We start from the raw sequence: 57671 nt of genomic DNA on the forward strand, positions 1-57671 counted from the left end.
AACATTTTATATTATGAGGCTAGTTTGACTTCAAGACGTTAATTTTTGACGATACAAAATCCCATTTTCTCCAAAATAATTCAAGCTCCTGACGGCCAGCTTCATTTAATGAATAAAACTTACGAGGCGGCCCCATATCTGATGGTTTCTTTTCAATATTCACAAGCTTTTTCTTCTCTAATCGTACGAGGATGGTATAGACCGTTCCTTCCACGACTTCGGTAAACCCAAGATCATTCAGGTGGCGAGTAATCTCATAACCATACGTTTCACGGCGGCTAATGATTTCCAGCACACACCCTTCCAGTGAACCTTTCAACATTTCAGTTAAATTTTCCATGTTCTGATCCTCCTTTACCCCCTATTCTGTCTGACTTATATTCAGTATTACAGAGTACTAAGGCGAATTTTTTACTGAACCGTTTTTGTGAATCTGAACTATTCAGTATCACTTATTACATCTATATTGTATGACTAAGTAGTTATGGATGTCAACTTTATTTTCAAAAAAATTAAAAATCCGCTTTACCCTAACCGGATACAGCCTACTTTTTTTATTGTAAGGACCATCACACTAGCAAAACAGAACTGATTCAAAGTGTAATTTAAATCAGCTCTGTTTTATTGTTTTTATACCGATATATCTTGTTTTTTCACGATACAAATTGTTTCTCACTACCATTCCCATTGCATATAAAGCATAAAGGCAAGTGCGGTCAGAGAAAATTTCCAGAGATTATCCGTACATGATACGAGCCCCTAAAATACAATTCTGTTAGAAATCTGTTCTCTATATTCTCTTTTATTTTATTTCTGATAGTTGATTAGCAACACTATCTAAAAATTTTTCTACCTTTTCTTTTGATGTATCCGGCGCATGATAACCGATCGTAAATGTAAGCCTTCCATTATAAGAGCTTGCTCCCATTGAAAAGAATGGTGCATACATAATAGGTGATGCCATATACCCGTCCTCAGCTTGAATTTGACCAAACTGAATAGGTTCCTCAGCAATCACTCCCAAATTTGTCAGTAATGGCAACGCCATCCCCATCTGTACAGCCTGTTCATATTGCTGATTATACATTTCCTTCACTGTAGATAGCTTCATTTCTGCCAGTAACTCCATTCCTGCTGCTGAAGAAAGACCTGGATTTTGAGACTTTATTTTATCCATTGATTGTTTAACTCGAACAAGAGTCTGCTTAAATGTTTCATCGTCTTCCATTTTAATCACTGGCATTTCCATACCGGATAAGTTGCAAATAGCACCAGTTGTATTATTAGGCAGATATCGACGTAAATCAATTGTCAAACCAATCATTTTTTCTGCAGTACGAGGTTCTGCATACACAGTGAAATGTGATAAAACTCGGAAGTAAGCAGTCATGATTACATCATTCAAGGTAACCTGTTGTGCTTTTGTCCATTGGGTTAAACGTAGAGTTTGCTTATGGCTCAATCGCCGTACGGACATTTGGGGAAATTTATTTTTGTTAGATTGAGATGGAAAAGACCATAACGATGCCTGTTGTTCTTGGTTAGGTCGATACGCACTTTTTATGTCCGATATTCCAGCGTATTTGAATACATGTGATTGATCTCGACAACTCTCATTTCCCTCATCAAATTCCTTTATAATTTGCTTCTTAGACCGTCCCAATGAAAGGTGAGTATATATTGTTCCAAGCAATTATATATATTCCTTGACTCCTGCACCATCTGAACATAGATGAGACAATTTCACAACTAACATATCTATTGTAGTGCCCCGTAATAATTTCGTTTGAACCATAGGCCCCTGAATACGATCACCAGGTTCCTTAATAAAATCTATTGCCATTATTTCAAGTTCTTGATTATTTCCTTCTGCAAAAAAGCAAATAGATGAGTTAGTGTCAGATGAATGTTCCTCCCAGTAAGGAATATCATTTTCTACAAACCGGCTGTTCAAAACTGGTTGCAATTGCAACGTTATCCTTACTGATTCTTCAAGTATTTCCTTGGATATACCTACAGGAAAATAAAGAACTGCATTAATTTGTTGATCTGCAGAATAAAGACCTAATACATAATTCATTCGATCTTGTGGTGTTACTGAATACTTTCTTTTCTCCATAATTCCGTCCCCCTTTAGGACTTTTTGTATAACCCTATTTTCCATATGCTTGTAATTTTTCTAGTCATTTTTCTTCAAGAGCTAATAACGCTTATTTTTCGAATTTTTAACGAAATCATCTTCTCCGTATTGGTTTCATTCTTTTTACAGGTGATATATTCATTATTTTATTGTTATCAACACTGCCTAACCTTACAATAAAACCAAACGAAAATAAATTAAGTTTACATATACATAAACATTTTATTATAACGTCTATAAATTATCAATACAGCAAATAAATCATTTTTATGTCTGTCAATAAAAAACAATATATTCAAGATCCACTTCATAATAAAAGATTGATGTGCATGTAAATGTACCCATATCACTTTCAAAATAAGAATGAGAATTTTTTCAACAAAAATAAGATGCAGTTATTGATTTTACAGTAAAAAAAGCCCCTCCATTTTGAAAATGCGCAATCAAAATGAGTAGGGCTATTTCCAATTTAAATTTTATAAAAGAATGATTATCATAAATAATATTTTACTTTTTAGTCTACCTTATTATTTTCAATCCATTTTCCTAATAAATGAATGGATTTTATTCCTATAATTTGAGGTGGTATCGTTGTTTTTTTAAAATAGAAAGCTGATTTTCAAATCAAATGAAAAAGAGGTAAAATTATAGATATTCATGTAGAAATTTCGTTTTGGGGATACTTAAAATCTTAAGGTGATGGGCATGTGGTGTTATACTTTAAAAGCTCTATAAATTTTATAGATATAGCGATTTTCTTTATTAATAATCATTTGTATGTGCGTTTACTCACACACATACAAATGATTTATAAAGCCACAATTAAGTGAAAACATCTTTTCCGTTACGATAACATCATAGCCATGTCTTCTGCTGCATTTGTAATTAGTTTTAAACCAAATGTTTCTTGTAATACATCAAGCACGCCAGGTGAAATAAATTCAGGAGCCTTTGGACCGATGCGAATATCTTGAATTCCAAGACTAAATAGCCCGAGTAAAATGGCAACCGCTTTTTGTTCAAACCATGATAGCACAATACTTACTGGCAATTCATTCACTTCACATTGGAAAGCATCAGCTAATGTAGCTGCTATTTTCACTGTAGAAATGGAATTATTACATTGTCCTAAGTCGATGTAGCGCGGAATCTCGGTACCAGGTACAACACCGTAATCCACATCATTAAAGCGGAATTTCCCGCAAGAAGTTGTTAAAATAACTGTTTCTGGCGGAAGTGACGTTGCTAATTCACGATAATATTCTCCACCTTTTCCCGGTGCATCACAACCGGCAATAACAAAGAAACGCTTTATCTTCCCCTCTTTTACTGCATTAATAATTTCCGGAGCTAATGATAATACTGTATTATGATGAAACCCTGTTACTAACTGTTCATCCGACTCCATATGTACTTCTGAAAGTTCTAGTGCTTTTTGAATCAATGGTGTAAAATCATCATTTTCAATTTTTTGTACACCCTCTAAACCTGCAATGTCATATGAAAAGAATCGATCAGAGTATGATCCTTTAATTGGCATAACACAGTTCGTTGTAGCTAATATGGCACCAGTAAATTTTTCAAAAAGGCGTCTTTGATCATACCATGCCTTACCGATGTTTCCTTTTAAATGTTTATATTTTTTCAGTTGCGGGTATCCGTGTGCTGGTAGCATTTCAGAATGCGTATAAATATTAATGTCTTTTCCTTCTGTTTGCTTTAATAGTTCTTCTAATGCAAATAAATTATGGCCCGTAACTACAATTGCTTTACCTTCTACACGATTTTGTGTAATTTGTACAGGTTCTGGCACACCAAAATGATTCGTATGTGCCTCATCTAATAATTCCATCACCCGTAAAGCTGATTTCCCCACTTTCATAGCCATATCAATATGCTCTTGTTCGTTAAAATTAGAATTTGTTAATGTCATATATAAAGCTTCTTGTGTTGTAGCATCTACAAATCCATCCGTATACCCTAGCTGAGCAGCATGTGTGCGATAAGCTGCAATTCCTTTTAGCCCAAACACAATCGTATCTTGTAGACTCGCAATCGTTTCATTCTTCCCACAAACACCCATTACTTTACATCCGCCTGTTGGCGTTTGTTCACATTGATAACAAAACATATCATCCCACCCTCTCCCAATCATTCATTACACCTTAAGCATAATACCCATTGAAAAAAAGTGATGTGATATCAATCACAATAATATATAAAGATTTGTGACAGTTCATATTGTTGACATAATATTTTTATTGACACTAAAAAATAAGCATTAGTGTGCACACATCTTTCGATACTTTTAAATAGCTAATTAATTTGGAGAAATATATAAAACGAAAAAAATTTTGAGTCCCATGTACAAATAGTTGCAATTCATTACATATGAAAATAGACATACAAATACGCTCTTCTTTCTATCATTCAATAGAAAGAAGAGCGTATTTGTCATTTTAAGGAACTATCATTTTTTTTATTAAAGCCTTCATTGTAAACCTCTTTATTTACAATACATTTACACTATCTTAACATTACTTACATTATTTATATGATATATTTATATAGAAGCTACTTAAGAAATTTCATATACATTTTATCTTTATGATCTCTAATCTAATCAATAAAAAGATCATGTTATATTTTTATAACAGGGGTGAATTACGATGACTGAAACTTTAAAAACACTTATAATGCTTGATGCTACTTACGTTGTTATTGCAATTATGACAGTACTAGTATTTGTATACTTGGAATTAAAATCTCAGTAATATATGCTGACGTAATCGACAGATTCAGCATTTAAATATAGTTAGAAGAAAGAAAGAAAGGAGAAAATTATTTCTCCTTTCTTTTGTATTTCTACAATTTCTTATTTTAATAAATCCAATGTATGTAAAAGTAATCCCTTGTCTCCTACTTCTCCATGACCAGGTACTACCGAATTTATATTTCCATATCGCTTCAGCACATTCTCAATCGATGTAGACCATTCATTTACATACGCATCCGCAACATTTCCTAAATCTTTAGCTTCCGCAGATTTTACTAAACAGCCTCCAGCTAAAATTTGATATTGTGGCAACCAAACAACAATATTATCTTCTGTATGTCCTTTCCCTGGATAGAACGTTTCTACTTTTGTATTGCCAAACTTCAAACTCGTAATTATTTGTAAATCTCCAAGCGGCTCTTCATATCCACTGTTCTTTGCTAGTTCTGCGGTTAATGCTGTACTATGCGCTTTAATTCCTCTTTCTTTCAACGTTTTTATTCCGCCAATTCGATCAGCGTGCGCATGTGTAATAATGACATCCGTTATGCGCTTCTGAAATTTCTTTTCTACCATTTCCATTAGTTCCTTCGTTAATTTGTTATCCCAAGAAGAATCAACAAGCACTAGTCCTTTAGTAGTATTAAGAACTAGACCGTTCGAAGGAACTGCTTCTCCATTAAAATAACCTAACTCCGTATGAACCCATACATTCTTGTTTAACTGAGATATTGAAATGGTTCCCGTCTCATTTTTTATTACTGTTTTCTCTACCTTTTGTGATGCTTGTACAGAAGAAATTGTGCTAACAAATTGAATTGTTCCTAGTAAACCTACACATAATCCTACTTTTAACAACGTATTCTTTTTCATGTTATCAACCCTTTCTTTCAAGCTAAATAGTTATTACCTATATTAGACAATTTATCTCAAATGTTTGTTCCATCTTCATTTGCATACTTTTATGTAATTAACAAAAAAGCATACAAAATTTTGTACGCTTTAAAACTTAATCTTTCATTCCATAATTCTCAAACTCTTCCTCATTCCCATAAAATACATTCAAATCAATATACTTTTCTTTTCCATTATAACCGCTTAATCTCCCGCGGTTCGTGTATTGCCAAAACGTCCATTTTCTCTCATCAGATAAACTCGGTTTTGTAAGAACACTACGAATCCATATATTACATTTTGGATACGCATCCTTTATATATAAATCATACGCCTCTTGCGTTGCATACAATATTACTTTCTTATCGTAATGTTTTTCTAGCATTTCAATCATGACCGCCAACTCTTTCGTAACATCTTCACGCTTAGGCGGATTATCTTTTTTGTTAGCGTAAAACTCAACATCAATCACGGGTGGCAGTGCTTGTTTATATTTTGGAACAGTTCGTATAAATTGCTCTGCTTGTGTTTCACCCTTACTATCGAAACTAAAAAAATGATACGCTCCGATGCGCATATCTGTCTTATTCGCATTCCTCCAATTTTTCGAAAAGTACTCATCCACAAACGAACTTCCTTCAGTCGCCTTTATAAACGCAAACTTCATATTTTGCTTTTCCAACTCTCTCCAATCTATATCCCCTTGATACGATGCGACATCTACACCTTTTATTTCATACTTATCAGCACTTATTTGATTCGGAATGAATATGCCTTGAAAAACTAAGTAAACGACAACACTTATTACACTAATTAAAGTAAAGATTCCCCCTATAAAAAGCTTCTTTTTCATTCATATCACCCATCTTTACAAATTAAAATTCTACTTACCATTCACGCTTTTTATTAATTTTCATTTTTTCTTTAAACGCCTTCTCTAAATCAATATTTAATTTATTTGCTAAATCACATACATTCCAAATTACATCAAACATTTCTAAACCGATTTCTCTTTTCGCATCTTGTATTGTATCACGCTTTAATATGACTTCCGCCAATTCACCTAATTCCGCCATCGTATATATCGTACGCTCTTCAATTGTTGTATCTTGAAATCCTTTTTCTTTACTGAAATTTGATACATACTTCTGAAACTACCAATACTCTATTTTTCTATTACACTTAAAACCAAATTTATATTTTGTTAAATTATAACATTCGGACTATAATTTATTTATAGCCCATTAACGGAGGTGTTTGCAATGACTCTCTTCGCTTCACCAACATTATTTATAGTAGCAATCATTTCATTTGCACTAGCTTATTTCATCGGAGTAAAGCAGTACACTTGGCTCTTATCAGGATTCAACGAACGCCGCGTGCCTGATAAAGTGAAACTATCAAAAATAGTAGGTCTTTATAATTTAATTGCTGGTGTCATTGCGACAATCGGTAGTGTCTTCACTACGCCTAATGTCACAATCGTTATTCCTATCACTCTAATTGGACACTTTATAATCGCGGCTTATGTAAATACACGCATGGTGCAGTAAAAAAGATCACCCAAATGGATGATCTTTTTTATAATTTATCAACATATTGCTTCGCTTCTAGTAAGGAAAAACTAAAAGCTTCTCTTACTCTCTTAACTGCTGTAATTTTTTTGCCTTCTTCTACAAGCTGGCGTAGTTCTTTATTAATTTCAGGTTCTCTTTCTATAATTCCCATTTCTTTCGTAATTAATTGTAATCTATCTTCAATTCTCTTTAAACGCGCATCATTTTTCTTTTCAATTGTAGTTAATTTTTCAGCGATATAAATGAAACCAACAGCTACTATCAGTATAACCATCCAGAATTCCATGAATGTTCCCCCCTTACTAACTTTCATTTACTTTATTTCACTAACTTATGTAAATTTTACCACAATACACATTTAATGTATAATATCACTATATCAAACTGTTAATAAAACCTATTATTTTAGGGGGACACTTTATGAAAAGATTTTTAAATACGTTACTTCAATTTGTAGTTCTTTCAATCGTGCTACATTTGTTATTTGATATAGTTGGTTGGCTTGTTTTCAATGCACCAATTAAAAACAAACAAATCATCATTTCTTTAATAACAATCTCATGGGTTATGTACATGTACCGAGACAAATTTTTTCAAAAGTTCACTTCAAACTAACAAAAAAAGAAAACACTTCATTGGTGAGGTTGTAAAAACGTTATCCTTATAATGAAAATAAAGAAGCTGTTCCTTCCAGCTTCTTTATCTATATAACATTTTTCGCAACAATTTTTATATGTTCTGGTGCGATAATCTCCGTTATACTTTCTTGGAAATCTTCCCGCAACATTTCTTCCAAATGTTCTAACTGCACTTCAACATGAGTGCATTCTAAATTATGTATATTTAACAGTGCATAATGATCTTTTTTCTTAATTACTAAATATTGATTTTCCTCTGTCACAAGTACAGAACCTAATCGGACTCCTAGTAAGCGTTGATCATCAAACTTCATAATTACTTCTCCTTCCCTCATATAAACAAAATTACAATGAAAATAATTACATTTATGGAAAAACACACTTATTTAGACTATATCATAATTTACTAAAATAGAAATATCTTTTTCTGTTTTAATAAAAATCCCTATTTTTTCATATATTTCGATACAAAAAACTTTCTCAACATTAAATTTGAATTTTCAGTTTTTAATCCTATGAAAATCTATTATAATAAAGTTAATAAATGTTTGACCTCTCCTAATTCATGTACATATGGATGATCAGTAGTTATTGCTACTGATCTATTTTTTTGATTTCAGAAAGTACATACTCTGCATCCTTTCCTACACCACAAATAAGTGCGGAACCCCTTTGAGATTGCCATGGTAAACCGATATAATACAATCCTTTTACTGGACTGATTCCCTTTATATGATTAGGAAATCCTTTCTCATTCACTGCCTGTTCAATTTCAATCCAATTATAATTTTGAACAAAACCAGTTGACCATATAATGCTTTCTGCACTATAAGTATCACCATTCTGAAACATAATGTTATTTCCTGATGCACTTACTACTTTTTCTTGCAGTTTGATTGCTCCATTACGAATAAGTTTCTTACCTTCAAAACCGAAAATAGGGTCCTTTCTCTTCTGAAACCATCTTCCCCTCTTTGTATTTATTTCAGCGTACAATAAACCCACTTTTTCTAGCAGATTAAAAATACTTTTTCCAAAAAGTTGTAACGGTAAAAACGTTAAAGGATGACTAATAGACACCGTAACTTCATGAGTCTTTGCCAGTTCTACTGCAATTTGCATTCCTGAATTCCCACCACCTACTACTAGTACTTTTCCCTTAGGAATTTGTGATGGTGATTTATATTGTGATGAATGTATTTGAAAAATATGTGATGATAGATTTGCTGAAACTGAGGGAATAAACGGTTGCTGAAAAGCACCTGATGCGATAATAACTTTTTTCGTTTGTAAAATTTCTGTAGGAGTGCGTAATTCAAATATTTCTTTTTCTTTCTTTATTTTTAGAACTTCCGTTTGTAATTGTACCGGTAATTGAAAATGTCTTGCATATTCTTCTAAATAAGTTGCAATTTCATCTTTATATGGAAATTCATTTTTTTCACCTATTAACGCCATACCCGGCAAGCTACTGTAAGACCTTGGGGTAAAAAGCTGCAAAGAATCATATCGATTTCTCCATGAATCACCAACTCGCTTTCCTGCCTCAAGTAATAAAAAATTATACCCTTCCTGCTTCAAGTAATATCCCATTGTTAATCCAGCTTGACCTGCCCCAATAATAATTAGATCTTTCATTCTAATCCCTCCTCTTCTTAAACACATGAATATTTGTTCATATATTCATACGTTTCCATAATCATAACATTTTCTTTTTATATGATTCAATATCTACTCAAAATAAAAAAGAGCAGTTCACTGCTCTATGAACTACTCTTCATTCCATTTCTACAATTTTTCCTCGTATAGTGTAATTCTATTTGAAAACGGATCAATTACAGTTAATTCAATTGTACCCCAAGGTGTTTTTTCTATATTCGGCTTCGAATAAGCATATTCTTTACTTAATACTACAGAATGATAATCCTTTACATCATCTATTTTGATCCGAATCGCACCACCTGGTGAGGCATCACCATGATGTTCTGATAAATGTATCACAGCATCCTGTAACGAAATTTGCAAATATAATGGCATATTTTCCTCATACCGATGTTCCCAATCCAGTTTAAATCCTAAAAAACCTAAGTAAAATAGTTTTGCTTTTTCAATATCAAAAATTCTAAATATAGGTGTTATCATTTATACTCTCCTCCTATTTATAAACATCTGCTGCCAATTCTCCCAAAACATCCACGTTTACTACTTCATAGCATCCATCGTTCTTCTTTATTATCTCTTTATCACAAAAAACATTTAATGTTCGCAACAAATGCCGATAGCTCGTTCCTAACAATTCCGCTATTTCCGTTAAATTCCCACTAAATACAATTCTATTTCCGTGCTGTACTGCTCGTTCCCCTGCTGCTAACATGTAACTCGCAAGTCTATTTTCAAGCGGATACAATAAATTAATTGTACTATTTTTTGAAAGTCGATTTAACTTATGTGCTAACGATCCACAAATACATCTTAAAAATTTCGCATCATGAAATAGCTGATTTCTCACTTTTCCTAATGGTAAACCAACACAATATGAATCTGCCATTACTTGTACATTTGAAGTAATCCTTTGGGAATGAATTAACTCCACATCTCCAAGTAACTGCAAACTATCATAAAAACACAGTAATACGGATTTTCCGTTACTTAATGTGTTAAACGCTTTCGCTTTTCCTTCAACAAAGAAATATAAATAATCTATCTCTTCATTTTCTCTACAAATAAACTCATTCTTTTTAAAAAATATAAGTTCCATATATGGCTTCATATCATGACTAAAAAATGAATCAATATTATTTTGCTTTATATACTCTGCTAATTTAATAGAATTACATACTTTCTTCATAGTTCCCCACCTTTACAACTCATCCCCATTGTAATCAAAATTTTCTTCTTCCACTATGACATATGTCATAGTAATACACAATTTCAGCATGATACAGTCATTACAAATATGAAATATAAAGGGGATATTGCATTGTATAACTTTCTTTCTGTCTTTATTGGTGTGCTCATCGCCGTTATGCTTCCATTGAATGGAATTTTATCTGAGTTAATTGGCAAGTACACAGCAAGCGTGGTCATTCACCTTGTCGGTTTAATTGCAGTTATCTTCATTTTAATCATAAACAAAAATAAAATTCGTTTCGATAAAAGTATTCCACTTTTTTTATATAGCGCTGGAGCGATTGGAGTATTCACTGTTCTTTTTAACAATATAACTTTTTCCGTCCTTGGTGCTTCTATTACGATCGCATTAAGTTTACTCGGCCAATCCATTGCTTCCATCATTATCGATCATTTTGGCTTATTAGGAATGAAAGTTGCAAAGTTTGAAAAGAAAAAACTAGTTGGATTAGCATTCATCTCTTCTGGGATTATTATCATGACAATATATTAATGGGGGCAAAAATATGTTATATATTACGATCGCTATTTTAGCTGGTGTTTCTATCGTTGTTGCTAGAATTATTAACGCGAATTTAGCAAAGGAAATTGGAAACTGGGAAGGCACGTTTTTCAATTATATTACTGGATTATTTTTCTCTATGTTATTTTTAATTTTCAGTTCAGATTCATTGTATATCCCTATTCATAAGTTGCAATCTATTCCTATCGCCGTATACTTAGGCGGATTAGTAGGAGTTATCGTTATTTCATTATCCAACTATATTACTCCTAAAATATCAGCCTTTTATTTAACATTACTCATCTTTATCGGACAATTATTTGCGGGGACTATTATTGATTTCTTCCTGACAAATGAACTCTCAATTGGTAAAGTTATCGGTGGCATTTTCGTATTAATTGGGCTCACTTACAATTTACTCATAGATCGCCCGATAAAAACTGTGAAGCATAACCAAGTTCAACTATAATACTTTACGCTTACCTATCATATATTAATAGAAAAGCTCTTCACACGAAGTAATAGAGAGGAGAAAATCCTATTAAAAAAATTATTTTATTGCTAGGTAGCGTATTAATTATTTCTGGAATTGCATGGTTTATAAACTCGGGAAAATCTATTCAAGATCTCTATACTGCAAATAAACCGAAAAAGAAAGCTACTATTATTTCAAGCTCGCGAGATCCAAATGAGCCCCCTGTTTTTTTAGGAAAACAGGAAATAAAAGATATACATGTCGAATCAATTAAAACAAAACAGGATATCTTTCTCACAAAAACAGATGAATTAAAAACGTTTATTAACAGTATGAATACCGCAAAAAAAGGTAAATTAACATTAGATGAAGAAGGATCAGACTTAATAGATTGTGATATGTGGATTACTTTCGAGGATGGAACTTATAAAAAATATTTCATATGGGTAGTTGATCATCACAGTAGCGAAGTGATGATTGCTCAGCAAGATACTCCTGATGATGTAAAACTTACGTACTATCAGTTAAACGAAGATAGTTCAAAAAAAGTTTATAATTTATTTAAAAAAATTATTTAAACGAAAAAGTCATGAGCACGCGAACTCATGACTTTTTGCACTATATATACTCAGGGAACACTCTACAACCCTTTTCCTGCTCTATATCATGACCAAAGAAAACAATTGGTTTCTCTTTCGCCACAACTCCTTTTAAACGTTTGATTGAAGATAAAGCTAATTCTGGATCAAATCCTGCGAACGGCACTTCATCTTCAAAATTCTCTTTCGTGTACGATGCATCAATTGTTAATAAAACTGAACCGGATTGCTCCGTCTCAATGAATAACGACTGATGGCCTGGAGAATGACCTGGCGTATACAATAATTGAACACCTGGTACCACTTTATAATCCCCTTCAATAATTTTGTAGTTCAAATGCGGTAATATACATTCTTTCATATATTCTTCTCTATGAAGTGCTGCCTCATATTCCGCTCGCTGCACAATAATCGGTGTATTTGTAAAAGCACCGTTTCCTCCTGCATGATCAAAATGTAAGTGAGAACTAATAATATATAAAAGGTCGTCCGGCTCATACCCTACACGCTTTAATATATTCACGATTCTATCTTCTTCAGTCATTTTCGGTAAAATCTGTCCTTCAACAAATGTACCGTTAAAAAGCCCTTCATTATTAACTGCACTTTCTGGCATACCTGTATCTACTAAAATAGGCCCCTCTTCTGTCTCCAAAAGATAACACCATACAGGTAAGTTCAATAAATTCCCCGGCGCGAGTGTACTATTAACAGAAGAATGATCTAACATACAACGACCTGCTGGGATGAAATAAAGCTTCTTTACTGTCATTATGTATCCACCTTTACATTTAGTTTTGGATAAAGTAATACAGTAAAAAATTCTTCTTTTTAGAAATAAACTCCTTCTAGACTATCAGTACAGCTTACATAAAAAAGAAACATTAACACCGATTAACGCTGAAAACTTAAAGAAAGCACATGCACTACTTGAAAGCGGGCACACCATTGGAAAAATCGTATTAGAGAAATTTTAATCATGATAGTGACAGATAGTATGTAAAATTATATTAACGATTTTTCGAATATATCTATCATAACGTACAATATATCAACGATTTTTCAAATATATCTATCACAAATCAAATTATATCAACGATTCGTCAAGCTATATCGATTTATCGACAAATAGCAACAATAAGAAAAGGCTGTTCCAGATGAACAGCCTTTTCTTTATTTACTTGAAATCTCTTTATTATTTTGAACGTCTAACGGAGCTCGCTTTCCTATTCCGAAAGCATAGAAACTAATTGTAACGATAGCTAAGAAAATAATACCTACAACTAATGAAATACGAGTATCATCGTTAAACCACATTCCGATTAATACCATAATTAAAAAGGCAATCGTTAAATAGTTTGTTACAGGAGCAAATGGCATTTTGAATGGATGATCTTTCATCTCTGCTCCCTTTTCTTTTCTAAAATTAATTTGACTAATTAAAATGACAAACCATGGTACCATACCAGGAAGTACACTCGCACTATATACATATACGAATAAGTTTTTCGGTGCGATGTAACTTAAAACAACACCAACCGCCAGACCGATAATTACGCCAACTGTACCAAATAAAGGTACACCATTTCCAGAAAGTTTCGTAAAATATTTCGGTGCTTGTCCATTTACACCTAACGTATAAAGCATACGACCAGCACTATAAATACCACTATTACAACCAGACATTGCTGCTGTAATAACAACAAAGTTAATAAGTCCAGCTGCTGCCGTAATACCAACTTTCGCAAAAGTCGCTACGAACGGGCTACCAATTGTACTTAATTGATCCCACGGATACACAGTTACAATAACGAAAATAGCACCGATGTAGAAAATTAAAATACGCCAAATTGTACTTTGAATCGCTCTTGTAAGTGTCTTCTTTGGATCCTTCGCTTCACCAGCAGTAATACCGATTAATTCCACACCTTGATACGCTCCAACTACAAGTGATAATGCAAAGAAGAATCCTGAAAAACCACCTGTAAAGAAACCGCCATTTGACCAAAGATTAGATATGCCAATCGCTTCTCCGCCGTTACCAATTCCAAAGAAAATAAGGCCAAATCCCGCAATAATCATTAATAGAATCGTAACGATTTTAATCATCGCAAACCAAAATTCAAATTCACCAAATGACTTAACTGAAATTAAGTTAGCTGCACCAAGAATAACCATTGCGATTATACCTGGTATCCAAGCTGGTAAATCCGGGAACCAATATTGCATATATGCTCCAACCGCGATAATTTCTGACATCCCAACGATAACCCACTGGAACCAGTTACTCCACGCTGTCATATAACCAGCTAACGGGTGAATATACTTATGACCGAACGTCGCAAATGAGCCTGTACTTGGCTCCATATACAACATTTCTCCCATGGCACGCATGATGAAGAAGATAAAAATACCTGCAATGGCATAAGCAAGCATTACTGACGGACCTGTCCATTTAATTGTGCTGGCTGACCCCATAAACAAACCAACACCAATCGTTCCGCCTAAAGCAATCATTTGAATATGACGTGCTTCTAAACCTCTTTTCAATTCTTTGTTTGCCACTTCACTTCCCCCTCTTAGATGATTCATAGCCGCATTTTAACACAAGATGCTTTCCCCTAATTCCTTTCGGCCCTGAAAATGATGAAGCAAACGTCATTTTACACTAGCTTTAAAGCTATCCTAAAATCGTTTTGCGCTCCTAATAAAATTCTCAAAACCTTTCATCTTCCAATATTCTATAAATCTTAAAATTACTTACCTTATATTAATTCATTAATCTGAAAAATTCAATTATTTTTTCAATAAATTATTATACATAAGTCTGATTAATTTTTAACTAAATTAACAATAAAATACATCTATTCAATATGATTCCGGCATGTATATTATTACAATATAAATAACAGAGGAGAGCATTTCTTCCTCGGTTTCATATGTCAAATACTTCAACCTTTATAGTTGATAACGTAATTTCCCACACATTCGATTTATATACCAATAAGAAATTTAATATATTAATAAACTACTAACTTCTTTACCCCAGCCAAAATATAAAAGAGTCTCATTAAAAAATGAGACTCTTTTACAATTTCATATTTAAATCGATTTCGAAGTTTGCTTACCAAAGATAAATACCCTAGTAAACACTACCATTATAACTACAATAACCAGAAAATAAAGTGGCATCACTAGTAACGAGCCTGTATGCAGCTGACTCATCCCCAAAATTGTCATCGTTACAATTACATAGTATCCTAAGCTAAACAATGCTCCGGCTGTACCAATAACATCTTGAAAATCTACTAATGCTAAACTTAAACAGTTAGGCAACGCTACTCCAATTCCTAATAGCAATATAAACATCGCTATTAAAAATCCAATCATATATATTATGTTTTGGTTTAATCCCAATGCTGTAATAACAGTTAAAAGGATAGCTCCCACTGTCATTACAAGACAACCAATATATATAATTTTCTCTGGTCTATACGTGGCAAGTAAACGTTTTGAAATTTTCGCTCCAACAATAGAAGCAGATGCAACAACAATTCCTAGAAATCCATACATACTAGGCGATAATTGAAAATATTCAATAAAGATAAACGGCGCTTCTGCATAATAGCTAAATAAAACACCATTTGCTCCTCCAATTAACAGCCCATATGTTACCACTTTCGGATTTGTAATTAACCTCTTCGAGACTGAAAATACATTTATTTTATTCGTTACTGAGACCGTTTTTGTTTCAGGGAGAGAAACAAACGTATACAGAAAAATACCGATACTCATAACTACTAAACTTAAAAATACTATTTTAAATCCAAACATTTGATCAAGAAAGCCACCAATTAACGGTCCTATCGCTGGTGTAAAAGCAATGACTGCCGAGATTTGAGCAAACATAACATGCCGCTTATGCCCTTCTACACTTTCCCGAAGAATCGTTTGTGTAACCACGGATCCTGCACTTGCTCCAAACGCTTGAATAAAACGACTTATCAATAAAACTTCAATGGAACTTGCAATATAGCATAAGAAACTCCCAGCGCCATATACGACAATTCCAAGTAACATCGCCCGGCGACGACCAATTATATCTGATAACCACCCAATAAAAAATACACCTAACGCAAAACCAGCAAAATACACACTAAGTGTTAACTGCACCTCATTATTACTTACATGTAACGCCTTTGAAATGTCTGGTAAAGACGGTGTGTAAATCGTTTCACTAATTTGCGGAAATGCGACAAGAACAATCATTAACAAAAGTGATGGTACTGAGACTTTTTTCATTTTTCATACCCTCCTATAACTTTGAAAATCTCAGAAATAAAAAGACTTTCCTTAGCTACGGAACAGGAGGGGCCATTATAGAAATCCGTTCATAAAACAACAAAGAAAACACCTCAATTACGTATGTTAATACTTATAGGAGGGTAATATTAACATCGATTTTTAAATATACTTTTTCAATTATATTACATACTGCGTTTCTTTTACTAGTGCTCGGCCTTGGAGGATTGTTAAAAAGATAACTTGATGCAGTCACCTTTTTATGGAATAATTAGAAATAGTTTGAATTCGTAAGTTTAATTATTAAACGATAGACTAGCATATTTTAATGTCACAAGCTTACAAACTGGAGGCCTTTCGTAATGATTGAAATTTTAAGGACAGTAGTAAACTTTCTAATTTCTCTATTCTCAGGAGAATTACCATTTGTATATTATGTATGGATTATTACCCTATTCCTAATTCAAATAACCCAATCTACTCTAAACTATAAACTCTTTAACAAGAAAGGCAATTTCAGCACTTATATATCGGAAGGATTACTTGCTTTTATTATTTTATTGTTTGGAGGAATATTAGTATCTAAGTTACTTGCTTACATAATAGACGATCCTACTATTAGTATGACGAATTTAACACATTATTTTGTTTCTCTTATCATATTAACTATATTTGTCGTAATAACCTGTGTTAAAGACTTTATAGAGACATCTATAAAGAATAAAAATATATCTCTTTTGAGCTTTTTAGTAATTTCCTTAATAACAAGCATACTTTCATTCAAGTTTTTATCACCTTTAATTGAAGGTTCTTTTTCTCTTTCTAAATCTTTTATAACTACTTTAATCATTCTTGTAACTATATCAATCCCTCTATTAATTTCCTTAGAGGATAAGTATGCAGATGAAGGGGAAACGGAAAATTTATAGCTTCTCATTTACATAAAAGAAAGAGGGAGCTCCCCTCTTTCTTTTAAATCATCCCTTTTAATATTAATCCTAAAACTGACATTATTATCGCACTAATAATAATTCGCAAAATCCAAGTTGTGTTTGTACTTATTTTTTCTAATTGCTTATTGATTGTTGCTATATCTTTCTCATTAATAGTAGTACGCGTTTCTAAAGCACGAATGTCTCTCATAATTTCTTTTTGCTCCGCCTTGAGACTGTCAATTTTAGCGTAAACATCTTCCATATATTCACACCCTCTGTTCATCTTAATAGAAAAATCTATATATATTATGAGACAACCCTCTTACCTGTGAATACATTGCGTACATCCGCGTACCAAATTATTTGTACAATCTAATTGAATTATTCATATGTTTCCTATCTTCTATATAAATCAGCGTTAAGATAAATTAAAAAAGGAATCCCTTGTTTATTTAACAACAAACAAGGTGCAATCCAACATTCGGGAGCACCTACGATAATTTCTATTGTTTTCATATTTACAACTCCATATAATCAGTATGATTTTCTGAAGAAGCCACTTTTTGAACTGTTTAAAGTATACTAATATGAATACGAAATAGCTGTATTGATAAACTCTCTAGAACAATAAATATACTGGCTGAAACGGATCTATATCCAATATTTTTTCCAGTAACATGAATGGTTATTTCTGATAAATACGTTTGTATATCATTGTTTTCAAAAATTTCATCCTCAACCTTTACAATATCTGCTTCACAATCTACTTCTTTAAAAGTTTTCAATAATTTTGTTTCCAATAAACTACAATCAAAATTCTCATCTTTTATTACGGCAAATTTAACCTTCATATCGATTTCCCCATTTTTAACAAACTAAAATCATTAAATCAATATAAATATATATTATTCTATTAAATAATTCAAAATATACGCTTCTCATATACATTATTAAAAATCAGTTCTAAAGAATTAAATGCAAAAAGAAATTACATATACAAATCCCCTATTTCAACTTAACTTTGTGTAATAATGCATATTTCAAATACATTATTTCCTTTCACTCATACTTTTATCATTGAGTTTTTATTCACAAATTCGTAACACATATATATGAGTTATTATGCTAAAATTAGTTTATTCACAAGAGGAAGTTATTCTTAATAAATCAATCATTTTTAATACCCTGTTTAAAGCCTTGCCCCCCTGCAAGGCTTTTTCCTATTTAACCAGAGTAGTAGTTTTCGTTATGCATCTCTCCCCTTTGTTCCTTACCCTACAAATAATACTGAATGTTTATTTTACTTTTTCAACATCCTTACTCGCTCTGTTCGAGAGCTCTTTACCAAATATTCAATCTAATGATAAAATTGACCAAATTAATATTTTCGTCCATAACTGTATCAAAAAGTACACTAAAGAAAAAATAGCACTCTCACGATTAAGTAAACGCGAGCTTTTTTCTTCTATCTACTTACTATTTAAGGTTAATAGTTTAGTAACAAGATTTAAAAATTCGACTTAAATTCATTAATGAATGGAGAGGTTTATATGAAATTAAAAGACAAAGTAGCAATCATAACTGGTGGTGCAAGTGGAATTGGCGAATCTACTGTTCGTCTTTTTATCGAAGAAGGTGCAAAAGTAGTTATTGCTGACTTTTCTGAACGTGGAAAAGAACTATCAGATGAATTGAATGCACATGGATATAATACATTATTTATTAAAACCGATGTAACAAAAGAGGCAGATATTAAACAGCTAATTCATGAGACAGTAAGTACATACGGTAAATTAGATATTATGTATGCCAATGCCGGCGTTGCTGATGATGCACCGGCAAACGAATTATCCTATGAAAAGTGGAAAAGAACTATTGATATTAATTTGTCTGGGGTATTCCTTTCTGATAAATATTCGATTGAACAATTTCTTAAACAAGGTACAGGTGGTGTCATCGTTAACGCTGGTTCGATTCATAGTTTTGTTTCATTACCTACACCAACAGCATACTCCTCTGCAAAAGGTGGTGTGAAACTATTAACTCAAAATTTATGTACTGCCTACGCTAAATATGGAATACGTATTAACGCGGTGTGCCCTGGTTATATTGACACCCCTTTACTAGGTAGTGTTAATCCTCAACAGAAAGAATATTTAGCTTCACTTCATCCACAAGGCAGACTTGGAACACCAGAAGAAGTCGCTAAAGCTGTCTTATTTTTAGCAAGTGATGATGCTAGTTTTGTTAACGGCACAACACTTCTTGTTGATGGAGGCTATACTGCACGTTAATTTAAAAATTTTGAAGCACCCTAAAAAATATATAGTCTTCAACAAGAAAAAGCGCCATCACAAGTGACGGCGCTTTTTCTATGTAAGAGCAACTAGAAGATATCCTTCTAGCCTACTCCCATTTATAAGTCCAAAACTGTTCAAGTTGCAGCCATTTTAATGTTGCTGCATCTTTGTTTTTTATTTTTGCATGCGTGTCTTCAAGCATTGCTTCTGTTTGTGAACGGTGCGCACCTAATGCAGTTAATTTATGATCAAATACTTCACTAATGTTATTTACAACATCCGGTTCTCCTAATACTGCTTCACGATTTTTCGTAATCGCAACAGCATGAATAACTGGGCGCTCTTCTTTTGGCATACGTGATACAGCGCGAACGACAGCGCGGCCAAATGCATTATGATCTGGATGTACACCGTGCTCTGGATAAAATGTAATAATTCGAGATGGATTTACTTCTTGAATGATTGCTTCAATTTTGTCAGCAACGAAATCAACATCTTCAAATTCTAACGTTTTATCATGGAAGCCAAGCATTCTTAAATCTTTAATACCCATCGCTTCACAAGCATCTTTCAATTCTTTCTTACGGATATGTGGAATCGTTTCACGGTTAGCGAATACGTTCTTACCCATGTTACGTCCCATTTGTCCTAGAGTACCACATGCATATGTTACAGGTACTCCTTGATCTGTTAATAAGCGAATTGTTCCTCCCGCAGCATATGCTTCATCATCTGGATGCGGAAATACAACAAGTACATGTCTCTCCATAAGTTTCCCTCCTTCTTACTTAAATGGTGTTAAGCTTAACTCAAGTGCAACTGCTAGACGACCTAAATTATCATGTCCAGCTAATAATAAACGCTCTTGATCGTCTACTTCCCAGTGCGTAATACCTTCAGCATATACCCAACCGTGATCCATTTTCAGACCAACTCGGTATGGATTTGTTCCAGTTATCTTCCCGCGTTCAAAACGGATAATCGCATTTCGAATGAAAGCACCAACTGTCATCATCTTTTCATTTATATGTGATGCATACGCTCCGTTTGTCGTTTCTAAATGAATATATACATCTTTATTTACAAAACGTTCAATTTCATTTTGAATAAGAGAACTATCTTTTACTATTTCCATCGGAATTCACCTCTTTAAACCATTTTACGCAAAAATAATGTAAATTGCTATCTCTATATTAGAGGACAACGCTCACTTTTCCTAATAATTTGCACTGTGTTTTTTATATTTTTTATATGATATGTAAAAAATACATTTTTTCCTTCACTTTGTTAAATAGTTTTCTTTCTTTTTTGAATTTGCTACAATATATTTTATCCCGTATTATTGCAGCGAGATACATTTCGAAAATTGAATACATAATTTAAAGAAGGTGACATGATTGGAACAGTCAGCACATGAAGTAGCAAATTGGCAATATTATTTTGCAATTGCCGTATTTTTAATCACGTACGGATTTATTATTTCTGAGAAATTGAATCGTGCTGTAATCGCACTATTCGGTGCTGCTATTATGATTATTTTTGGAGTTGTAGATTTACATACTGCTTTCACATCACATATTCAATGGGAAACGATTACCCTTTTAATTGGGATGATGATTCTCGTACATATTACGAGTCAATCAGGCGTCTTTGAATTTGTGGCCATTAAAGCGGCAAAAGCAGCTGGCGGAAAACCGATTCGCATTTTATTATTACTATCCCTATTAACTGCTGTCGGATCAGCATTTTTGGACAATGTAACGACTGTTTTATTAATCGTTCCTGTTACATTATCCATTACACGTATTTTAAAAGTAAATCCTGTGCCTTATTTGATTTCAGAAGTGCTGTTTTCAAATATAGGCGGAACAGCAACATTAATCGGTGATCCACCTAATATTATGATTGGATCAGCAAACAAGCATTTAGACTTTAACGCCTTTTTACTTAACTTAGCTCCAATCGTAATTATTATTTCTATTGTGACACTTGGCATTATTTACTTCATGTACCGTAACAAACTAAAAACAACACCTGAACAAATCGAAAAACTAATGGCATTAAATGAAAAAGATTATATTAAGGATCAAAGCCTCCTTTTAAAATCTATTTCGATTTTAGGACTAACTATTTTAGGCTTCGTACTTCATTCGATTATTCATGTAAACGCTGCCGTTATAGCGATGACAGGCGCTACACTTCTTATGTTAATCGGCGTGAAAGAACATGATATTGAAGATGTATTTGCCCACGTTGAATGGGTAACCATTTTCTTCTTCGCCGGACTATTCGTTCTCGTTGGCGGGTTAATTGATATCGGACTTATCTCTTCACTTGCAAAAGAAGTAATCGGCGTAACAAACGGTGACATCGGATTCGCAGCTATACTTATTTTATGGGTATCTGGCATCGCATCTGCGACAATCGACAACATCCCTTTTGTCGCTACGATGATTCCTCTTATTCAAGACTTAGCTACAGGACTCGGACTATCTGTCGATTCTCCGCAAATCGAAGTACTATGGTGGGCGTTATCTCTTGGAGCTTGCTTAGGAGGAAATGGAACGCTAATCGGAGCATCTGCAAACGTAGTCGTTGCTGGTATTGCAAAACGTGAAGGACATGCTTTCTCTTATATGGACTTCTTAAAAATTGGTTTACCATTAACTATTGTTGCACTCTTGTTATCACATGCTTATATATATTTACGTTATTTAATGTAAAAGTTGTATTGCATGAAATTATATCGTCAAATCCAAAAGGTTTGCGGCATCGTGCTGCAAACCTTTTTTCATCACCAAAATATACCGATAATTGCTAACCCACCTAAAATCATACCACCAATTTGTCCGACAATTGTTGGTGATAATTGAACACCTTTTCTCACTTCAACAACTGGTCTTTCGTGCCTTAGTTGCTGCACTTCGCTTTGCAGTTGATGTACACTTCCGTGTAACTCTTTAATTAGTTCCTTTAATTCAGCGACCTCTTCATTTACTGGTTTTGCTTTTTCTAAATTCATTTTACATAACTCCTTATAAATTCAATCAGTTCACTGTAAATTTTCGCCAATTATCATTATATCTCCTGCATACTACATATATAATATTGAATGTATTCGCTAATCTTGCAACCCTATCCATTCATCCCGCAATATCCCCATAATGATACGATCAAAACACTTCCCATCTCTTTGAACCGCTTCTCTCATACACCCTTCCATCTGAAAACCTATCTTTTTATACAACGCAATGGCTGCTTTATTATAAGAAATCACATCCAGACCGACGCGGTGTAAATTCAATTCATAGAAAGCATACTTTAGAATAAGATGTATTGCTTCTTTCCCATATCCTTTTCCTCTATCATTCGCATCTCCTATACCAATGGCTAATAAACCTGTTCTGTTATTCCACTCTATACCATGAATCGCCACAAAACCAATTAAGCGATCTTCTTGAACTGTCCTTACCATGAAAGAAACACTATTCGATCTCCGTCCTTTTAATAACCCATCACTTGCTATTTCATTTAAAGATTGCGGGAATGCTACATCTGTATCAACATTTCTTAAATACTCACTATCTTCTTGCCACATAGCCATTACTTCAGCATCTGTTTCTCTCATAGCTGATAATTTAATCGTTTTATTTCGAAAAAGATTCATTGTCATTTCAAACTCCCCCTTTTAAATAACAGGGATACTTATTTTAGCCTATTTATCCCCTTGTTCCATAAACTGTTTCATAAACGGGATACTTACAATAAGCACTGACATTGGCACATCTCCTCCATATTGAATTAACTTCATTGTATAATTTTTTATTTATTCTAACAATAACAGAAAAGCCCTCCAAATTTTGAGGGCCTTTCCTAATAGCAAAACTATATTATTTCGTAAACATTTTCTCCGCTTCATCCATTGCCATTTTGTTTCCTAAAGCAGAATAGTCAAGCCATGGTTGATCATTGATAATGTATACGTGCTTGCCTTTAACTGCTTTTAAGTCTTTCCAAATTGGTGTTTCTTGAAGTTGTTTAAATGCTGCTTTTGCTTTGTCATCTCTATTTACAACAACGAAAATCGCATCTGCATCAAAGTCAGGTAATACTTCTTGTGAAATGACTTCGAAAGGACGGTTTCCATCAATTTTCTCTACACCATTTGCAGGTTGTAACCCTAGGTCTTGGAATAAAATTGGTCCCATCGGTCTTTTCGTACTAAATACACGCAATTCTTTTGCAGTAACGCGAATTGCCATTACTTTTTCGTTATTACCTAGCTCTTTATCTATTAAACCTTTTACTCGTTTTGATTGCTCTTCGTAATCTTGAATATATTTATCTGCTTCTTTCTCACGGTTTACAAGTTTACCAACTTGTTTTAAATGCTCTCTCCACGTACCTTCATCTAAATTGAAAGAATGTGTTTTTGCAATTTTTTCGTATTTCGCTACATCTTTACTAGCATATTTTTCATCAACATAAATGTCAGTTGGCTTTAATTGAAGTAACGCTTCCATATTCGGATCTGTTACAACACCAAGCTTCTTCGTATCTTTCAACTTCTCTTTAGCGTGCGGTAAGAAATCTTTTAAATCTCCACCAATAACAGAACCTACTGGTGTAATTCCTAATGCAAGTAAATCATTTGTTAAATGAATAGACATTGAAGCAATTTTTGGGTCATTACTTTTTTCCGTTTTTTTCGTTGCCTCTTCATTAGCTTTCGTTTGACCACATGCTGCTAATACTAAAATACACATCATGCTAAATAAAATAGTAAGTTTCTTTTTCATATGTTCTCCTCTTTGAAGTATTTATTTTGTTTTTGTAAGTAAATAAAGAAAATACGGTGCTCCTAAAGTTGCCACTACTATACCAGCTGGAATAGAGTTTGGCTCAAATATAGAACGACCTATCGTATCTGCTAGCACTAAAATAATCATTCCGATAATGCCAGCTAAAGGAAGAAAGTGTTGATATGTAGTACCTACTAACTTCCTTGCGATATGCGGAGCAACTAAACCGATAAAACCAATTCCTCCTGCCATCGATACACTTGTGCAAGATAATCCAACCGCTGTAGCTAAAAGTAATAACCGTTCTTTTTGAACAGAAACACCAAGTCCTGCTGCTACACTATCACCTAGTGACAATGCATTTAACGTTTTAGATTTTAGCCACGCATAAGGGGTTAGTATGAAAATCCAAGGTAATAATGCAAAGACATGAATCCAATCCCTTCCCCACACGTTACCAACTAGCCATCTAGAAGCGAATGTATACGTCTCATCATTTAACTTGAGAGAGAAAAATAACGAAATTGCACTAAAGCCAGCTGAAACTGCAATACCAACGAGAATAAGTCTAATGGGAAGTAAACCTTTTGACCGATCACTCGCAAGTAAAATAATAAGAAATGCAGCTAATACTCCTCCGCCAAATGTAAATAACGGTATTAAAATGGATGCACTCTCATTAATAGAATGAAAGAGAGTAACAAATACGATAAGACCGAAAGATGCACCTGAATGCAACCCTAAAATACCAGGATCTGCAAGTGTATTACGTGATAACCCTTGCAAAATCGCACCGGAAATACCAAGACCAATACCGGCTAACATCGTGATTATTATTCTTGGCATACGATAATCATATAGCACGGTTGCACTCTCAAAATTACCATAACCCAAAAGTGTTTCAATTACTCTAAGTGGCGCTATACTCAGTGTCCCTGTATTTAAACTAATTAAAATTACAGCGATACTTATACATCCGAAGATTGTAGTTACAGTAATAGCTCTCTTTTTATCCGTGTTAAAAAGATCCTTCACTTATAACTCCCTCCCAACTTTACGTGCTATATAGAGGAAGAACGGAACTCCAACAAGAGCTACCATAATCCCTATCGCAAGTTCCTTAGGAGGATTTACTGTTCTTGCCCCTAAATCAGCTACAACTAATAACATAGCTCCTAATAATGCTGACATAGGAATAATGAGTCTATAATTAACACCAACTAATTTTCTAGCAATGTGCGGGATAACTAGTCCTACAAATCCAATAGAACCAACAGCTGAAACAGAAACACCTGCCAGAATAACTACTATAATCATCCCTAGTATTCTCGTTCGGTTCGTTTTCACTCCTAAATTTGTAGCAACATCATCCCCCATTGATATGAGTGAAATAGATCTCCCTAGCATTGTCGCGAAAATAATCGTTATAAGAATAATAGGGACTAAAAATTTCAAGTGTTCCCACTTAACCCCTGCAACACCACCAGCATACCAAAACGCTAAATCTTGGCTTAAATCATAATAAATCGCAACACCTGAACTTAATGAATGTAAAAGCCCTGCCATAACCGCTCCAGCAATCGTTAACCTCATTGGTGTTAACCCGCCTGATGTTGCTGATCCAATAACAAAAATAAGTACTGTACTTAAGACAGCTCCAATAAAGGAAACAATCATTAAATAGGAATACGGCATATGTGGGAAAAAAGCAAAACTAAGTGCTACTACAAACATCGCACCTGCATTTATTCCGAGTACACCTGCATCAGCTAAAGGATTTCGTGTTACACCTTGCATAACAGCACCAGCAACCGCAAAAGCTGCCCCTACAACTGCTGCACCAATTACTCTCGGGAGCCTTAATTCATAAATAATTTGGTGCTGTGTTAGTTTCGGATTATAATCCAAAACCGCTGCCCACACCGTTTGTACATGAATATCTTTTGCACCAAATGAAATGGCTAAAAATATAGATCCAATTAAACATAAAATTGTTAAGCTCATGAAACATATGAACTTAATATGTATCCAGCGGTTATTACCAGCATGTACAGTAGACTTATGTAACATGTTTCATTTCATCCTTTATATTCAGTTGTTTTTTATAATTATTTTTTATTTGTAATTATTATTGATAATAATTATCATTTTCATTTAGATATTATATCGCCACTTTTTTTAAATAGCAAACTATTTTTTCACTTCGCTAAATATTAAAATACTCATTACAATTCCCTTCCAAGACTTACAAATACACGCAAAATAGACTACTAGCTTATTTTTAAAAGTGTAGTATACTTAATCATTATTTTGATTTTTCTAATAAAAATTCCAAAGGTGACACAATGTTCTATATAAAACAACTACTATACTTCACTTACGAGCAAGCATTATCTTGCTTATTCCCAGTCGTTATTTTCTTAACACTAGCCCTTTCAAAAATCGTTTCTATTCCAGGGTTATATCGCTATGATTTCATATTCATCGCATGTCTTCTTATGCAGTGGATTATGTACAAGACTGGACTTGAGACGAAAGACGAATTAAAAGTAATTACTGTCTTTCACCTCATCGGCCTTTTACTAGAAATATATAAAGTTCATTTCGGTTCATGGAGTTATCCTGAAGAGGCGCATTCAAAGATTTTTGGAGTCCCGCTTTACAGCGGCTTTATGTACGCAAGTGTCGCAAGTTACATATGCCAAGCGTGGAGAAGGTTGTATTTACAAATGCATTATTGGCCGAAAGCTATTTTTACCGTGCCATTAGGAGCAATGATTTACTTCAATTTTTTCACGCATCATTTTCTATACGATTTTAGATGGTTCTTAGCTTTACTTCTATTCATCGTTTTCTTTCGGACATTTGTGGAATTTTCATTACGAGGCGTTACATATAAAATACCACTGGTTCTCTCCTTTTTCCTTATCGGTTTCTTCATTTGGATTGCAGAGAACATCGCAACATTTTTCGGTGCATGGCAATATCCAAATCAACGGGAAGCATGGAACCTCGTTCACTTAAGCAAAATTAGTTCATGGTTTTTACTCGTTGTTATTAGTATTATGATTGTTACGCAACTCAAATATTTGAAGCAATCAAAAAGATAATGCTAATTATGTAAAAACAGTTAGCCCATCACCCATTAGAGAGTGATGGGCTTTTTTTAGTAATATTTTTTAAACCGACCTTATCAAAGGAATTATAATTTACAAGAGTATAAGCAGTTGCACATTATGAACTACTACTAGCAGAAGATGTTGCTGCAGATGAAGCGGCAATCGTTGCCATCATAGCAGCCTGTTGTGCTTGTATGAGGACTTCTATCATTGTTTGTAAACCTGTGTTGGTAGTTTTACTTTCCTCACCTTTCTGACTTACGAACAGTTGAATAGCAATAAGAATATTTGTATCTGTATGCCAACGGAACAATTTATCCCCCTGCAATTTTTCAATAAATGCTCGAATAGAATGAATCTCTTTTTCTCCATCCTCGAGTAACGCTAGTAGCCCGATAGCTGGGTAATGCATCTGTTTTACTTTTACCTTTTCTTGCTTTAACAAATTCCATATATTTGTGCATTTTGCAACTAATAGTTCTTCCCTGACCTCCTTCTTTAATGAAAGAATATGACTCAAGAATTGAAGATCATTCCCTTTACGCAAACCAGCTGTCGCTAGTTTCTGATAAAGACGTTCCACTCGGTCCATAAGTGTTTCTACATGCTCTGATTGTCCTGCTAATAAAACTGCGAGCGGATAATCATTTGTACTTGTAAGAAAGAGATGATCCTTTTTCATGCGTTTATATACTTGCATCGAACGCTGAATGTGCGCGCCATGCTGTTCATCTTCTTCTGTCAAAAGCACAGCTGCTGCGAGATAAGTAAATATACTCCGGCTAAAGCCACCAGTGACCAATTGTTCATATAAATCTAAAAACGTCCGAAAAGCTTTCTTGTAATCTGTAAAGTGAATATCTAATGTTGCGGCCACTACAAAACGATGATAAGACTTTAAGTATGAAAACATCCCTACCTGATTCTTAATATAACTACTAATTTCTAAAAAACGTCCGAGATCAAACAATTTATCACTACCTGCATACATAGCAGCAATCATCATTCCTGTTCGAGAATCACTCGTTTTCCATTTTAGTTCTCCCTTTAACTGTACATATGTATGTTTATATTGCTCCAACTTTTTCTCTAATGTAATCATAGTATTCACCCCTATTTCTAGTTCTTCTCTATCATTATACGTATATTCCATATTTAGGAATACTATAATTAATAATCACAACATAAAAAATTCTCTAATCCTTCAAGAAGTTATACAAAAAAGGTAGATAATAATTTATCTACCTTTTTTGTATATATTATTTAACATTACAACTGTATTGCTTGTTATATGCAATTAAGACTAAAGAGCTTTAATAATACGTTCCATCGCCTTCATTTGCCCAATATGATCAGCTTCATGATAAAGCATCATACCGTAAAGCTCCCCTACTGTTTCCAATCCTAGGAATGGCTCTGGCAGTTTATTTTCAAATGCTTCTGCTGGAATTTCGTTAATACGTTTTGCTTGTTCTTTTAATTGAGCCGTTAACACTTCTAACGATGGTCCTTCTGTCGTCCATTTAGATGGTCTTGATCCATATCCAAACATACCTGGATATTCAGTTGGCAATTGTTTAAATTCTCTTCCGAACATGAAAGTCTCTGCTGCTGTTAACACGTGTCCAATATGCCAACGAATTGTATTGTTAAAACCCTCTGGCTGCGTATCCACAGTTTTATCATCTAACGTTTCCATAAATTTAAGTAACGCCCCGCGCGTTATTTCAAATTGTTTTAAACCCACTAGTCTATTCATTTTATCGTTCCCCTTCTTGATGTACAATTTATTATGAACTAAGAATGTTCAACTTATTAAAGTTTCACCTTGTTTAATCTATCAGAAACAAATAAGAAATACATCTAATATGCTTATTAAAAATAATAAAAAGGTTCACTCCTCGTAAATATAGAATTACTTACTATGTTAATAAAAGAGGAGTGTACTTGCATGTTACATATTTTAAAACAACAATATAATCTTATTAGCTCTACAAGAGAAACTCTATTTTCGTTTTTGGAAGAAATCCCAGTAGAAAAATTACATAGCACAGTTTCTAATTTCGGAAGCGGTAGCATTATAAAGACTCATATTCATGTAGCCGATTGCTATCGATACTGGCTTGGATCATTCGCATTCAAGCAAAAAAGAGCAGATTTTTCATTTGCTAGCGATTACGAAATTGAGCATGCAGATGTCGCGAAAGTCCGTGCTAGATTTAAATTAATAGATGAGACTGTACAACGTTTTTTAGATGAATACAATGACCGTTGGCTCGAAAATATTGCAAATGAAGTAAAGTGGCAAAAAGAGCCTTGGAGTACAACTCCGCTATGGCTTTTAACTCATACAGAGACTCATGAGTTTCATCATAAAGGACAAATTGTATCAATGGCTAGGCATCTTGGATATACTCCTCCTGATACAGACCTTAGTTAATACATTCGTGTTCATTTAAAAGCGGAATGAGCAGCAAGAATAATAGTATGATCAAAAAACTCGTTGATACATTTTGTTGTGTATAAAACATTTATTATTTGTTTTAGGTATACCATGCCATTATAAAATTCATGTAACATCGAATTAAGATTCATATTTTTTATGTGACTCATTGAAGAAAGTTTAAGTATTTATACATTCAATTACTAACTAAAGGAGAAAATTATAATGAGATTAGAGAGCGAAAGAATTTATTTAAGGCCTCTTTGTCAGCTAGATGCTCCTATTATATTAGAAAGTACAATGGTTGATGAAATAAGATATATGACTGGAACTAAGTCCACTTTTTCATTGGAGCAAATTACGAAACATATAGATCATATAAATAATGATTCAAGTCGCTATGATTTCGCTATTTGTTTACAAAGTACTGACAAGATGATTGGAGAGTTGTCGATTTTAGATATCGATGAGGAGAACAAAAGAGCAGGATTCAGAATATCAATGCTTTCAATAGCATTAACAGGACAAGGCTATGGAACTGAAGCTATTAAAATAGTTTTAAGATTTGTTTTTGAACAACTATCATTAAATCGTTTACAGTTAGAAGTATTTAGCCATAATTTACGCGGAATTAAAGCTTATGAAAAAGTTGGTTTTGTAAAAGAAGGAACCTTACGTCAATCTTTATTTTATAACGATACATACTCAGATGAAATTATTATGGCCATACTTAAAAGCGATTATATAGAGAGACATTTGTAAATGGATGCACTTAATCTATTAAACAAATTTAAAGAACCTTACCACAATAAAATGCAGTAAGGCTCTTTCATTTTTATATCAAATAACAGCTCTTAAAACATGTATAATCGTATCAATACCAAATAGTCTCCGCATAATTATATGCATCACTATTCGGAATTGCATGTTTCCCCTGCGCTTGTGCCTTTCTTGGATCTAAATCATATACCATTGGCGTATAGCATGATGTTTGCCCTTTATTTACAACACCATTTCCTCCAGCACTTCCGCAAGTGTATGCCTTTCCATCTGTTTTTCTAACAATCCTTGCATCAGCTTCATTATTATAAACCGCTGCACGAGTTACAGTAACCTTTGCCCATGCTGTCTTACACGTCGTGCTAAATTTTAATTCCACATATGAATTAGAATCAATCCACTTCTTTTCTTTCGTTACTGCTGATTGATCACAGCTATTGTAGTAAGGACTTTTCCCATCATATGAATGGTCTTCTGCAAATGCTTTATCATTATTCGTCGTACTAAAAACACTAGTTACGATGAGCAATGCCAGACAAAGACATGCGCTTACCTTTTTAAAAAACTTCATAGAATTTCACTCCTTTATTAATAACGTGCTGTTTTCCCGTAACCATTATTAATCGTCACCGCTTCGGCATCAGCTGTATAACCAAAATCAGCAGTTAAATCAAACACCATTCCTGTATACGTACTCGTTTGTCCTGTTTTAATTACCCCATTGCCACTATTAGAGTCTACTGATTTTTGGAATACACCATTTTTATATTTATTAATAACAGCGTAAGCATATACCCCTCCAGAAACAGAAGGAGCTGGTTGATCTAAAACAAGCTTAGCCCACGCTGCATGACATTTATTACTGTAACGTAAATACACTGTCCCTACTTTTTTACTACCTTCATAAACTGCTGTAGACTTTGCATTAAATCCATCTGCATCACACGTTGTACTTCCCCCGTATACTTTCGTTGTTGCTGGATTTTTCCCGTCATAATAACTACTTAAATCAGTAGCTGCAAATGTACTTCCTTGAAAACTAAATAATACACCTATACTTGCCACACTTAACACGCATACTTTCATTAACTTTTTAAACATTTTAAATTCCCCCTCAAAATGATTATGTATACTAAACACAACCTATACTGCTGTGCCAGCTCTCCTTTCACGCTTCCTAGAGGCATCTTACAGAAACGAATAAACGTTGTAAATCCCCTTATGATTATTTGAATATACGAAGGGCTTTACTTATCCTTGTAAGAAAAAAAGTTGAGAAATACAAATTTTATAGCATCCTTTATTTAAAACATAAAAGAACCGATACTTGTTATATTCAAGCATCGGTTCTTTATACAAAATTGCCATTGTTTCTTTTATATAAAATAAATATTTCTCCACTTAATCTGTTGTAAAAAACTCCCTCGTTACATCAATAAATTGCTGCAGTGGTGCTGTCATCCATTTATCTTTATGCCAAGCGATTTGCGTATAAATCGGAGAGATTGTATTTTCTAAATGTAACTCTTTTATCGTCCCCTCTCGTATATCTTTTTCTACTACTATTGCTGGTAAAACGGCTATGCCTAAATCTGCAATAACACATTGTTTAATTGCTTCAACACTAACAAACTCAATTTTATTTGCTGGATATACATCTTCCCCGCGAAATAGCTCTTCAAATAAAGTCCGATACGAGCAGCCTAATTCTGTTAGTAAAAGTGTTTCACTCTCTAAATCTTTTATAGAAACAGTAGTCTGTTCAAGTAAACGATGCCCTGGAGCAGCTACTACTTTTAATTCTTCTTTCATAAGTGGTTCCACATGCAAAACATCTTCTGTTTTACATTCGTCCAAAATAAATGCAAGATCTACTTTCCCCTCCATCAATTGTTCCTTCGCATCTTTATTGGAATATGCTGGTTTAAATATAAGTTTTATTTTTGGGAATTGTATTTTAAACCTCTTTAATATAGAAGGCAGTCTGTATGTACATTGACTTTCTTGTGCACCAATTATTAACGTACCTGCTATTTCTTCATCATCTTTCACAGCCATTTTCGCTTCGTTACTGAGTGCAATCATCTTGTCGGCATATAGTTGAAACTTCCTACCTGCTTCAGTTAAGAAAAGACGTTTTCCTAATCTTTCAAATAACGGTGTACCAAGCTCAGCTTCTAACGTTTTAATTTGCGCTGTCACGCTCGATTGAGCAAAGTTTAATTTCTTCGCAGTTTGTGTAAAGTTCAAAGTATGTGCCGCTACTTTAAATGTAATTAACTGTTTTATTTCCATTTATCATCCCTCTTTTCAATCGATATTTCCGATTGATTCCATCGAAATAATCCTCTTTGTCTATTGATATTTGTATTGTATGATAAAGAACATCTATAAACAATATAAATGGAGGTATTCCATATGAAAGCACTTTGTTTCGAAACATTCGGAGACGCTAATGTTCTACACTATAAAGAAATACACGATCCAATCATAAGTCCAAATGAAATTCTTGTCCGTACGAAAGCAATCGGATTAAACTTCGCTGATATTTATAGACGCCGCGGCGATTATCATCTTGCTGGCAATCCGCCTTATGTATTAGGTTATGAAGGAGCTGGAATTGTTGAAAAAGTAGGAGCTGACGTTACTACTATCAACCTAGGAGACCGTATTGCATTTGCGGACGTCCCATTTGCAAATGCAGAACTAGTTGCCGTTCCATCTGAAAAAGTAATCCCACTACCAGATTCTATTTCTTTTGAAACAGCCGCTTCTGTCTTATTACAAGGATTAACTGCACATTATTTAACGCAAGATAGCTATCAACTAAAACAAGGTGATATAGCTTTAGTACACGCTGCGGCTGGTGGCGTCGGTCAACTTCTTGTTCAAATGATTAAACTACAGGGCGGAACAGTAATTGGTCTTACATCATCAAAAGAAAAAGCAAAGATAGCTACATTAGCTGGTGCCGATCACGTATTTTTATATAACGAAGAATGGCATACGAAAGTACTTGAAATGACTAATGGAACTGGAGTAAATGTTGTATATGAATCAGTAGGTTCTACATTAGAGGAAAGTTTTAACGCTACTAAAATTGGCGGTACTGTCGTATTTTACGGAATGGCTGGTGGTAATCCTGCTCCAGTTGATCCGCGTATGCTTATGGATACTTCAAAAACTTTAACTGGCGGAGACCTTTGGAACGTGCTTACTACTTTTGAAGAACGTAAGCAGCGCTCTACTCAATTATTTGATTGGATCACTAGCGGAAAAGTAAACATCGCGAGTCCTACTACATTCTCTTTACAAGATGGTGCTCTTGCACATAAATTATTAGAGAGCAGAAAAAGTACTGGGAAGATTTTATTGATTCCATAATCGTTCCAATAAGAAAAGGAAGCTAGATTTCTCTACCTTCCTTTTCTTATATCTATTGGAGATTTAATTATATTTCAACACTTTCTTTCCCTTTTGCAACATAACTCATATCTCCAACAGACTCGACTGTGTATGTTCCATCTTGATATACAATTTTCGTCACACTAGCATTTTCCACTCCAAGTTTTGTTTTGCTACTGTCTAACATTTCTATTAAGGTAGTAATCAAAAGCCCATGAACGACAACTAAAACGTTACCGCCACCATTTCCAGCAGCTTCTTCACTAATTTTATCTATCTCTGTTTTTATACGAGTAGAAAATAAGCCCCAATCTTCCGCCTGTTTTGTAGGATCTGCTACTCTAATAAGATTAATCACTTCTTGAATAGAAAACTTCATAAGTTCTTCTGGTGATGCAACGCCTGCAGCTTTTCCAACCACATCCCACATATTCTCAAGTTTTTCACCTTCAAAAATACCGAAATTTAATTCTCGCAAATCTTTTCTTTGCTCAAGTTTTAATTTTGATTGCTCACTATATTTTAATACTAAATTAGCAGTTTCAATTGCGCGGCCGCTATCACTACTATATGCATTCATAAAATGAATATCTTTTAATCCTGTTCCTAAATTTGTGGCAACTTCAACACCTTTTTCTACTAAAGGAGAATCTGCCCAACCTTGCGCGCGATGATTCGTATTTAATATTGTTTTACCGTGTCTTGTAACATATAACGTCACTACATTCTCATTGCTATCTGTTTCTCGCTTATTCATTTCATTCTCTCCCTTTACGTTTCTATATCAATTTTACCACCTCAATTATTCATTGAGCAAAATATACGTCAGTAGATCCGCTTAATAAAAAAAGCTATCTTTCTGTATATCCATACAAAAAGATAGCACCTTTTATGATTACATTTCTTAACCGGTACTCCTACTCAGCAAAAGCACTCGAATATTGTACAATTCCTTCTACACCTCGAAGAGCATTTTCTGTTAATTCCATTATCATAAATACCTCTTCAGGCACTTCAAACGGTGCTTTTACATTCCACTCACTTGCTTTCTTAAAACCAAATTTCGGGTAGTACTCTGGATGTCCTAATACTACAACTGATCCGTATCCAAGTTCTTTCGCTTTTTCTAAAGCAGCCGTGATCAGTTTTCCGCCAATGCCTTTCTTCTGATGGCCCCTAGCAACTGAAACTGGTGCAAGCGCTAACGATTCTACAGAAGTTCCATCTTGTTCTATTGTAATTTTCGATAACATAATGTTACCAACTATATCTTCATCTACCGCAACAATTGATAACTCCGGAACAAACGCGTCACATTCTCTAATACGTTTTACAAGTTCATGTTCTGTTTTATCACTAAATTCTTCCTTTAAAAATGCTTCTTTTACGACTTCTTCTGTTTTTCTATAATCATTTTTTTGTTCTTGTCTAATCGTTACCATTTTAACTTATCCTCTATTCTTTCTTATTTCTTTTTGAATTTTACGCAGTGCTTTTTTCGATCCGCGCTCAATATCGTGTTGCATTTTTCTTTCTTTATAATCAACAAATAGTGTATTTAAATCGTATCCTTCTGGATATAACTCCTTCGCTGCTACTTCTAAAGTAATACGTTTTACATTTACTTCAACGAATTCACCGTTATAAAATACAACAACGTTATAAAAATTATCTTTTTCCTTATAGATGATACCAAAATCATCATGATCCAATAAATTAACACGATCGCCGATTTTGTACTCATAATGAGATTCTCTTTTTTCTTGTACGAATTTCGGTTTTCTAATTTTACTTTCATTCACTTTTTCTAAAGCGTACTCTTTATTTCCCATGTACTCTTTCGCCCTTTTCAGTACATGTTCTTTTACGTTCATTTTATTCGCAATCCAAAGTGCATTACTTTCTCCTGATTTTCCGATAACTAATTTATAAAGCGGCTCTAACGTTTCACTATTAAACTGCATCGCTGCATTCATAAAGTCATCATGCATTTCTGAGAATCGTTTAATTTCTCCGTAATGCGTACTCGCAACGGTAATACATCCCGCAAAGTACAACTCTTCTAAAATAGAAATTGCAAGTGCTGCACCTTCATTTGGTTCTGTACCGCTCCCTATTTCATCAAATAAAAGTAACGTATTATTATTTGACATCCTCATAATCTCAGAAAGATTTTTCATATGAGATGAAAATGTACTTAGTGCGTTTTCGATACTTTGATTATCACCAATATCTACAAATACATTTTCAAAAATAGCGATTTCTGTCCCTTTATCTCCTGCAATATGAAGACCTGACATTGTAGCTAATGTTAACAATCCAATTGTTTTTAACACAATTGTCTTTCCGCCCGCATTCGGCCCTGTAATAATTAAACTACGATACTCTTGACCAATTTTAAAATTTAAGGGTACAACTTGCCCTGTTAAAAGCGGATGCTTACAATTCACTAAATGAATGTAGCCATGATCATTTAACTTCGGTTCTATTCCATCAATCGATTTACTAAACTTCGCTTTCGCAAATACCATATCATACTGACTAATTAGCTCCATGTTAATCTTTATACTATAAATATTTTCTAATACCATCCCTGATAAAGTCGCTAAAATTTGATATTCTTCAACCGCTTCTTCTGCTTTCAAACCTGCTAGTTCTGCATTCAATTTCGTAACCGTATGCGGTTCTATAAATACAGTAGAACCTTTTGCCGAGGCTTCAATAATACTTCCGGCAACTTGGTTTTTATAGGAAGATTTAATTGGAATCGTATAACGGTCATCCTTTTTACTAATAAAGAATTCCTGAATGAATTTCTTATTTGCACTACTATTTAAAAAATTCGTTAAACGTTCTTTTATTTTCCCATCTACAGAATCGATATTATTTCGAATTCGTTTTAACTCTTTACTTGCAGCTGCATCAATACTATTTCCTTTAATTGAAAAGTTAATTTCCTCTTCAATACTTTTATATTCAGTCATTGAATTTGCATAAGAAGCTAATACTGGTGCAAAAAATTCTTTATCTAACATAAACTTTTTAATCTTTCTACATCCACGTAAAAAGTCTGAAACACTCACTAATTCTTCTGGATCTAAAATCATACCTTTTTCTAATTTTTGAATTGTACTAGCAATATTAGAAATGCCGAAGAAAGGAACATGCCCTTCTGCATCTAATATAGCTCGTGCTTCTGTCGTTTCATTCAACCGATTTCTCACTACTTTTATACTCGTACTCGGCTCTAATTTGTTTAATAATTCCTTACCTAATCCACTTACACAATAAGATTTCACTATATCCTTTAATTCGTTATATTGTAACTTTTCAAAAGTCATCGTATTCATTTTGTTTCTCCTCACTATGATTGATTTTTATCATAAATGAAGATACCTACTCATTAGATTCCAATGAGTCATATATAAAATTCCATAATTATACAATAAAAACATATACAAAAAAGCTGCGGGGATACCGCAGCTTTTACATTTACAAGGCATGTGTAATAACATATGAGGAAATAAACCATAAAAAATAGATGGCAGTCCCTTATTACACGCTTTATAAAGTATTGTAGGTATCTTCATAGGTTTTGAAATAAATGCATGACAAAATTAGGGGTATGATGTACATAAAAATCCCCTGGTCTTATCCGATTTATTTCATTAAATTTTTCCTATTTAATACCTACCGCACTCACAAAAAGCACCTCTCATTAAGTTATATTATAGTCATTGAAATCTAATTTATTGAAATCATCATACTATATGTTACGTGAGAAGTAAAGGTGTCATACTTTTATAACTATACAGAATGTAAAAAGGAAGAGGAAAACTTATATTTCAGTCTACCTCTTCTTTTTCATCACCAAATTACTGCTGAACATATATGGAAACTGATCCTCCACTTACTTGGAATTGCCCCCACCCGTCCTTATTAATTGTTACAGTATTTGTTTGATTACCCGTAATATCGTACCATACTTCCCCTGCGTTATTCTTTCCAACATCCATCCACTTCGCCCCTCCTGGTCCATCAGAGATTAATGTTGCTAAACCAGAATTAGCATGTACACTATCACCTTCTCTTGTCCAGCCAATCACATCTGGATGATCAAAATAATCCCGCTGCGTACCATATGCAAAGTTTTTTCGTGCCGTCAAAATCGGATCAATTTTGTCCTTTAACGCTGGAATTTCATAGTTACTATTTCCTTTTGTACCATAGTAATCACCATAGAAAACAGAAGGATACCCCTCTGCACGCGTTAAAATAAATGCATATGCCAACGGTTTGAACCAAGGGCTCACTACAGATTCCAATGACTGACCAGGCTGTGAATCATGATTTTCAACTAGAGTAACCGCAAGTGTAGGATGATTCGCAACTACCGTTCCTTTTAAAATATTTCTCATATCATAATTCCCATTTCCTGTTGAAGCATAGTGAAAATTATAATGAAGTGGTGCATCGAACACAGATTGATTATAATTAACCTTCGCTAAATAATTATTTAAAGTCTGGATATCATTTTGCCAATATTCAGCTACTGTAAACATTTCTTTCCCTGTTTGCTGTCTAACGTGATTTACCCAATCGCGCAAATATTCATGATCAATATGTTTAACAGCATCTAAACGAAAACCATCTAAATTTAATTCATTCGCATACCACGTTCCCCATTTTTTCATTTCATTCGCAACATCTGGATGATCAAAATCAAGATCCGCATACATCAAATAATCATAATTCCCATTCTCGCTAGACACTTCCCAGTCCCATGCTTTACCTATGCCCCTAAATTTATAAATTCGGTTTAATTTCCTTCCTTCATCCCAATCCGTTCCGTCAAAATGATACCATTTCCATTTGAAATTAGAATAAGAATCTCCACGCCCTGGAAAGTTAAATCCCGTCCACGCACTAATTTCATAATCACCTGATACTTCATTATTTCGATTGCTCGGGTCTACCTCAACTGCTGTGACAGTTTCTGTATAATCAGCCCCACCTTTATGATTCATAACTACATCACCGTATACATCGATGTTTTTCTTATGTAAAGCGTCAATTGCAGATTTCAATTGTGCTTTCGTCCCATATTTCGTCCGCACTGTGCCCTTTTGATTGAATTCCCCCAGATCATATAAATCATATGCTCCATATCCTACGTCATTTTGCATAGTTCCTTTATATGCAGGTGGTATCCAAACAGATGTAATTCCTTTTTCCGCTAAATTTTCAGCATCAGTACGCAAACGATTCCAATGATTCCCATCATTCGGAGAATACCACTCAAAATACTGCATTAACGTTCCATTGTTAACTGTGTCTGCATATGCCTTACTCCCCTCATATATACTAGGTAAAAACATAACAACTGACAATCCGACTATTGTTATTCTTTTAAACATCTGTACACCATCCCCTTCCAAGAAAGCGTTTGCATAGTTTATCAGAATTATTATAATATTCGTCCCACCGTTAGTAAAGTAGCAATCTCTCACTCTCCCATATTATTTTTAATCTAATTTCAAATATTCAACGTAGTTTTCATTTCACATCCTATTCAAGATTGTTTACAATTTACCTATAAAAGCATAACGGAGGGATTTCGATGACAGACTTTCAAAAACAATTTTTCGCACGATTACATATAGAAGAAAAAGACACAGTTTCATTTGAAGATTTATCTAACATTATGTACGCAATGGCACAAACTGTTCCTTTTGAAAACTTAAATATTCTCGAAAAGAATTTTAAAGAAATATCAAAAGAAAATTTGAAAGAGAAAATTTTAGTAAATAACCGTGGCGGTCTTTGTTATGAACTCAATCCTACTATGTATTACTTCCTGAAAGATTCTGGATTCGATGTTCATCTCGTTTCAGGAACAGTTTATAACGCTGCAAACTCCATATGGGCTGTTGATTCTGGCCATATCGCAACCGTTTTAACACATCATAATGAACTTTATTTAATTGAAGTAGGATTCGGATCATACTTACCTCTTGCCCCTGTCCCTTTCTCAGGTGAAGTCATTCACTCTGCTACAGGAGATTATCGTATTCGTAAAGAAATGACCGAAAAGGGAAACTACATTTTAGAGATGCGGAAAAACAATGAGTTCTTGGATCAATCTTCTGCTGATGATTGGACGTTAGGCTATGCATTTTATATAGAAGAAGTGGATGAAGAAAAAGCAAATACAGCACAAAAAATTATCGTTGAACATGAAGGATCACCCTTTAATAAAGTACCTCTTATTGTAAAACTAACTGAAGATGGGCATGCCTCTTTAACGAAAGATAGCCTTACAGTAGCGAAAAATGGTAAAAAAACGAAAGAAACCGTTACAGACATGCAATATACAAACCTTTTACATTCAAAATTCGGAATTACACTATAAGTAAGTAAGCCTTGTTATTTTAGCAAGGCTTTTCAATTTTCAGCAGGGATTTTTTGCAATTTGTTGTATTTCATAGTTATATAGAAATATAACTACATGTTTAGAAAGGAAATGATTATGACAGAACTTAAAGATCGATTACAAGTAGCTGATATAGAAAAATGGGATTTAACAGACATTTACCATACAATTGAAGATTGGGAAAGTGATTTTCATAAAATTGAAGTATTAACGAAGGAATTACAAGAATTTAATGGCAATATTCACGATGGCAATAGTTTATTAGCTTATTTAACGAAGAGTGAAGAAATTTCTAGCATAATATCTTTAATGTTCGCTTATGCACGATTACAATCTGACCTTGATACACGCGATACTGACGCGCAATCTCTTGTCGATAAAGTATCACAATTACACGTGAAAGTAAGTGCAGCGAAATCTTTCTTTTCCCCCTTCTTACTTAGCATAGACGAAAACACATTACATTCTTACATAGAAGATACAGAAGGCTTACAATATTATAAAGAAGACTTATTTGAATTATATCGTTATAAAAAACACGTATTGAATAAGGACCAAGAAGCAATTTTATCACAAATGGGTGAAGCTCTTTCTTCTCCACAGCACACATTTGGTATGTTAAATAATGCAGATATATTATTTGGTGAAGTGACGACTGACGATGGAGAAAAAGTGAACTTAACACGCGGAATGTATGCAAAGTTAATAGAAGATACGAATCGTGAAAAGCGTAAAGAAGCTTATAAAGCATATTACAAACCATATGTTCAGTTAAAGAATTCCATCGCATCTACTTTATCCGCTGCTATTAAAAATAATGTTACTGTTTCGAAATTAAGAAACTATCCATCAGCGCTAGAGAAATCATTATTTGGCGATATGGTTCCGAAAGAAGTATACGAAAACCTAATTGATACAACGAAAAAAAACATTCAAACATTACATACATACAATGAAATTCGAAAAGAAAAATTAAACGTAGATGAACTAAGACAATACGACTTAGGCGTCGATTTAGTAGAAGGTGCAAAACAAGACATCCCATATAGTGAAGCATTTGACATTATGATTGCATCACTAGCTCCTTTAGGAGAAGAATATATTGAGACATTAAAAAGTTTTAAAGATAAAAGATATATAGACGTAAGAGAAACACCAGGAAAACGTTCTGGTGCTTATAACTTTGGTGTATACGGCGTTCATCCTTTCATTCTTTTAAATCATCACGATGATTTAAACAGCCTGTTCACTCTTACTCATGAATGCGGTCACGGTATGCATACGCACTATTCACATGGATACCAACCAAGAATTTCTGCACATTATTCTATCTTTGTCGCAGAAGTCGCTTCTACAGTAAATGAAGTGTTATTAATTCACTATTTATTAAAAGAAGCAAAAGAAACGAACGTGCGTAACCATTTAATTAACCATTTTATTGAGAAATTTAAAGGTACTTTCTTTACACAAATTATGTTTGCAGAATTTGAAAAAATCACACATGAAATGGCTGAACAAGGTAAACCATTAAATGCACAAGTCTTCAGTGAAATTTATGAAAAGCTATTTAAAGAATATAACGGTGATTCACTTGTATTTGATGAAGAAGTAAAATACGGATGGGCTAGAATCCCTCATTTCTATCGCCCGTTTTACGTATACAAATATGCAACTGGATTCGCATCTGCCATTCAAATCGCTGATAAACTATTAAGTGGTGATCCGAATGCTCAGAAAAATTATATTGAATTCCTGAAAGGTGGAAGTTCTGACTATCCACTAAACTTATTGAAAAAAGCTGGTGTTGATTTAACTACGCCAGAACCGATTGAAAGTGCATTGAAACAATTCACTCAACTTGTTGAGGAGTTTTCAACATTATAAAAAGCATGCAGAGTATATGCTCTGCATGCTTTTTATTTGAATTACTCTATTCTATATGCTGCTGCGTCACACAATGAATCATACCACCGTATGCATACAATTCGTTAACATATATACCGACAATTCTTCTCCCTGGAAATTGACCTTCAATGATTTGAAGCCCTAATTTATCATGTTCATCACCGTATATAGGTACCAATACAACTTCATTACCAATGTAAAAATTTAAGTACGATCCTTTACAATCTGCTTCTTTTACCAATTTTCTTGTTACTGGTACTGGAATGAGCTGAAATGGCTTGCCATCTATATTTCTTGCTTGTCGCAATTCTTGATAATGCTTTTCGTACGCCTCCAAAAGATATGACTCTCCTTCACCGAAAGGATCATATTCATACAATATCGTATTTTCATTTACAAACCGTGCTGCGCCATCAATATGATAATCCGTATCTTCATCATAATTATCTTCTCCACGTATACCAGTTATCCATATAAAATTTATTACTCCTAAATATTTCGTTAACTCCATTTCAATCTATTTTCGTAACTAAAAAACAAATTTGTGTCACATACTCTTCTGCTAAACAATCACATTCAGGTCCCTTTATATAAACCTCATATGGCGAATTAATTATCACATACCCATTTCTTTCAATCCATTCTTCTAACGCTATATAAGCGTAACCTATATAGTCGTAACTTCCATAATGCATAGTAGTAACGATATGATGTAGACTTAGTTGTTTCATTTCATACTCTTGTGCTACGTCTTCATCATTCCCCTGCATAACCGGGATTCTTAATTCAATATCACTGTTACTTGGAATATATTCTTCATCATAAAAGACTGCAGATGGTGAACCGACTATTTGAAAATTATTTTTTTGTACCTCTTCATATAAGTCATAAAAATAATCATCCATATCATCTATATCTATTTTTACTCTTTGAGTAATTATCGTTACTTCATTCCTCATTCCCATTAATATATCGTAATTTCTATGACGAGCAATATTTAGACTACTATTCACCTTTACCATTTCATTCATTTCTGAAATAACCTGTAAATTTTGCTTCACTTCATGAGACAACTCGATAATTTGTGATTGTATATGTTGAACAAACGAATCTTGATCTGATGACTGCAAAACAATTTTAATTTTTGGAAGAGGAAATTTATACTCCCTTAACTTTTTGATTTTCAACGCTACTTCCAGCTGCTCTTGTTCATAATATCTATACCCATTAACCGGATTCACATATGCCGGTTTTAATATCTCCTCTTTGTCATAATGTCTTAACATCCGCGTACTCATTTTACAAATCCGAGAAAACTCAGCGATGGTATACATATCAATACTCCTTGAATAGATTTTCTTTTCATTACTTATTTATTAAAACCAATCAAAAATCTTCTTCATTGAAAAATCTTCATTCTGATTTTTTAATCTTCTCATTTTTGAAGGTAACAAATGGCTTGGACAATACCACGTTAAACAATTCATTGCGCCTCCCATTGTTGATATTTCTCCTACATGAATTTGAATAACTTGCTTCTCCGTATACTGTTGAATATATCGTAAAACTTCCTCATCTTTAGCTAGTCCAAACTTAGGAACATAAAGAGCATCACATGATTCTAACATATTTATATACAACCCTTTTGCTGATGCTATCTCTTGATCATATTGTCCTTTCTCTGTATATGATGAAGGAACAACTATAAATTCAGCTTCTGGCATTTGTTCTTGAATAATCTCTTGAACACTATATCTAAATTCATGATCCCCTAAAAAATCACTAATAAACATTGTATGTTCATCAATAAATTTAACCATTCCGTCTGCGTGTGCTAGTACATCCCCTTCTTCAGCAGGAATAATAATAACTCGGCTCACATCTAAATCCCATTCTAACTGCTCAATAATTTCCTCTTCTGTCCAATCATCGTTATCATCAAATATACGTTCTGTTAATATTACGGTATCTTTTTTATTCCAAATAAGATTACCACCATCTAATATTAATGGGGATTTCACATATTCAAAGTCATTCTTTTTCAACCATTTATTAAACTGTTGATCTAAATATCGCCCTTGATCATCTGGCAAATAATTTGGTCGATATTTAAATTTAACTAGATGATTTGTGACAACCGGTGCAACATCTCTTAGCCAAATATCATCATACTCAAAACAGCTCGTATGAAAGTCTTGTTCTTCAACAGATAAAGATATAAGTTGATCCGCAATTGATTTCTTTTCATTTAAACATTCATTAAAGTAAATCAAGTCTTCATAAAATGGTTGATAATATTCATTCGATTCGTCTGGTATTGCAGTAAAAATAATTCCATTATGTTTTTGTTCCATATTATTTACCTCGCTTTTTAATAGTAGTTACATAATTGATTTCACAAAGCCAACTAATCCTCAATTCATGTCTTTTTTATTCCAACTCATGCAACATGTACATTTCATGAATGGATTATAGCATGGAGGAATATTATATATTTATATAAAAAATATAAAGCTGACGTTAAGCCTTAAATTGACTCTTGACAAGTTTTTAAATAACCTATTTTAAAACAACAATAAATGATCAAATGATTTTTTTATCAAGATTCAAACCCATTACTTCTAATAGATCATTTTGATTATATAGATTCACCAAATGCGCTTCTACTCCTATACAAATTCCTTCTAGCGGAAGATCATTTGGATCCTGACCAAAGGGATCTTCAATTTCAACCCCTATTGCTTCAATACCTATGAATGCAAAACTTATAAATGTAAACTATTTTGATTATTGTAATGAACCATATTTACAAAAACCTCTTTCTCTATTAACCTTTTATTCTTTTAAATCATGAAAGTATACAATTAAATAATAGAATCATAAACCCTATCATTATGAGGCTGGTTAAGATTATTTCTTTCAATACCGTTACTCCTTTTTTGCAAAAAGATAAAATATCTTATTTAATTCAACAACAAATGTCACTATTCTAAATCCCGACGCATCATTTTAGAATTCGCAATGAACAATGCACTAATTAATACAAAGATTGCACAGGCATATAACAATAAATCTAACGGACTATCGTGATCTATAATGATGAGACGCACAATAGCTGTTATACCTATATATATAAAATATCGTAATGGAAAATGAAAATTCATTTGAAAATACTTTATAATCATTACGATGAATTCAAAGTACAAAAAGAATACAACGATACTATCAATTAAATGATAACTAGATTCATTACTATCCAATTTCATTTCTTGTATAAACTGAATGACTTCTTTCATAAGAAACACACTTAGAACAACCCCTAAGCAAATTAAAGCTACATTTAAAATGTACTGCAAAACGATAGGGAAATACGAAAACACTATTTTAAAATTCTTTAACACAAACATTTTTCTCCTTTACCATATAAAACGAAAAGTGAACATACACTACAATTCATTTATCATTATATTGAAATTTTATTATTACAAATAATAAGGAACGACAAAATAGGTAATAAGATTCCACCTATTTTGTCTATATAGCAGCACAACGAAATTAAAATTAATTACTTCAATGCAATTGGTTGTTGTTGTGTCACACAATGAATCATACCGCCGTTTTTATACAACTCTCTCACATCAATACCGACTACTTTACGATCTGGGTATAACTTCTGAATCGTATCGTTTGCAATTTTATCATTCGGATCATTATAATTAGGCACTAATACAACTGTATTTCCGATATAATAATTGATATACGATCCCTTATAATCGAGAGTTTTTCCATTTTCTAAAGCAACATTTTCTTTACTAAGCGGCAAGTATTCATACTTATATTTCTGTCCTGAAGCATTTTTTGCATCTAACAATGTATCCATATCTTTATTAGATAAACCCCATTCGGCTAGGTCATCTTCTTTCATCGTTACAATGGTAGATTTATTATGGAATTTAGCAAATCCATCAATATGAAAGTCCGTAATATCTAAATTAGGTACTCCGTCTAACCAAATAAAGTTTGATACCCCAAGGTCACTTATATATTTTTCAATTTCCTTTTCTGATAAATCAGGATTTCTATTTTTATTCGTTACTGCACTTCGAGTTAATAAAGCAGTCCCATTGCTGTCTAATTCAATTGCGCCGCCTTCAAGGACAAATTTCCCCCAATCAACTCTTTCAATTCCTGATTGTTTACTAACATTCTTACGTATTTGAGCATCATTTTTATAAGGTGTTTTCTTCCCCCAACCATTAAATGCTGGATCTAATATTTTGAGATTTTTATTGCTGTCATAAACAAAAATTGGTCCACTGTCCCTTGCCCATACATCATCAGTAGGCGCGATAAAGAAATCAATCTTCTCCATATTTAACCCTTCATCTGTTAAAAGGTTATTGATTCTTTCTTTTTCTTCCTGGTCATATGCAACAATGTGGACTTTCTCACCCTCAGTTAAAGCACTTGCCATCTTAACCCAAATAGGTTCAACTTCCTTCTTATACTCTTCACCATATGTGTATTCATGTGGCCATTGCAGCCATGTACCTTCATGTTTATCTTTTTCATCTGGCATCGTATATTTCCCAGCATTTTTCTGTACCTCTACTTTTTCCCCTTCTTTCCCTTTAACATTTTCATTGTTACCCTCAAAAGAGCATCCACTAATAATTGTTGTAGATAATGTAGCTATTAAACAAAACTTTATTGCTTTTTTCATTTTTTCAACCTCCTGTTCTTGTCTCCAATAATATAAAGCTTCACATAGTGTGAAGCTCAAGCTTTTTTATCAATGTAAAAATTACCAATTGTTCTTTGCATTACTTAGCATTTAACTACCTATTTAGATTTATTCATATGCCAATCACCTTTCTTACCTATTTATCCCGCTATTTATGGGCAGTAAGACCCTCACCTCAAAATTCAGCGCAAGCAAAAAAGTTAGGTGGGGGCCCTGCTGCCCGTAAAAGCCCGATTGATGAGGGCTTCTACTCAGTGGGGGATGAACAAAGCCCCTCCACTGAATAAAGTTTCACTTTATTCAGTAAGTAAAACTTTACAAAATAAAAAAATCGGTATTGATAATTACATATCAATACCGATTTTTTATAATTATTTTCCTTCTATTAAATCATTCGCCATTTTCCTGAATTCTTGATTAAATGCGTCATTCATACCATTTTGGACGTTAGAAAATAATATGACAAACGTTCGTTTATCCCAGTTAAAATTATTAAAAGTGTTCCAGCCAGCTAATACACCGTGGTTATGATAATAATCTGGGTAAATATAGAAACTAAATCCATATTTTCTTGCAGGTGATGCAGAAAACATATCTGATACACTTTGTTTAGAAAGTAGTTTACCATCCATAATAGCTTCATCTAACTTTTTCATATCTTCAACAGTCGTATACATTTCACCACAACCATACAGCCAGTTCATTTTTAAGCGCGGCGTGGCTATTAACTTATTATCTTTTTTCGTATACCCTTCTGCTAAGAAAATATCTTCTGGAAGTGTTGCGCCCATTCCAGATTCATTCATTTCAACGGGAGTCAAAATATTTTCTTTCACATATTCAGCAAGTGGTTTATTCGATATTTTTTCTACAATATATGCAAGCACCATATAATTATAATCTGTATATTTCCATCCTGTCCCTGCTGGAAATTGTAACGTTTGTGCCCCAATCCACGTTACTAATTTTAACCGTGATGCTGCGTCAACACTACCTTGTCCCTGTTCTGGTAATCCAGACGTATGTGTTAACAAGTTTCGTAACGTAATATTTTTATCTGCTGGAAACGATGGGATATATTTATTTACATTGTCTTCAATGTTCAACTTCCCTTTTTCTTTTAGTTGCATAATAGATATTGCAACAACTGTTTTCGTAATAGAACCAATGCGATATTTCGTTCTTGGCGTTGTTAATACTTGATCTTTCACATTCGCATAACCGTAGCCTTTTCGTAAAATCACATGACCTTTACTTGCTACAAGAACACTTCCATTAAATCCTTTATCTTTTAAGTACTGATCTAGTTTTCCAGCTGCAATTTCATAACGCTTTTTCTCATTCGCATCAATTTCCTGCTTAACATCTTTTTGCTTACTATTTACATTAGAAAATGCCTTTGCATCATATTTTTTTCCTTTATTTGCATGTATTAGTGTAACAATACTTCCACAAAAAACTGCAAAAATAAAGAAAACGATTAACCATTTCTTTAACATACTAGGAACCCTCTTTTATCTAGTTTCACTTAACGTACATCCATTCTATTTTATATCTTTTAATTATCAAGTATATTATAATATTATTTAATATTCACTCTGTTAAAACTAGATTCCTTTTTCTCATTTTCAATTTTGACTACTCTCTATTGTATTTCTTTCTTGCAAAATTTCCAACATACAATCGGATGCATTACACTATAATTTCAAATTCTTTTGTAACATTTGTTACATACTAAAAAGAATGGAGATGTAATATAAAAAACACCGATAAACGCAATCGTTTAGATGATAAGATGTTTCATTATCGGATAACAAAAAATAACATGGTATTAATTGAATATTACGTAAAACAGATTATGGTATTAAAAGGAAATGATGCTGAAAAATTTTTAAATAAAATAAATCATGCAAATAACGATAAAGAAAAACAGCTAATTATGGCTAAAATTACAGGTAATTTCAAAAGAGGTAATGAACGAAATTGAAAACGAATCTCATTTACATTTTGATTATACAACAAATAAAAAAGAAATGTCGCTCATTCAACATTTCTTTAGACTTTCTTCATAAAAAATTTACATTGCTAACATTCCTTCATTTTCTATACTCCCTATATAAGCTAACCGCTGAAATAGTTAGTAATACAACTATGCATAACCACGCATACGTATATCCCTTCTTATCTACAATATAACCAAATAAACCAGGCGCAGCAATAATGGCAATTTGATTTAATGTAAGTGCAAAACTCACTGTCATCCCTACCGATTCTTCACTTGCTGATTCCGCAACTTCAGTTATGAAAAGGCTAAACCATCCAATTGCAAAGAACCCTAACAATGCACTTACACCATACAATACATTCGTTATTGTATGTATGCTCATTACTAATATTAGAATGAAGAAAATAGAAATACAAACAGTTATAAATAAGAGGGTACGCCTATTCTCCTTATAAAATAAATCACTAGTAGCTGCTAATATAACCCTACCAACCATTCCAGAAAAGAACATAACGGAAAATACTTTTCCAGCTAAAATTGGCGTGATTGATTGTTCCAATACTAAAAATTTTATAAAGTGCGCAACTAACACCATTTGCAATGAAATCATACAAATGCCAGTTATATAAATTGCATATAACTCTTTTTTACACATCACTTCTTTTAACTGCATCCAAAAAGAAAGTTTACTACGTTCTTTTTTAACTTTCTCTTGAATATATGGTTCCTTATAAAATATAAAAAATAAAAACCCTCCAATTATACAAATACATGCAATACTATTTACCGCATAGGCCATATTATATTTTATTGTAAGAAACGGGATCAATACTCCCGCTAATGTACCACCAATCGGTATACCGGCTTGTCTAACCCCCATCGCTAACCCGCGATTTTCTTTTGAGAACCACTTCATTATCACCTTACTTCCTCCTGGCTGCGAAACACTATAAAACGTTCCTACTAATAAAAGTACAAAGAGTAACCCATTAAATCCATTGACCATATTAGTCAGTAAAAACGAACCTCCTAGTAAAAATGAACTTATCGAAATTAACAACTTTTCATTGTATTGATCAAGTAGCCGCCCGACAAAAAGCATACAAAATAGCGGTCCTATATTTACAACACTTACTAACAATCCAATCTCCGTATTCGTAAGTGCATATTCTTCTTTCCAAAATAAAGCAAACGCTCCAACACCATACGTTATAAGTGTCGCTGTTGTTTGAGCAACCGTCGCAAAAATTAACATAACCCACTTATAAGTACTATTTACCCTTTCATCCATTAACACAATAATCCCTCCATCCCCTTCCATTGTATGAAAGTTCTGATATCATATAAAATAAAGATTTATCATGTAATTCATCAAAAAAAATGATACCTTTTCTGGAGGGATGATACTTGGATATAAAAGATTTAACTGTATTTTACGAAGTTGCGAAAGAAAAAAACATATCTCACGCAGCTAAAAATTTAAACTATGTACAGTCTGGCGTAACAATGCGTATGAAGCAACTAGAAAACGAATTAGGTGTGCCTTTATTTTACCGAAACGGAAAAGGTGTAACTTTAACTTCTAATGGTGAGATTTTATTAACATACGCCAAACAAATTATCTACTTAATGGATCAATCTGTTAAAGCAGTTCAAAGTAATGGGATCGAACCAAGAGGCACTTTAAAAATTGGATGTACAGAATCTACAACCGCTGTAAGACTTCCATCTATATTAACGGCCTATTATGAGAAATACTCAAAAGTCGAATTGATTTTAGAATCAAATACGACGGAACAATTGATTAGGCTTGTACTAGAACGAAAACTGGACGGAGCGTTTATAGCTGGCTCTACTCAGCATGCTGAACTTCATACAAATATATTTCGTGAAGAAGAATTAGTTCTCATTAGCAAAAAGCCTTTATCTTCCTTTAAAGACATAGGAGACATGAATTTACTTGCATTTAGTCATGGGTGCTATTATAGAAATTTATTAGAAGATTGGCTTCAAGAAGAAGGAATTTCACCTAAGCGAGTATTAGAGTTTGGAACAATTGAAGCGATTCTCGCATGTGTAAAATCAGGTATGGGCATAGCAATTATGATGAAGTCTATTTTAAATGGTCATCAACATGACGTATCATTCAACCCTTTACCAAATAGCTTCAAAAAAGTTCCTACTACTTTTATTACTAGAAAAGATATATATCACTCTGCTGCATTACAAAAATTTATGGAGATGACTCGCAATGCGTGAAAAGAAAATACGTGGTATGAAACGAAAAACAAACACTATGATAAAGCGAATTGAGGAACATACAAAAACATTCCCTTCTACTTTCTATAACGATGAATATTGGAATATGCTATTGCCAGTTTCGCAAGCTTTTATTGCCTCTCGTAAAACACCTAGAAAAGTAAAACGATTATGTATTCAAACCTTATTAAATCAAGCAAATCATTTAATAAATATGAAACCGAGCGATACACATACATATCGAGTTGTTGTTTTGATTCCTATAAATAATTTGTGGGATTCGCAAATCATTACATTTAAAAATGAGGACTACTTTCATAATTTCTTTAATAGAAATAGTGAATTTCAAAAATGGATTCTTCTTTCAAATGAAATTGATTTTTGGGAGACATGGGAAATTTCAGTTTGTCATACCTTCAAAACGCTTCACTTTCAAGAAATTATTTATGATGTAGATGAATGCTATGAAAAAGAGATTCTGTTTATCGGAGAGTTAAATTAAAAAGGGTATACCTAAAACACTGGTATACCCTTTTCCACTTATTTTTCCTTCAATACACTATGTAATCGATCCGGATAATTTGTAAACATTCCTGTAGCACCCCATTTGATTAACAGTCTCATATCTGGTTTCTCATTAATTGTATAAGGGTGAATTAACAGTCCATTTTTCCTAGCCATTTTCATATATGACTCATCAATAATTAGTTCCCCGTTATCATTACGTAAGTTTGGTCCAATACCAGCTGCATACTTTTTAATTTCTTGAAAATCATCATTTGTTACACTTTTCGGTTCATGTGTAATGCCAGACCATTCAACAATTTCATTGTTTTCATTTGGATAATACCAAAGCAATTGAACTAACGGAATATTTTCATTCATACTATGAATCTTTTTCAAACTATCTTTACTAAATGATTGAATCATAACACGGCTAGAAGACATGTTTTGGCCTACTAAATTATATTTTTGTAACAACGCCAACAATTTCTCTTCCATTCCTGGATACACATCTGGTGATTTTGTTTCAATATAATACTTCATACTTCTTCCATACTTTTGGAAGATTTCTTCAAGAGTTGGAACCTTTTGCCCAACATACTCTTGCTTAGCCTTTTCTGGATACGCTTTATTAAACCATGATCCAGCATCTAAACTCTTTATTTCACTTAACGTTTTATCGCGTACTTCGCCTGTTCCATTTGTAGTGCGATCAACTGCTGTATCATGCATTGCAATTAATTGGCCATCCTTTGTTAATTGAATGTCTAACTCTAAATAATCCGCTTTCATTTTTTTCACTAAATCATAAGAAGCAAAAGTATGCTCAGGTGCATGTCCACTTGCTCCGCGATGTGCAATATTTAAAAACTTATTCGTATTCCATTCATGCTTTCCTTCTGCTTTCGCATGAACAGCTCCCCCAGCAAAGATACTTCCAGTCATAAAGAAAATAACTAAAACGCTAATAATCTTTCTCATTCTTCTAACCCTTCCTACGTTGCAAATTTCAACAAGCTAATGAGATTTACACGAAACAGAAGACACACTTTCATTATTTTTATAAACCTATATTAAAATTCCAATCTTACAAATGTTTTCTATATTATTAATATAGAAAACTAGTATTATCCTATTTAATTTCTATAGCCCTCCTTTTCACATGTAACTCCCTATTTTGTACGGTTCATTCAATAAAAAAAGCCATAAATTATTTAGGCTACACTCCTGTATCCCTAAATAAATTTATGGCTTTTCTCAAATATCTCCGGCCTCTATTAACTTGTCGAATTTAATCATATCAAACCTATTGAAATTTGTGAATATTTTTTTCAGTGCAGTGAAGCACATAAAACAATATTTCCGTAGTTACTTAAAAATCACATAATAAATTTCCCATTACCTCGTCCAATACTATATCTGGATTTACTACCGCTTTTTCTGAACGCCATCCTATAAAGCCATCTGGTCTAATTAATACAGCACCTCCATTCTCTATACCATATAATTTGCTAAAAATATCTTCTGGAGCAATAAAGTCTCCACTTAAGCCAACACGATACCCTTTTATATTTATTCCTAATTTAGCTGAAACAGTATGTGCTGCCTCAGCCCAAGAACTATTTTCTACTCCTGTAAGTAATACAAAACTGTTACCGAATAAGTCTAATGTAGAAACTTTCTTCCCTTCATACGTTCCCCATAAATGTGGCGCTCGCGTTCCAGGTCTTCCGTTCAACTCTATGCTATCCATTCTATGTGGAGTGACTGAATTATCTATAATTGCCTCTGAACAATACTGATATCCAACTGTAACAGCTAAACCATCCATATTATTCAAACTGCCTTCCTCTCTATTCGCAGCACGAAACAGTAAACTACTTGCATAAGCTGTCGTTAATTTTGCAACAGAGTGTCTCTCTTCATGATATGTTTCTAACAATTTTGGTTTTGCCTTCCCTTTTATAACAGCCGCTAATTTCCAAGCTAAGTTATGCGCATCTTGTATTCCTGTATTTGAACCAAATCCGCCTGTTGGTGGCATAATATGTGCTGAATCTCCAACTAGAAAGACTCGATTTCCTTGAAATTTCATTGCTGTACTTTCGGCCGCTTCCCACGGTAAAACACTTAATATTTTTGACTCAACATTTGTACTTCCAATTGCTATTTCAATAATTTGTTTACAACGTTCCATCGTGAAATCCTCTGGTCCCTCTCCTTTTAATGGATCGTAGGCTACATGGTAAATCCATTTTTTCACGTTATCTACTGGGATCAGTGCACCAAGAACCTCTGGATGAAGTACCATAGAAAAACCGAATGCGTCTCCTTGTATAAACTCACTTAAGTCTGCTTCAAAATAAATATTCATATAATAGCCACCAATGGTTCCACGCCCCTCAGTTTTAATCCCTAACTGCTCACGTATTTTACTTTTCGCTCCATCTGCTGCAATTACATAGTCACAATGTATGACACTTTCTTTTTCTGTTTCACGATTTCGAATCTTTGCTTTTACCCCGTTTTCATTTTGTTCAAATGAAACTAATTCATGATAAAAAGATAGTTGCCCGCCTAATGTTTTCGCTTCTTGTAACATCATCTCTTCTAAAATAATTTGATAACACGCAGTTTGTTTTGATGGACTAATCTTTTCTATTTTTTGAAGTAATTCTTCATCGTTTCCGTATTGTGTCGCTCTCATTTGTTCCAATTCTTCTTTATTCGCCTCAGCTATTGTATGAACCGCTATTCTTCCTCGGCAGTTCTCTAATGCTTTACCTGCCAATTTAATTCTTTTTTCCAAGCCTAATTCTCGAAATAACTCCATTGTACGTAAAGTAAGACCGCCTGCTTTCGGATGAATGGCAGTAGACGGATGCCTTTCAATAAGTAAGTACTCAATGTTATGTTTTGCAAGAAATAACGCAGACGCTAACCCAGATAATCCCCCTCCAACAATTAAAACTGGTACATAATTCGATTTCATATATTTCCCCTCCAAATCATTGTTCTGAGCTCAGTGACATAAATATAATCAAAAAAAACATTAAAATATAGACTTATATTTCATTTTGAATTATCATATAGATAGATTACGCCCCAAAATTCCTTTTACCTTTTCATACATCTATAATCCACCTGAATTGTGTCTGTATGAAAGTGTAAAACAAAAGAACGTACTTTACGTTGAACCATGTTCTATCGTAAAATTCAAAAATAATACAAACATTATAAGCGGTCGTAACCTTATGGATTATACAAGGTTACGACCGCTTATTTTATTGTTACATCATTTTTTGTTTTTAAAACCTCATCTATTGTGTTATGTAGTCCTTCCAATCCCTTTTCTATCTCCCTATAATTTTCAACAATAAAAAATTCATTCGTCTCGATTTTCTTTCTCAATATTGCACCTCATACAACAATCATGTAGCATTACCGTATCGAAGTAATGGTTCATCATCTTAAACCTTTCGACTAATTACCTGGAGGCAAAGTGATTGAAATGAATAAACAAGAACAATTAAATATTATAAAAAAAGATTTTATTGATTCTCAAAAAGTATTATTGGCAATTGGTGATGAAACGCGTCAAGCTATTTTATTAGTGCTAATGGAAACGGAATGTCAAACAGGATTACGTGTAGGAGAAATCACGAAGCAAACACACCTTTCCCGTCCAGCAGTATCACATCACCTTAAGATTTTACGAGAAGCTGGCATTATTTTAATGAGAAAAGAAGGTACAAAGAATTTTTATTATATTGATATACGTACAAAATTAGGTTTATTAAAAAATCTTGTATTAGATATTGAGAAGCTATTGCAGAACTTTTATTAAAACTTGGAGGTATAAGAAATGAAAGCAATGATAATTGATAGATATGGAAAAGTCCCAATGCGTATGGCAGAGGTACCTACTCCTGAAATAAATGAGTATGAAGTGCTCGCAGAAATTCATGCAGCTAGCATTAACCCAATTGATTTTAAAATACGCGACGGAAAAGTAAAAATGTTACTGAAATATGAAATGCCCCTAATCCTTGGTAACGACTTTGCCGGTGTCATCACGAAGGTTGGATCAAAAGTAACTCGTTTTAAAGTTGGTGATGAAATATATGCTCGTCCAAGAAAAAATAAGATTGGTACTTTCGCGGAGTATATAGCCATTCATGAAGATGATATAGCTTTAAAACCGAAAAATTTAAGTTTTGAGGAAGCTGCTTCGATTCCACTCGTTGGCTTAACATCATATCAAGCATTACATGACATCATGCAATTACAAAAAGGACAAAAGATTTTAATTCACGCCGGATCCGGTGGTGTTGGTACTTTCGCTATTCAGCTAGCAAAAATAATGGGTGCCATTGTTACAACGACTGCTAGTGAAGCTGGTGCGAATTTAGTAACGTCTCTTGGCGCAGATGAAATTATTAATTACAAAACAGAGAAATTTGAAGATATACTAAAAAATTATGATGCCGTATTTGATACAATCGGCGGTGCAACACTTGAAAAATCATTCAATATTATAAAAAGGGGAGGAAACATTGTTTCCGTTTCAGGCATGCCGAATGCTCGCTTCGGTAAAGAATTTGGTTCAGGATTCTTTAAAACTCTCTTATTTTCATTAGCCAGCAAAAAACTTACTGCACTTGAAAAAAAGCATAATGCTCAATATTCATTTTTATTTATGAAGCCAAGTGGGGATCAATTACGTACTATTGCAAACTATATTGAAGCTGGTGAAATCAAACCGGTAATCGATCGAGTTTTCCCTTTTGAAGATGCGCAAAAAGCAATGGAATATTCCGAGGCTGGAAGAGCAAAAGGAAAAATAATTGTAAAAATTAAATAATAATAAAACCTCCATTTTCTTAAAATGGAGGTTTTAAATTTGCTGTTAAATAGACATAGTGCAATGAAGTCCTTACAATAGATTGCAAGGGGAAATATTATATTATACTTTTAGTTAACTTTACAAAGAATACATACGTACAAATACATAACTTAAAATACAAAAAGGAGGAGATACAATGACTAAAAATAATGAAACAGGTTGGAATTTAGATAATAGTTATACGACTTTACCACAATCATTTTATACAGAAATCCCCCCTACTCCCGTAAGTTCACCGGAGTTAGTTAAACTAAACCATTCATTAGCGATATCTCTTGGCTTGACCCCTGAAGAACTGAAAAAGGAAGCTGAAATTGC

General features: G+C 33.5%; 58 protein-coding genes and 4 pseudogenes (1 of these 62 cut by a window edge). 20 read left to right on the forward strand and 42 right to left on the reverse strand.

Annotated features, from left to right (window positions below):
* Positions 1-19: 19 nt before the first annotated feature.
* The 6 genes and pseudogenes from C3Y97_RS16980 to C3Y97_RS17005 all read right to left on the reverse strand — a co-directional run.
* Positions 20-340 carry a PadR family transcriptional regulator gene (locus C3Y97_RS16980; RefSeq protein WP_000429484.1) on the reverse strand — a complete coding sequence of 107 codons (321 nt, stop codon included), beginning with the start codon at positions 338-340 and terminating at the stop codon, positions 20-22.
* 462 nt (positions 341-802) lie between these two features.
* Positions 803-2119: pseudogene (locus C3Y97_RS16985) on the reverse strand (condensation domain-containing protein).
* Between the two features lie 865 nt (positions 2120-2984).
* Entirely contained in the window at positions 2985-4271 is a 1287-nt protein-coding gene (gene hcp / locus C3Y97_RS16990) for a hydroxylamine reductase (protein WP_121868261.1), read from the reverse strand.
* A 744-nt stretch (positions 4272-5015) separates the two neighbouring features.
* Complete coding sequence (bla2, locus tag C3Y97_RS16995; protein WP_000742478.1) at positions 5016-5789, reverse strand: BcII family subclass B1 metallo-beta-lactamase; 774 nt, start codon at positions 5787-5789, stop codon at positions 5016-5018.
* A gap of 136 nt (positions 5790-5925) precedes the next feature.
* Positions 5926-6663, reverse strand: a complete 738-nt coding sequence (locus C3Y97_RS17000) for a glycoside hydrolase family 25 protein (RefSeq protein WP_000727665.1) — start codon at positions 6661-6663, stop codon at positions 5926-5928.
* Between the two features lie 34 nt (positions 6664-6697).
* Positions 6698-6964: pseudogene (locus C3Y97_RS17005) on the reverse strand (MazG nucleotide pyrophosphohydrolase domain-containing protein); the annotation flags it as partial.
* A gap of 108 nt (positions 6965-7072) precedes the next feature.
* On the opposite strand from C3Y97_RS17005, the gene C3Y97_RS17010 reads away from it, so the two are divergent.
* A complete protein-coding gene (locus C3Y97_RS17010) occupies positions 7073-7363 on the forward strand; it encodes a DUF3784 domain-containing protein (protein WP_000171773.1) in 291 nt (96 codons plus the stop codon).
* A gap of 28 nt (positions 7364-7391) precedes the next feature.
* On the opposite strand, the gene C3Y97_RS17015 is transcribed toward C3Y97_RS17010, so the two are convergent.
* The gene (locus C3Y97_RS17015; protein ID WP_000397725.1) at positions 7392-7673 is read right to left on the reverse strand and encodes a hypothetical protein; all 282 of its coding nucleotides are present in this window, start codon (positions 7671-7673) and stop codon (positions 7392-7394) included.
* Between the two features lie 134 nt (positions 7674-7807).
* Between C3Y97_RS17015 and C3Y97_RS17020 the strand changes: the two genes are divergently transcribed.
* Entirely contained in the window at positions 7808-8002 is a 195-nt protein-coding gene (locus C3Y97_RS17020; protein ID WP_000819660.1) for a hypothetical protein, read from the forward strand.
* 88 nt (positions 8003-8090) lie between these two features.
* Here the strand turns inward: C3Y97_RS17020 and C3Y97_RS17025 are convergent, their stop codons facing one another.
* From C3Y97_RS17025 to yeiL, 4 genes are all read right to left on the reverse strand, one after another.
* Positions 8091-8339: a hypothetical protein gene (locus tag C3Y97_RS17025; RefSeq protein ID WP_000666948.1), complete on the reverse strand. Its 249-nt coding sequence runs from the start codon at positions 8337-8339 to the stop codon at positions 8091-8093.
* 280 nt (positions 8340-8619) lie between these two features.
* On the reverse strand, positions 8620-9663 hold the full coding sequence (locus C3Y97_RS17030) for a flavin-containing monooxygenase (RefSeq protein ID WP_136363544.1): 1044 nt from the start codon (positions 9661-9663) through the stop codon (positions 8620-8622).
* A 150-nt stretch (positions 9664-9813) separates the two neighbouring features.
* Positions 9814-10167, reverse strand: a complete 354-nt coding sequence (locus C3Y97_RS17035; protein ID WP_000632406.1) for a glyoxalase superfamily protein — start codon at positions 10165-10167, stop codon at positions 9814-9816.
* Positions 10168-10180: 13 nt separating this feature from the next.
* The gene (gene yeiL, locus C3Y97_RS17040) at positions 10181-10873 is read right to left on the reverse strand and encodes a transcriptional regulator YeiL (protein WP_136363545.1); all 693 of its coding nucleotides are present in this window, start codon (positions 10871-10873) and stop codon (positions 10181-10183) included.
* Positions 10874-10981: 108 nt separating this feature from the next.
* On the opposite strand from yeiL, the gene C3Y97_RS17045 reads away from it, so the two are divergent.
* The 3 genes from C3Y97_RS17045 (at position 10982) to C3Y97_RS17055 (ending at position 12490) form a co-directional block, all read left to right on the forward strand.
* Complete coding sequence (locus C3Y97_RS17045; RefSeq protein WP_136363546.1) at positions 10982-11428, forward strand: DMT family transporter; 447 nt, start codon at positions 10982-10984, stop codon at positions 11426-11428.
* A 13-nt stretch (positions 11429-11441) separates the two neighbouring features.
* A complete protein-coding gene (locus C3Y97_RS17050; RefSeq protein WP_000965811.1) occupies positions 11442-11906 on the forward strand; it encodes a DMT family transporter in 465 nt (154 codons plus the stop codon).
* Between the two features lie 89 nt (positions 11907-11995).
* Complete coding sequence (locus tag C3Y97_RS17055) at positions 11996-12490, forward strand: hypothetical protein (RefSeq protein ID WP_000901700.1); 495 nt, start codon at positions 11996-11998, stop codon at positions 12488-12490.
* Positions 12491-12530: 40 nt separating this feature from the next.
* On the opposite strand, the gene aiiA is transcribed toward C3Y97_RS17055, so the two are convergent.
* The 3 genes from aiiA to C3Y97_RS17070 all read right to left on the reverse strand — a co-directional run bounded on the left by aiiA (position 12531) and on the right by C3Y97_RS17070 (position 16813).
* Positions 12531-13283 carry a quorum-quenching N-acyl homoserine lactonase AiiA gene (gene aiiA, locus C3Y97_RS17060; protein ID WP_065211778.1) on the reverse strand — a complete coding sequence of 251 codons (753 nt, stop codon included), beginning with the start codon at positions 13281-13283 and terminating at the stop codon, positions 12531-12533.
* A gap of 401 nt (positions 13284-13684) precedes the next feature.
* Positions 13685-15076, reverse strand: coding sequence for an amino acid permease (locus tag C3Y97_RS17065; protein ID WP_001284404.1), 1392 nt, complete (start codon positions 15074-15076; stop codon positions 13685-13687).
* 537 nt (positions 15077-15613) lie between these two features.
* The gene (locus C3Y97_RS17070; protein WP_098212552.1) at positions 15614-16813 is read right to left on the reverse strand and encodes a multidrug effflux MFS transporter; all 1200 of its coding nucleotides are present in this window, start codon (positions 16811-16813) and stop codon (positions 15614-15616) included.
* Between the two features lie 362 nt (positions 16814-17175).
* On the opposite strand from C3Y97_RS17070, the gene C3Y97_RS17075 reads away from it, so the two are divergent.
* Entirely contained in the window at positions 17176-17742 is a 567-nt protein-coding gene (locus tag C3Y97_RS17075) for a DUF5823 family protein (RefSeq protein ID WP_000570045.1), read from the forward strand.
* Positions 17743-17785: 43 nt separating this feature from the next.
* Here the strand turns inward: C3Y97_RS17075 and C3Y97_RS17080 are convergent, their stop codons facing one another.
* Together C3Y97_RS17080 and C3Y97_RS17085 are read right to left on the reverse strand one after the other, a co-directional pair.
* A complete protein-coding gene (locus tag C3Y97_RS17080; RefSeq protein WP_000390461.1) occupies positions 17786-18010 on the reverse strand; it encodes a hemolysin XhlA family protein in 225 nt (74 codons plus the stop codon).
* Between the two features lie 310 nt (positions 18011-18320).
* On the reverse strand, positions 18321-18599 hold the full coding sequence (locus tag C3Y97_RS17085; RefSeq protein WP_000865005.1) for a hypothetical protein: 279 nt from the start codon (positions 18597-18599) through the stop codon (positions 18321-18323).
* A gap of 699 nt (positions 18600-19298) precedes the next feature.
* On the opposite strand from C3Y97_RS17085, the gene C3Y97_RS17095 reads away from it, so the two are divergent.
* The gene (locus C3Y97_RS17095) at positions 19299-20042 is read left to right on the forward strand and encodes an SDR family NAD(P)-dependent oxidoreductase (protein WP_000768018.1); all 744 of its coding nucleotides are present in this window, start codon (positions 19299-19301) and stop codon (positions 20040-20042) included.
* 112 nt (positions 20043-20154) lie between these two features.
* On the opposite strand, the gene bshB2 is transcribed toward C3Y97_RS17095, so the two are convergent.
* Together bshB2 and C3Y97_RS17105 are read right to left on the reverse strand one after the other, a co-directional pair.
* Positions 20155-20817, reverse strand: coding sequence for a bacillithiol biosynthesis deacetylase BshB2 (bshB2, locus tag C3Y97_RS17100; protein ID WP_000439483.1), 663 nt, complete (start codon positions 20815-20817; stop codon positions 20155-20157).
* Positions 20818-20832: 15 nt separating this feature from the next.
* A complete protein-coding gene (locus tag C3Y97_RS17105; protein ID WP_000407045.1) occupies positions 20833-21183 on the reverse strand; it encodes a YojF family protein in 351 nt (116 codons plus the stop codon).
* 262 nt (positions 21184-21445) lie between these two features.
* Here C3Y97_RS17105 and C3Y97_RS17110 point away from each other — a divergent pair, with 262 nt between their 5' ends.
* The gene (locus tag C3Y97_RS17110; protein WP_136363547.1) at positions 21446-22771 is read left to right on the forward strand and encodes an ArsB/NhaD family transporter; all 1326 of its coding nucleotides are present in this window, start codon (positions 21446-21448) and stop codon (positions 22769-22771) included.
* 71 nt (positions 22772-22842) lie between these two features.
* Here C3Y97_RS17110 and C3Y97_RS17115 read toward each other — a convergent pair whose 3' ends face one another.
* The 5 genes from C3Y97_RS17115 to C3Y97_RS17135 all read right to left on the reverse strand — a co-directional run bounded on the left by C3Y97_RS17115 (position 22843) and on the right by C3Y97_RS17135 (position 26920).
* Positions 22843-23070, reverse strand: coding sequence for a coiled-coil domain-containing protein (locus C3Y97_RS17115; RefSeq protein ID WP_001047304.1), 228 nt, complete (start codon positions 23068-23070; stop codon positions 22843-22845).
* A 99-nt stretch (positions 23071-23169) separates the two neighbouring features.
* A complete protein-coding gene (locus C3Y97_RS17120) occupies positions 23170-23721 on the reverse strand; it encodes a GNAT family N-acetyltransferase (RefSeq protein WP_000178509.1) in 552 nt (183 codons plus the stop codon).
* A gap of 217 nt (positions 23722-23938) precedes the next feature.
* Positions 23939-24847 carry an iron-hydroxamate ABC transporter substrate-binding protein gene (locus C3Y97_RS17125; protein WP_136363548.1) on the reverse strand — a complete coding sequence of 303 codons (909 nt, stop codon included), beginning with the start codon at positions 24845-24847 and terminating at the stop codon, positions 23939-23941.
* A gap of 21 nt (positions 24848-24868) precedes the next feature.
* Positions 24869-25885, reverse strand: a complete 1017-nt coding sequence (locus tag C3Y97_RS17130) for a FecCD family ABC transporter permease (protein WP_136363549.1) — start codon at positions 25883-25885, stop codon at positions 24869-24871.
* A complete protein-coding gene (locus C3Y97_RS17135) occupies positions 25886-26920 on the reverse strand; it encodes a FecCD family ABC transporter permease (protein ID WP_136363550.1) in 1035 nt (344 codons plus the stop codon).
* Between the two features lie 275 nt (positions 26921-27195).
* Between C3Y97_RS17135 and C3Y97_RS17140 the strand changes: the two genes are divergently transcribed.
* A complete protein-coding gene (locus C3Y97_RS17140) occupies positions 27196-27960 on the forward strand; it encodes a DUF817 domain-containing protein (RefSeq protein WP_086395304.1) in 765 nt (254 codons plus the stop codon).
* 124 nt (positions 27961-28084) lie between these two features.
* On the opposite strand, the gene C3Y97_RS17145 is transcribed toward C3Y97_RS17140, so the two are convergent.
* Together C3Y97_RS17145 and C3Y97_RS17150 are read right to left on the reverse strand one after the other, a co-directional pair.
* Positions 28085-29122 carry a DUF4003 domain-containing protein gene (locus C3Y97_RS17145; protein WP_121868221.1) on the reverse strand — a complete coding sequence of 346 codons (1038 nt, stop codon included), beginning with the start codon at positions 29120-29122 and terminating at the stop codon, positions 28085-28087.
* A gap of 150 nt (positions 29123-29272) precedes the next feature.
* Positions 29273-29728, reverse strand: a complete 456-nt coding sequence (locus tag C3Y97_RS17150; protein WP_001081123.1) for a DinB family protein — start codon at positions 29726-29728, stop codon at positions 29273-29275.
* Between the two features lie 192 nt (positions 29729-29920).
* Here C3Y97_RS17150 and C3Y97_RS17155 point away from each other — a divergent pair, with 192 nt between their 5' ends.
* Positions 29921-30409, forward strand: coding sequence for a DinB family protein (locus C3Y97_RS17155; protein WP_086395302.1), 489 nt, complete (start codon positions 29921-29923; stop codon positions 30407-30409).
* A 228-nt stretch (positions 30410-30637) separates the two neighbouring features.
* A complete protein-coding gene (locus C3Y97_RS17160) occupies positions 30638-31174 on the forward strand; it encodes a GNAT family N-acetyltransferase (RefSeq protein ID WP_136363551.1) in 537 nt (178 codons plus the stop codon).
* Positions 31175-31286: 112 nt separating this feature from the next.
* On the opposite strand, the gene C3Y97_RS17165 is transcribed toward C3Y97_RS17160, so the two are convergent.
* The 3 genes from C3Y97_RS17165 to C3Y97_RS17175 form a co-directional block, all read right to left on the reverse strand.
* Positions 31287-31763, reverse strand: a complete 477-nt coding sequence (locus tag C3Y97_RS17165; protein WP_086404012.1) for a DUF2690 domain-containing protein — start codon at positions 31761-31763, stop codon at positions 31287-31289.
* 17 nt (positions 31764-31780) lie between these two features.
* Positions 31781-32293, reverse strand: coding sequence for a DUF2690 domain-containing protein (locus C3Y97_RS17170; RefSeq protein WP_136363552.1), 513 nt, complete (start codon positions 32291-32293; stop codon positions 31781-31783).
* 300 nt (positions 32294-32593) lie between these two features.
* Complete coding sequence (locus tag C3Y97_RS17175; protein WP_086404010.1) at positions 32594-33487, reverse strand: LysR family transcriptional regulator; 894 nt, start codon at positions 33485-33487, stop codon at positions 32594-32596.
* 123 nt (positions 33488-33610) lie between these two features.
* Here C3Y97_RS17175 and C3Y97_RS17180 point away from each other — a divergent pair, with 123 nt between their 5' ends.
* Entirely contained in the window at positions 33611-34576 is a 966-nt protein-coding gene (locus C3Y97_RS17180) for a quinone oxidoreductase family protein (RefSeq protein ID WP_136363553.1), read from the forward strand.
* Between the two features lie 67 nt (positions 34577-34643).
* Here the strand turns inward: C3Y97_RS17180 and C3Y97_RS17185 are convergent, their stop codons facing one another.
* The 4 genes from C3Y97_RS17185 to amyS form a co-directional block, all read right to left on the reverse strand.
* Entirely contained in the window at positions 34644-35354 is a 711-nt protein-coding gene (locus C3Y97_RS17185; RefSeq protein ID WP_086404008.1) for a histidine phosphatase family protein, read from the reverse strand.
* Between the two features lie 160 nt (positions 35355-35514).
* Entirely contained in the window at positions 35515-36039 is a 525-nt protein-coding gene (locus C3Y97_RS17190) for a GNAT family N-acetyltransferase (RefSeq protein WP_136363554.1), read from the reverse strand.
* Between the two features lie 6 nt (positions 36040-36045).
* Entirely contained in the window at positions 36046-37947 is a 1902-nt protein-coding gene (locus tag C3Y97_RS17195) for an endonuclease MutS2 (RefSeq protein ID WP_136363555.1), read from the reverse strand.
* 525 nt (positions 37948-38472) lie between these two features.
* On the reverse strand, positions 38473-40014 hold the full coding sequence (amyS, locus tag C3Y97_RS17200; RefSeq protein ID WP_000476409.1) for an alpha-amylase: 1542 nt from the start codon (positions 40012-40014) through the stop codon (positions 38473-38475).
* Between the two features lie 203 nt (positions 40015-40217).
* Here amyS and C3Y97_RS17205 point away from each other — a divergent pair, with 203 nt between their 5' ends.
* Together C3Y97_RS17205 and pepF are read left to right on the forward strand one after the other, a co-directional pair.
* A complete protein-coding gene (locus C3Y97_RS17205) occupies positions 40218-41009 on the forward strand; it encodes an arylamine N-acetyltransferase family protein (RefSeq protein ID WP_000129193.1) in 792 nt (263 codons plus the stop codon).
* Positions 41010-41126: 117 nt separating this feature from the next.
* Positions 41127-42914: an oligoendopeptidase F gene (gene pepF / locus C3Y97_RS17210; RefSeq protein ID WP_136363556.1), complete on the forward strand. Its 1788-nt coding sequence runs from the start codon at positions 41127-41129 to the stop codon at positions 42912-42914.
* A gap of 46 nt (positions 42915-42960) precedes the next feature.
* Here the strand turns inward: pepF and C3Y97_RS17215 are convergent.
* The 7 genes and pseudogenes from C3Y97_RS17215 to C3Y97_RS17250 form a co-directional block, all read right to left on the reverse strand.
* A pseudogene (locus C3Y97_RS17215) lies at positions 42961-43452 on the reverse strand (agmatine deiminase family protein); the annotation flags it as partial.
* Positions 43448-44269 carry a MerR family transcriptional regulator gene (locus C3Y97_RS17220; RefSeq protein WP_136363557.1) on the reverse strand — a complete coding sequence of 274 codons (822 nt, stop codon included), beginning with the start codon at positions 44267-44269 and terminating at the stop codon, positions 43448-43450. The pseudogene C3Y97_RS17215 and the gene C3Y97_RS17220, both read right to left, overlap by 5 nt.
* Positions 44270-44311: 42 nt before the next feature.
* Complete coding sequence (locus tag C3Y97_RS17225) at positions 44312-45289, reverse strand: agmatine deiminase family protein (RefSeq protein ID WP_000435519.1); 978 nt, start codon at positions 45287-45289, stop codon at positions 44312-44314.
* 229 nt (positions 45290-45518) lie between these two features.
* A pseudogene (locus tag C3Y97_RS17230) lies at positions 45519-45710 on the reverse strand (bestrophin family protein); the annotation flags it as partial.
* A 209-nt stretch (positions 45711-45919) separates the two neighbouring features.
* Positions 45920-46336, reverse strand: a complete 417-nt coding sequence (psiE, locus tag C3Y97_RS17235; RefSeq protein WP_006923430.1) for a phosphate-starvation-inducible protein PsiE — start codon at positions 46334-46336, stop codon at positions 45920-45922.
* A gap of 164 nt (positions 46337-46500) precedes the next feature.
* Positions 46501-47658: an agmatine deiminase family protein gene (locus C3Y97_RS17240; protein WP_136363558.1), complete on the reverse strand. Its 1158-nt coding sequence runs from the start codon at positions 47656-47658 to the stop codon at positions 46501-46503.
* Positions 47659-48050: 392 nt separating this feature from the next.
* Positions 48051-49178: a serine hydrolase domain-containing protein gene (locus tag C3Y97_RS17250; protein WP_000915192.1), complete on the reverse strand. Its 1128-nt coding sequence runs from the start codon at positions 49176-49178 to the stop codon at positions 48051-48053.
* Between the two features lie 257 nt (positions 49179-49435).
* Between C3Y97_RS17250 and C3Y97_RS17255 the strand changes: the two genes are divergently transcribed.
* Positions 49436-49666: a hypothetical protein gene (locus tag C3Y97_RS17255; protein ID WP_136363559.1), complete on the forward strand. Its 231-nt coding sequence runs from the start codon at positions 49436-49438 to the stop codon at positions 49664-49666.
* A gap of 109 nt (positions 49667-49775) precedes the next feature.
* On the opposite strand, the gene C3Y97_RS17260 is transcribed toward C3Y97_RS17255, so the two are convergent.
* Entirely contained in the window at positions 49776-51005 is a 1230-nt protein-coding gene (locus C3Y97_RS17260; protein ID WP_136363560.1) for an MFS transporter, read from the reverse strand.
* A gap of 86 nt (positions 51006-51091) precedes the next feature.
* Here C3Y97_RS17260 and C3Y97_RS17265 point away from each other — a divergent pair, with 86 nt between their 5' ends.
* Positions 51092-51943 carry a LysR family transcriptional regulator gene (locus C3Y97_RS17265; RefSeq protein ID WP_071741082.1) on the forward strand — a complete coding sequence of 284 codons (852 nt, stop codon included), beginning with the start codon at positions 51092-51094 and terminating at the stop codon, positions 51941-51943.
* Positions 51936-52445, forward strand: coding sequence for a DUF3916 domain-containing protein (locus C3Y97_RS17270; protein ID WP_074554901.1), 510 nt, complete (start codon positions 51936-51938; stop codon positions 52443-52445). Before C3Y97_RS17265 ends, C3Y97_RS17270 begins: the two co-directional genes overlap by 8 nt.
* Before the next feature lie 38 nt (positions 52446-52483).
* Here the strand turns inward: C3Y97_RS17270 and C3Y97_RS17275 are convergent, their stop codons facing one another.
* Complete coding sequence (locus tag C3Y97_RS17275) at positions 52484-53428, reverse strand: glycerophosphodiester phosphodiesterase (RefSeq protein ID WP_001226340.1); 945 nt, start codon at positions 53426-53428, stop codon at positions 52484-52486.
* Positions 53429-53819: 391 nt separating this feature from the next.
* A complete protein-coding gene (locus C3Y97_RS17280; RefSeq protein WP_000841678.1) occupies positions 53820-55439 on the reverse strand; it encodes an FAD-dependent oxidoreductase in 1620 nt (539 codons plus the stop codon).
* A gap of 510 nt (positions 55440-55949) precedes the next feature.
* On the opposite strand from C3Y97_RS17280, the gene C3Y97_RS17285 reads away from it, so the two are divergent.
* The 3 genes from C3Y97_RS17285 to C3Y97_RS17295 all read left to right on the forward strand — a co-directional run.
* Positions 55950-56294 carry an ArsR/SmtB family transcription factor gene (locus C3Y97_RS17285; protein WP_000571870.1) on the forward strand — a complete coding sequence of 115 codons (345 nt, stop codon included), beginning with the start codon at positions 55950-55952 and terminating at the stop codon, positions 56292-56294.
* A gap of 18 nt (positions 56295-56312) precedes the next feature.
* A complete protein-coding gene (locus tag C3Y97_RS17290; RefSeq protein ID WP_000646436.1) occupies positions 56313-57311 on the forward strand; it encodes an NADP-dependent oxidoreductase in 999 nt (332 codons plus the stop codon).
* Between the two features lie 178 nt (positions 57312-57489).
* Positions 57490-57671 carry the 5' portion of a protein adenylyltransferase SelO gene (locus C3Y97_RS17295; protein ID WP_000164920.1) on the forward strand. It continues 1291 nt past the right edge of the window, so 182 of the gene's 1473 nt are visible here — the first part of the coding sequence; its start codon is at positions 57490-57492; its stop codon lies off the right edge, out of view.

The sequence above is a fragment of the Bacillus sp. DU-106 genome, from assembly GCF_004799705.1.
Taxonomy (GTDB): domain Bacteria; phylum Bacillota; class Bacilli; order Bacillales; family Bacillaceae_G; genus Bacillus_A; species Bacillus_A cereus.

Bases quoted from the DNA above. Each gene is read 5' to 3' on its own strand.
- C3Y97_RS17020 (WP_000819660.1), top strand. From the start codon at position 7,808: ATGAAAAGATTTTTAAATACGTTACTTCAATTTGTAGTTCTTTCAATC.
- C3Y97_RS17000 (WP_000727665.1), bottom strand. From the start codon at position 6,663: ATGAAAAAGAAGCTTTTTATAGGGGGAATCTTTACTTTAATTAGTGTA.
- pepF (WP_136363556.1), top strand. From the start codon at position 41,127: ATGACAGAACTTAAAGATCGATTACAAGTAGCTGATATAGAAAAATGG.
- C3Y97_RS17050 (WP_000965811.1), top strand. From the start codon at position 11,442: ATGTTATATATTACGATCGCTATTTTAGCTGGTGTTTCTATCGTTGTT.
- C3Y97_RS17015 (WP_000397725.1), bottom strand. From the start codon at position 7,673: ATGGAATTCTGGATGGTTATACTGATAGTAGCTGTTGGTTTCATTTAT.
- C3Y97_RS17220 (WP_136363557.1), bottom strand. From the start codon at position 44,269: ATGTATACCATCGCTGAGTTTTCTCGGATTTGTAAAATGAGTACGCGG.
- C3Y97_RS16980 (WP_000429484.1), bottom strand. From the start codon at position 340: ATGGAAAATTTAACTGAAATGTTGAAAGGTTCACTGGAAGGGTGTGTG.
- C3Y97_RS17170 (WP_136363552.1), bottom strand. From the start codon at position 32,293: ATGTTTAAAAAGTTAATGAAAGTATGCGTGTTAAGTGTGGCAAGTATA.
- C3Y97_RS17155 (WP_086395302.1), top strand. From the start codon at position 29,921: ATGTTACATATTTTAAAACAACAATATAATCTTATTAGCTCTACAAGA.
- C3Y97_RS17010 (WP_000171773.1), top strand. From the start codon at position 7,073: ATGACTCTCTTCGCTTCACCAACATTATTTATAGTAGCAATCATTTCA.
- C3Y97_RS17140 (WP_086395304.1), top strand. From the start codon at position 27,196: ATGTTCTATATAAAACAACTACTATACTTCACTTACGAGCAAGCATTA.
- C3Y97_RS17035 (WP_000632406.1), bottom strand. From the start codon at position 10,167: ATGATAACACCTATATTTAGAATTTTTGATATTGAAAAAGCAAAACTA.
- C3Y97_RS17280 (WP_000841678.1), bottom strand. From the start codon at position 55,439: ATGAAATCGAATTATGTACCAGTTTTAATTGTTGGAGGGGGATTATCT.
- C3Y97_RS17115 (WP_001047304.1), bottom strand. From the start codon at position 23,070: ATGAATTTAGAAAAAGCAAAACCAGTAAATGAAGAGGTCGCTGAATTA.
- C3Y97_RS17125 (WP_136363548.1), bottom strand. From the start codon at position 24,847: ATGAAAAAGAAACTTACTATTTTATTTAGCATGATGTGTATTTTAGTA.
- amyS (WP_000476409.1), bottom strand. From the start codon at position 40,014: ATGTTTAAAAGAATAACAATAGTCGGATTGTCAGTTGTTATGTTTTTA.
- C3Y97_RS17225 (WP_000435519.1), bottom strand. From the start codon at position 45,289: ATGGAACAAAAACATAATGGAATTATTTTTACTGCAATACCAGACGAA.
- C3Y97_RS17240 (WP_136363558.1), bottom strand. From the start codon at position 47,658: ATGAAAAAAGCAATAAAGTTTTGTTTAATAGCTACATTATCTACAACA.
- C3Y97_RS17205 (WP_000129193.1), top strand. From the start codon at position 40,218: ATGACAGACTTTCAAAAACAATTTTTCGCACGATTACATATAGAAGAA.
- C3Y97_RS17095 (WP_000768018.1), top strand. From the start codon at position 19,299: ATGAAATTAAAAGACAAAGTAGCAATCATAACTGGTGGTGCAAGTGGA.
- C3Y97_RS17075 (WP_000570045.1), top strand. From the start codon at position 17,176: ATGATTGAAATTTTAAGGACAGTAGTAAACTTTCTAATTTCTCTATTC.
- C3Y97_RS17070 (WP_098212552.1), bottom strand. From the start codon at position 16,813: ATGAAAAAAGTCTCAGTACCATCACTTTTGTTAATGATTGTTCTTGTC.
- C3Y97_RS17025 (WP_000666948.1), bottom strand. From the start codon at position 8,339: ATGAAGTTTGATGATCAACGCTTACTAGGAGTCCGATTAGGTTCTGTA.
- C3Y97_RS17175 (WP_086404010.1), bottom strand. From the start codon at position 33,487: ATGGAAATAAAACAGTTAATTACATTTAAAGTAGCGGCACATACTTTG.
- C3Y97_RS17270 (WP_074554901.1), top strand. From the start codon at position 51,936: ATGCGTGAAAAGAAAATACGTGGTATGAAACGAAAAACAAACACTATG.
- C3Y97_RS17160 (WP_136363551.1), top strand. From the start codon at position 30,638: ATGAGATTAGAGAGCGAAAGAATTTATTTAAGGCCTCTTTGTCAGCTA.
- bshB2 (WP_000439483.1), bottom strand. From the start codon at position 20,817: ATGGAGAGACATGTACTTGTTGTATTTCCGCATCCAGATGATGAAGCA.
- C3Y97_RS17185 (WP_086404008.1), bottom strand. From the start codon at position 35,354: ATGAATAAGCGAGAAACAGATAGCAATGAGAATGTAGTGACGTTATAT.
- C3Y97_RS17135 (WP_136363550.1), bottom strand. From the start codon at position 26,920: ATGTTACATAAGTCTACTGTACATGCTGGTAATAACCGCTGGATACAT.
- C3Y97_RS17030 (WP_136363544.1), bottom strand. From the start codon at position 9,663: ATGAAAGATCTAATTATTATTGGGGCAGGTCAAGCTGGATTAACAATG.
- C3Y97_RS17080 (WP_000390461.1), bottom strand. From the start codon at position 18,010: ATGGAAGATGTTTACGCTAAAATTGACAGTCTCAAGGCGGAGCAAAAA.
- C3Y97_RS17045 (WP_136363546.1), top strand. From the start codon at position 10,982: ATGAAATATAAAGGGGATATTGCATTGTATAACTTTCTTTCTGTCTTT.
- aiiA (WP_065211778.1), bottom strand. From the start codon at position 13,283: ATGACAGTAAAGAAGCTTTATTTCATCCCAGCAGGTCGTTGTATGTTA.
- C3Y97_RS17275 (WP_001226340.1), bottom strand. From the start codon at position 53,428: ATGAGAAAGATTATTAGCGTTTTAGTTATTTTCTTTATGACTGGAAGT.
- C3Y97_RS17250 (WP_000915192.1), bottom strand. From the start codon at position 49,178: ATGTTAAAGAAATGGTTAATCGTTTTCTTTATTTTTGCAGTTTTTTGT.
- C3Y97_RS17105 (WP_000407045.1), bottom strand. From the start codon at position 21,183: ATGGAAATAGTAAAAGATAGTTCTCTTATTCAAAATGAAATTGAACGT.
- C3Y97_RS17195 (WP_136363555.1), bottom strand. From the start codon at position 37,947: ATGAATACGATGACTTTTGAAAAGTTACAATATAACGAATTAAAGGAT.
- C3Y97_RS17085 (WP_000865005.1), bottom strand. From the start codon at position 18,599: ATGAAGGTTAAATTTGCCGTAATAAAAGATGAGAATTTTGATTGTAGT.
- hcp (WP_121868261.1), bottom strand. From the start codon at position 4,271: ATGTTTTGTTATCAATGTGAACAAACGCCAACAGGCGGATGTAAAGTA.
- C3Y97_RS17260 (WP_136363560.1), bottom strand. From the start codon at position 51,005: ATGGAAGGGGATGGAGGGATTATTGTGTTAATGGATGAAAGGGTAAAT.
- C3Y97_RS17145 (WP_121868221.1), bottom strand. From the start codon at position 29,122: ATGGAATATACGTATAATGATAGAGAAGAACTAGAAATAGGGGTGAAT.
- C3Y97_RS17180 (WP_136363553.1), top strand. From the start codon at position 33,611: ATGAAAGCACTTTGTTTCGAAACATTCGGAGACGCTAATGTTCTACAC.
- C3Y97_RS17120 (WP_000178509.1), bottom strand. From the start codon at position 23,721: ATGACAATGAATCTTTTTCGAAATAAAACGATTAAATTATCAGCTATG.
- C3Y97_RS17165 (WP_086404012.1), bottom strand. From the start codon at position 31,763: ATGAAGTTTTTTAAAAAGGTAAGCGCATGTCTTTGTCTGGCATTGCTC.
- yeiL (WP_136363545.1), bottom strand. From the start codon at position 10,873: ATGAAGAAAGTATGTAATTCTATTAAATTAGCAGAGTATATAAAGCAA.
- C3Y97_RS17290 (WP_000646436.1), top strand. From the start codon at position 56,313: ATGAAAGCAATGATAATTGATAGATATGGAAAAGTCCCAATGCGTATG.
- bla2 (WP_000742478.1), bottom strand. From the start codon at position 5,789: ATGAAAAAGAATACGTTGTTAAAAGTAGGATTATGTGTAGGTTTACTA.
- C3Y97_RS17190 (WP_136363554.1), bottom strand. From the start codon at position 36,039: ATGGTAACGATTAGACAAGAACAAAAAAATGATTATAGAAAAACAGAA.
- C3Y97_RS17150 (WP_001081123.1), bottom strand. From the start codon at position 29,728: ATGAATAGACTAGTGGGTTTAAAACAATTTGAAATAACGCGCGGGGCG.